The following is a 57671-nucleotide window of genomic DNA, read 5'->3' as shown; positions in this document are numbered from 1 at the left end:
TTAGTTGTGTTTACAGCTGCCCAACTCAATCGGACAGGCATAGGGAATCCTACTGTAATTAACCTTGCTGACAGCATAGCGCTTGCGCGTGATTGTGATTTCTTATTTTTGATTTATAATTTATTTGAAGCTGGTATAAAGCAAATTAACGGAACTACTTTTAACGAAAATCATTTTGCATGCAAGTTGGAAGTTACCAGGCATTCTAAAAATAGTAGAAAAGAATTTATTTTAGAGATGACAGAGAGTGGGCAATTCAAAGAGATTGCTACAGGCTACGATATAAAACAAATTGAATCCGTTTACAAACCTTTTTACACAAAAAATAAAATCGATATTGGACGGGTTAATAATTATTATGAAACTGAATCAATGCCTTTTTAATAACAAATTGGAGTTGCATACACTGATCCAGATTAAAAATCAGTCTTCGTTATGGATCACTATTGAGCCTAAACTTTCGGCATCCATTCTTTTTAATAATCGTTTATCGGCTTTAAGTTGCTGGCTTTTCTGTTCAGGTGTTAATTTGTCGATGGCTTCCCAATATCGAACTGAACCTTCATATAATTCGACAAAAGATTTTTTGGTTACCTGGTCAATGTTCGGGTCTGATCTGATAGCTTGTAATTCTGCCTTTGCTTCGTCAAGCTGTTTTTGTTCATTTGGTGTTAACATAATCAGTCCCTATTTTGTAGGATTCATTGGTTCGCTGATCCATTTATATATTTGTGAATCAGAAACTTTTAACATACGGCAAAGAGTTTTCAAGTTCTTTCCATCGTAGAATTTTCTCACATACATTTTTTTAGCATCATCAAGGGCATTTGCTGGAATGTAAAATTTCATTTTAGTGAAGTCATTCTCGATAAGTTTTATTAACGTTTCGGATCCGCAAGTTTCAGCGATTGCTTTAGGATCTCCTTGAAGTGTAGGTATTAAGTCAATATCGTTTAACCAGGTTAAATTTAGCATCAGGTTTCCAACATTTTGAAATAAAGATAACATAAAAATAAAACAATTTTTATATAAAAAGAACATTGATCTTACTTGAAATAATCCTTAAGTTCCCAATGAAAATAAAATGGAAAGTCAAAAAAATGAGTTTGTTAATGAAATAGCTCGAAAGGTTTTATAAGGCTTTGACTCCTTCATTTTTCCTTTTGGGCTATTTCTTTTTTATGTTCTTTATGTAGTGAAATAGTGAGTATTAAGGAGTGTATTAAGGCATTAAACACTTAGTACACAGTCTGATTTATGTCACAATAAGAAGTAAAGCAAAACTGTGTTTTTAGCTTAAAACCAAAACTGGGGCTATAGCTCAGTTGGGAGAGCGGTTCGTTCGCAACGAACAGGTCAGCGGTTCGATCCCGCTTAGCTCCACTAAATGAAAATTGATTAATTTTATAACGTTTTAAATTGTCATTGTTTAGTTAAAAGTTTTCATTCTAAATTGCCAGGACCTAATTGACAAGTTAGTGCCTAACCCCGTCAGATCCGGAAGGAAGCAGCGGCAAGTACAATGCTTGTGTAGTTAGTTATCCTGGCATTTTATATTATGAGAATTGAATTGAAGGAAAATTATAAGCAGGGCAACAAAGAATCTTAGTTATTGGTAGCCTCATCAACCTTTTGAAAATAATTAATCAGCAAGTTAGCTTTAGAATTACCCACAGCTTTCTGCAATTCTTCAAATGATATTTTTTTAATAATACTTAAACTGCCAAATATTTTAAGCAATTTTTCCGCAGTGTTATTCCCGATCCCTTTTATTTCAAGCAGTTCAGTAGTTAAAGTTCGTTTATCTCTTCTTGATCGATGGAATGTGATTGCAAATCTGTGAGCTTCATCTCGTACTTGTTGGAGTAATTTTAAACTTGATGAAGTCTTGGGAATTGATTGAGCTTCTGATATACCAGGGTGAAACACTTCTTCCAGACGTTTTGCTAAACCAATAATATTATAATTTGAATAACCAAAACTGTTCAGAATTCCAACTGCACTGGAAAGTTGTCCTTTACCACCATCAACCATAATTAAATCAGGCAGAGGTTCATTTGTTTCTTTTAATTTTGAGTATCTTCTTGTAATTACTTCTCGCATACTTTCAAAATCATCAGGACCTTCCGCATTTTTAATAATATATTTTCGGTACTGGCTCTTTTTCGGTTTTCCATTTTCAAAAACCACCATACTGGCAACGGTATCTGTTCCTTGTAAGTTAGAAATATCAAAGCATTCAATTTTTCTTGGAAGGGCAGGAAGATGTAAATCTCTTTTAAGTGCCTCCAAAACAAATGGCAAATTTCCATCCCGTTTCATTCTTTGTAATTGAATTTCCTTTAACTGAAGAATTGCATTTTGCTTGCACATATTTACAAGCGATTTCAATTCTCCACTATTTTTAGGGATTGTAAATTTTATACTTCTCGTTGATATTGTATTTAACCATTCTGTAAGAGTTTCCATTTCATCCGGTTCTACTTCAACAACAATTTCTTTTGGTACTTCAACCAATTCATTATAATAAAATTTAATTGCAGCAGAATATACCTCAGTTATTTCTTCTTGTCCTTCAAGACCTAATTTCAATTGTTTTTTACCAACTATTTTACCATCTCGAATATTTAGAATAGAGCAAGTAGCCTCTTTTCCTTCATATGCAACTGTGATAATGTCACGTTCAACAAAGTCGGTTGTAACCATTTTTTGCTTTGATGAATATATTTTAAGCTGCTCAATTTTATCCCGAATTTGCGCTGCTTCTTCAAAATTAAATTCTGAAGAAGCTTTTTGCATTTTCTCATTCAGATCTTTAAGTAAGTCATTAAACTTTCCGCTTAACACTTTAGTAACTTCATTCACCATTTCGTTATATGATATTTGAGAAATCAATCCTTCGCAAGGTCCATCGCATTTTTTTATATGATACTCAAGACATACTTTAATTTTCTTTTTATCAATTACTTCCTGATCAATATAATAATTGCAGTTTCTTATTTTGAAAATATCGTTTATCATCCTTAAAGAATATTTCATTGCTTTAACTTCTGTATAAGGACCGAAATATTTTGAACCATCCTTAACTATGTTTCTTGTAGGAAAAATTCTCGGATAAGGTTCGTTAGTTACTACAATATATGGGAAAGATTTATCATCCTTTAAGTTAATGTTATAACGAGGTGTGAATTGTTTGATCAGGTTATTTTCTAGTACAAGCGCTTCTATTTCAGTATCTGTAATAATCATTTGAAGATCATAAATCTTATCAACAAGAGCTTTTGTTTTTGGAGAGAGAACTGAATTTTGGAAATATGATTTTACCCTGCTTTTCAAACTTTTAGCCTTGCCAACATAAATTACCTTTCCTTTATCATTTAGGAACTGGTAAATACCTGGTTTATTAGGTAGCGTTTCTAATTTTGATTTAAAATCTTCTTTCATAACTAAAAATAGAAATGCCATCCCACTATAAAGGATGGCATTTAGTAGTTTCTTTTATTGTTCCCTTTATTTTGTTAGCACAGAATTTTTAGGTATTACAACAATACCTGTTTCGGAAACTGTAAATTTCTTTCTATCTTCATCAGGATCAAATCCAATTTCATATCCTTCCGGGATTATTACATTTTTATCAATTATTGCTCTTCTGATGCGGGCATGCCTTCCTACATTACAGTTATCAAAGATGATTGAATCCGTTACATAAGAATAAGAATTAACTCTTACGTTTGATCCAACAATAGATCTTTCAACTAATCCTCCGGAAATAATAGTTCCATCACAAATTAAGGAATTAAGACTTCTGCCAACTCTTTCTCCTTCGTGGGAAAGTGTTTTTGCGGGTGGCGATTGAACTGTTGCTGATCTTAATGGCCATTCATGATTATAGAGGTTAAAAGCAGGACTAACAGAAATTAAGTCCATACTGGCAGCATAATAACTATCCAATGTTCCAATGTCTCTCCAGTATAATTCACTCTTTTTATTTTCGTCTTCAAATTTGTATGCAAAAACATTATAACCAGATTTTACCATATAAGGAAGAACATGTTTACCAAAATCGATTCGGGGGATTTTTTTTTCTTCCATCTCCTTAAATACTTGAATCAATTTGTCGGAATCGAAAACATATATTGCCATATTTACAAAAGAGTAACCAGGCTTATCCGGTATAGTAGGTGGATCCTTTACTTTTTCATGGAATCCTGTAACTTTATAATCAGGCTCAAGGCTCATTACTCCAAATCTTCCAGCTTCATCTTTCGGAAATTCAATTGCTGCCAATGTAACATCAGCGTTTCTATCTTCGTGGTAATGAAGCATCTTTAAATAATCCATCTTGTAAATGTGGTCGCCAGAAAGTACAAGGAGCCATTTGCTTCTATTTCCAGTAATTAAATTTGCATTCTGCTCAATTGCGTTAGCAGTTCCCATATACCAATCGCCGCCGACTTTATGCTGCGGTGGGATAGAATAAATAAATTCACCAAGTTCCGGGTTGAAAATATTCCACGCTTCGTATAAGTGTTGATTGAGAGAATCTGATTTGTACTGAGTGAGTACATAAATTTTTCTTAAGCCAGAGTTAAGACAATTGGAAAGAGTGAAATCGATGATACGATATTTCCCTCCAAATGGCACAGATGGTTTAGTTCTTACATTTGTTAAGGGGGCAAGTCTTTCACCCTGTCCACCTGCAAGAATCATTGTAACAGTATCCCTTAATAATGCTGAACCTGCAAATAACATAAACTACCTACAAATTTTTTGAGTAATATATTCAAAAAATACTTTATTGGCAATCGCACTTTTAATATTTGAAAAAGCAGATATTTTAAAATACAAGTATTTATTTGATTTATCGGAGTCAATTTATTCAGGTATATTCGGATCGGTAATGTTGCCAATCTGGGAAAAATATTTTAGTTGGAATACCAAATATTACTTGTCAAACTAATTTCATAAATTTACAACTGAATTTTATCTGAATTAAGGAAATTTAACCTGACAAGTAAATTGCTTAGAATTGTTTTTGTTATTGCACTCAATATTTCTCTTTTCGCTGCATGGAAAGTAATTTATAATCCTTTAAAGTTTGTGGTTTATTATTCCGGCTTTGCAGAAAGTAAATGGGGAGAAGAATTATTCGGTAATGATGTTCCGGACACTTATATAACAAATAAACAAAAATCGTTGGACATCCTTCATTATAATTTAATATTCGATCTACATCCTGAAGAAAAACTCCTTAAAGGTGATGTTACAATAACTGGATTATTTAAGGATAAAAATGTGAATCAGATCGATTTGAATTTTTATGATAACTTTGACATCAAAAGAATTACTTTAAATGAAAAAACAATTAGCAATTTCTTTTTTACTGGTACAACTCTTTCAATTCCAGTGGCTGCTACTGAATTTGATACATTTAATGTTCGAATAATTTATGAAGGTACACCTAAGAAAAAGGGGTTTGCTTCATTTGTGTTTGATAAATTTAATAACCGATCTGTATCCTATACTTTAAGTGAACCGATTTATGCTTCCACATGGTATCCATGTAATGATACTCCGGATGATAAAGCCTTAGTTGATATTCAAATTACAAATGATTCTTCTAAGATTTCTATATCAAATGGAAAATTGATTGAAGTAATTACAAATAAAGAAAGAAGAACTTATCACTGGAAAACATTTTATCCAATCTCAACATACCTGGTTTGTATTTATTCAGCAGATTATAAATATTTCAAGCAGGAATATACAAGCATAAGTAACGATAAATTTAATTTCGATTACTACGCTTTCCCGGAGCATTTAGAAATGGCAAAAAAAGATTTTGATGAACATCCGGAGATTATGAAATTCTTTGAGGAAAAGTTTGGTGTGTACTCGTTCCCAAAAGAAAAATATGGAGTTGCAGAATTTTTGTGGCAATTGGGTGCTATGGAACATCAAACAATAACTGGGATTGGTTCCAACTTTCTTAATGGAAATAAAATGTTTAGCGAGTTTTATATTCACGAATTAGCTCATCAATGGTGGGGAGACGCAGTTGGACTTAAATCCTGGAAAGATATTTGGCTGAACGAAGGATTTGCTACTTATTCAGAAGCTTTGTATGCTGAACATAAAGCTGGATTTGATGCTTACAAATCCACAATGCTTTCAAAATTTCAGGATAACTTTGCTGGAACACTTTATAATCCAATAAATATGTTTGGCTCAACCGTTTATGGTAAAGGTGCCTGGACACTTCATATGCTTAGGTTTGAGGTTGGTGATTCAACATTTTTTACAATCTTAAAAGAGTATTACAAAGATTTTAAATATGGAAATGCATCAACTTATGATTTTATAAAACTGTGTGAACGCATTAGTGGAAAAGATTTGGATTTCTTCTTTAAGCAATGGGTTTTTGAAGGTGAAGGAATTATAAAATTAAAGTACAACTTTAGTATAAAATCAATCGATTCCACTGAAAATGAAATGACTCTTACTGTTAAACAAGTACAGAAAGATTATTCAGTTTATAAATTCCCGCTTGAGGTTATGGTAAAAACAGAAAATGATGAAGAAAGTTTTCAAAAAGTTTTTTATGTGGATAAAAAAGAACAAACATTTAAATTATCAACTTCTATGAAGATAAAAGACATATTGATTGATCCGAACAACTGGTTATTGGCAAAGATTCAAAAGGAAGATTATTTAAAATAATTTTATGGCAAATAAGTGAACGATAGTTATTTATTTATTTCCGATATACATCTTGGACTTCAATCGAAAGAACTTGAAGATAAAAAGGAAAGGCTTCTTGTTAAGTTTTTGGAATTTGCGTTAACAGAAGCAAAAGAACTTTTTATTCTTGGCGACTTGTTTGACTACTGGTTTGAATATAAAAGAGTTTACCAGAAAGGGTTTTTCAGAACGTTAACCGCACTCCAGAACATTTCGGAAAATAATGTTAAAATACATTACCTGATTGGCAACCACGATTTTCTTCATCGCGATTTTTTTACTAAAGAAATTGGATGCATTTTGTATGAAAATCCATTTGAAATAATTTTGAACAAAAAAAAATTCTTTTTAGCTCATGGTGATGGGATGGTAAATAATGATCTTGGTTATAAAATATTGAAGAAGATTTTGCGCAATAAAGTTGTTCAGAAAATCTATTCCGTAGTTCACCCGGATTGGGGCATTGCCCTTGCAAGTAAAACAAGTCAAACAAGTAGAGGTTATACTACACAAAAACATTATGGGGAAATTGATGGATTATTTGAAGCAGCCAAACTAAAAATTGATGATGGTTTTGATTATGTGTTAATGGGCCACTCGCACTATCGGGCAAACAAAAAATATAAGCAGGGGACTTATATAAATCTAGGTTCCTGGTTGTCTCAACCTTGTTATGGAATTTTTTCCGACAATAAATTTGAAATTAGAGATTGGAATTAAAATGAGTAAAATGTTTTCTCCATCGGATAATTGGAAAAAGTCAATCAATCGCGATGATAAAAAAAGAAAAATAATTTTAACGGTTGCTATTTCAATAGTTATAATTCTTATTTTCTTTGGTGCCTACATTTTTCAGGGGTTACCATCTTTAGAGCAGCTCGAAAATCCAAAACCGGTTCTTGCAAGCAAAGTTTATTCAGTTGATGGAGAACTGATTGGACAATTCTTCATTGAAAATCGTATAGAAGCTCGTGTGGATAGCATACCTAATCATTTAATAAACGCTTTGATTGCCACTGAGGATAGAAATTTTTATGATCATTGGGGTGTTGATGTTGCAAGGTTTTTTAAAGCAATGGTTAAAAATGTTTTCAGTTTATCTTTGCACGAAGGCGCTAGCACAATAACACAGCAGCTTGCAAAAAATCTTTACAATCTTAAAATAAAAAATGAAAACTCATTTGATACATTTGTTAGAAAATTGCGTGAATGGGTTACTGCTATTCAAATAGAAAAAACATATACAAAGAAAGAAATTTTAGAAATGTATCTTAATGTATCTTACTTTGGTAGAAGTGCCTTTGGTGTAGAAACAGCTTCTCATATTTTCTTTCATAAAAACGCTAAAGATCTTACAATACCAGAATCCGCCTTGTTGGTGGCTTTACTAAAATCATCAGTTAACTACGATCCTGTAAATAAATATGAGAATGCTTTAGAGCGGAGAAATCTTGTAATGCACAATATGGTTGTTGCTGGTTACATGGAAGAGAACTTGTATGAACGTTTAAGGAGTAAACCGATTGAATTAGGCAGCGAACGCATTGGTGGTTATGCAACAATTGCTCCTCACTTTATGGAATATGTCCGTCAACAAATGGAAAAAATGTCTGATAAATATGGATACGATTTATACAGAGATGGTTTGAATATCTACACTACTATCGATTCTCGAATGCAGCAGGTTGCTAACAAAGTAGCTGCAAATCATTTAAAGGAATATCAAATATTATTTAACAAAGCATGGAATTGGAACAATCGCAGAGATATACTTAATGCAATTGTTGAAAAAGCTGTAAGGAATGATCAAAGATATTTATCAGCAAAAAACCAAGAGGATAAATCTGAAGTTTACAGGAGATTACGATACAATCCAAAGTTTATTGATTCAGTAAAGATTGCTGAGCAAACAATTGAAGTTGGTTTTGTAGCAATAGATCCGACTAACGGATATATTAAAGCAATGATTGGCGGTCAGAATCAAAATTTTCAATATGGACTTAATCACGTTACAGGAATACGAAGGCAGCCTGGTTCATCTTTCAAACCAATAATTTATAGTACAGCGATTGATAATGGACTCTACCCGGCATTTTCTGTTTTAAATCAACCATTTGATTTTAACGGATGGTCTCCATCCAATAGTGATGGCAGCACCGGTGGTTACACTATGCTTAGAGATGCTTTGAAAAATTCCCTTAATATTATTACAGCGAGATTAATCATCCAGGATTATGCACCACTTAGCAAGATTGGTGAAATTGCAAAGAAGATGGGGATAAACAGTCGTCTTAATCTTGTTCCTTCAATAGCACTTGGAACTTCTGAGGTCTCTCCTCTTGAATTAACGTCAGCTTATGCTACGCTTGCCAACAAAGGTATTTACATTTCTCCCATTTCAATATTAAAAATTGAAGACCGAGACGGAATTCTAATTGATAAATTCTACCCGAATAAAATATACGAAGCAATTTCTCCAACTACTGCTGCAATCGTTACAGATATGATGCAGACTGTTGTAGATTACGGAACCGGTGCAGGAGTTCGTCAATTTTTCCATCGTCCAGCAGCTGGAAAGACTGGTACAACTCAGGATTTTGGTGATGCCTGGTTTATTGGATTTACACCACAATTAGTTGCCGGAGTTTGGGTAGGATTTGATGACAGGAGAGTTAGCTTTACTGGATGGTATGGGCAAGGAGCGAAAGCTGCTGCACCAATTTGGGCAAAGTTTATGCAGGGAGTTTATGATGAAGTAAAAATGCCATTAAAGTATTTTGAATTAACCGATGATGTAGTAACAGAGCAATTTTGTTTAGAAAGCATTCAACGTGGTTCACCAAGATTAGCTAAAGAATCTTGTCCGGAAAAAGTATCTGACATAATTAATAGAAATAATTTACCACCACCATGCGATATACATTAGTAAGTCACATTACGCAAAATTGTCATTCTGAACAGAGTGAAGAATCTCAACACCTCGATTTTAAACTGATTTGAGATATTTCGCTCCGATCAATATAACAATTATAATTTTTTGCGTAACGTTACGTAGTAATTATTCTTCAATTATAAAAGTAAATTGCACCACTGGATTCTAATAATTATATTTGAATCGAGATTTGAAATAATGATTGCCCGAATGGCGGAATTGGTAGACTTGTCTACCGCCAGGCAGGCGCGCTAAGTTTATGTATACAGTATATGCAATAAAAAGTTTAGTTAGGAATTACATTTATGTAGGTTTAACCAGCAATCTTGATGAACGGCTTAACAGACATAATAATGGTTATGAAAGAACAACAAAACCATACAGACCATTTGTTATAATTTATAAAGAAAAATGTTCAACCAGAATTGAAGCAAGAAAAAGAGAAATTTACTTCAAATCTGGAATTGGAAAAGAGTTCTTAAAAAACATTAAATAATGATTGCCCGAATAGCGGAATTGGTAGACGCGCTAGGTTCAGGGTCTAGTCCACGTACGTGGGTGGGGGTTCGAGTCCCCCTTCGGGCACAAATAAAATACTTATAACGCTGGATTTTGAATTCTAAATTTTGTACGAGTAAGCTTAAAATAGAATACTTCTTAAAATTACTGCAGATGTAAATGAATGATGAGATCCTCAATGAGGAATATAAAAATGCCATTCGGTTTGCCACAACTCATTATGAAAATTTCCCGGTTATTTCATTTCTTGTTCCCAAAAATTTAAGAAAACACATTGCAGTTATTTATAAATTTGCCCGCCAGGCAGACGACATTGCTGATGAAGGAAATTTTTCTGAAGATGATAGGCTGGCGAAACTTAATTTATATGAATCGGAATTTAATTTTGCTCTCAAAGGAAAATTTTCATTACCATTTTGGAAAGCTTTAACTGCAACAATTAATGATATGAAGCTAAGTCCGGTTCATTTTACAAATTTGATTAAGGCATTTAAACAGGATTTAACTAAAAAACGTTATAAAGATTTTCAGGAAGTACTCGATTATTGTAAGTATTCCGCAAATCCTGTTGGAAGATTGATTTTAGAACTTTTTAATATTCGAAACGACAAATTATTCGGATATTCAGATTCAATATGTACTGCCCTGCAATTAACAAATTTTTTACAGGATTTAAGCATAGATTATCAGAAGGGCAGGATATATATTCCGGAAGATGAACTGGCAGCTTATTATATTACTGAAAAGGAATTTGTTTTAAGAGAAGGTAACTCGAAATTTATAGCGTTAATTAAATTTCAAGTTCAACGTATTCTCAATCTTTTTACGGATGGGTATTCTTTAATTCATTACCTACCTAAAAGATTGAAATATGAAATAGGATGTACAATTTTAGGGGGCGAAAAAATACTGGAAAAAATTGTAGAATTTGATTACAATGTACTTAACATTAGACCAGTTTTAACTAAATTTGATTATATGAAAATATTTATTAGTTCATTAAAAAGATTTTAGATTGATAGACTCCACAAAAAATATTGCAAAAGAAAGTAAAAGCAGTTTTTATTATGCTTTCAGCTTATTACCTGCTCCAAAACGAGATGCAATGAATACTGTTTACTCATTCTGCCGGCAGACCGATGATATTGTTGATGATGAAGATGTAACCGAAGAAATTAAGTACGAACGTTTACGAAGGTGGAGAGTTGAACTGGAGAAATCATTATCCGGTAATTCTGAATTTTTCCTTTTTAATAAACTGATTAAAATTGTCCAACAATTCAATATTCCAATAGAGCCTTTCTTTGAGCTTATCAAAGGTATGGAGATGGACCTCCAAAATAAACGTTATATTAAATTTGATGATCTTCTTCTCTATTGTTATCGCGTGGCTTCAACTGTAGGTTTAATGTGTATAGAAATTTTTGGATATAAAAATAAATCCACGAAAGATTTTGCAGTTAATCTTGGGTACGCTCTTCAGCTTACAAATATTTTACGAGACGTAAAATCTGATGCTCAGAATGGAAGAATTTATCTGCCGCAGGAAGATATGAATAAGTTTAGCTACACGGAAAGCGAATTATTTAAGAGCGTTTATAATGCCAATTTTGTTGCTCTGATGAATTATGAAGCATTGCGTGCTAAAGATTTTTTTGATCGTGCAAACCATTACCTTACAATTGAAGATAAACCCGCTATGTTTGCTGCAAGAGCTATGCAGCATATCTATTCTAAATTGCTTCAGAAAATTGAAGATAAAAATTTCAACGTATTCGATAAGAAAATTAAAGTATCAAAATTCGAAAAGGTTGGAATATCCCTTGGAGTTTGGGCAAAGTATAGTTTAGTTTATTCATGAAAAAAGTTGTTATTGTCGGAGGTGGATTTGCTGGCTTATCAGCGGCAGTTCATTTGGCAAATGTTGGTATTAATGTAGAACTTTTTGAAGCATCACCCAAACTTGGCGGTAGAGCATATTCTTTCTTTGATGATATAACTGGGGATGTAATAGATAATGGGCAGCACATCCTGATGGGCTGTTATAAAGAAACAATTCATTTTCTAAAATTGATTGGAGCATTAAATAATATTTATTATCAGGATAAGCTGGAAATAAATTTTGTTGATAAGTATTCTGGTGTTGTTCCACTAATATCAAAATCAAAGTTCTACCCCTTCAACCTTCTTGCTGGTTTATTATCTTATAAAGCAATTAAGTTTACTGACAGAGTAAACATTATCAAATTTTTTTTGAAATTACTGGGGACTCCAAGTGAATCATTAAATAATCTAACTGTAAAAGAATTGCTGGATGATAATCATCAGAATGACAGAACAATAAAAGCATTCTGGGATATTTTAGTTGTTGGTACACTTAATACTAATCTGGAAAAAGCATCAGCAAAAATATTTATTGATATCCTTAAAAAAATGTTTTTAAAGGGAAACAAATCTGCTTCAATCCTATTACCCAAAACTGGTTTAAGTGAGATGTACTGCAACAATGCAAGTGCTTTTTTAAACAACCATAATGGTGGAATAAATTTATCGAGCAGAGTTTCTTACATAGAAATACGGAATGAAAAGGTAAAATCTGTTATTGTAAATAATAAACCTGTTGATGGATTTGATTTTGTAGTTTCTGCCGTTCCATTTCACTCTTTCCAAAAAATGTTTTTAGATTCTGATTATTTGTTAAGCGATTTGAAATTTGATTATTCACCAATTCTTACAGTTCATATTTGGCTAAATGAAAATCCATTTAAAGAAAAGTTTTATGGATTAATTGATTCAAAGGTTCACTGGATATTTAATCATGGAAAACATATTACAATTGTAATAAGCGATGCTGGCGCAATGATAGAATTTAACTCAGAAAAAATATATAAAGTTGTAGTAGAAGAAATTCATAACTATTTCGCTTTTTTCAACAATAGTCTAATTTCAAATTATAAAATAATTAAAGAAAAACGAGCTACATTCGTTCCTTCACCTGCTATTTTAAATTCAAGACCAAACGCTAATACTAAAATTAAAAATCTTTTTCTGGCAGGTGATTGGACGAATACCGGGCTTCCTTCCACAATAGAAGGAGCGGTAAAAAGTGGGAGAATTGCAGCAGAATTAATAGCAAATGAAATTTAATGTTCGAATTCCTGCCAAAAGTAAACTTCGTAAAATAAAACTTTAAAATTTCATCTTACTTTCTATTCTTCATATAGCAGGTTTTATTTTTTTTAGATATGTTTGAATGCAAAATAAATTAGTTTTGCAACAAGGATTTTCATATCGATGGCGTATAAAAAGAAAGTTAAATACATATTTGTAACTGGTGGTGTAGTTTCATCATTAGGCAAAGGAATAACTGCATCTTCACTTGGATTGCTGCTAAAACAACGTGGATTTAGTGTAACTATCCAAAAATTCGATCCGTACATCAATGTTGATCCTGGAACTATGAATCCTTTTCAGCATGGCGAAGTTTATGTTACAGATGATGGCGCTGAAACGGATTTGGACCTTGGACATTACGAAAGATTTCTTGACGTTAATATGTCTAAAGCAAATAACACTACTACCGGGCAAGTTTATTTTAATGTTATTTCCAAAGAAAGGCGTGGAGATTATCTTGGAGCTACTGTTCAGGTAATTCCACATATAACTGATGAAATTAAAAACAGGATGCGTCAGCTTGGTGAAACTAACGAATATGATATTGTAATTACTGAAATTGGTGGTACTGTAGGTGATATTGAAAGTCTTCCATTTATTGAAGCCATGAGGCAACTAATGATGGAAGTTGGGAGAAAGAACGCATTAAGTATTCATGTTACACTTGTTCCTTATATTAATTCTGCAGGAGAAGTAAAAACTAAACCAACTCAACATAGCGTTAAAAATTTGCTTGCGCTTGGTATACAACCAAACATTTTAGTCTGCCGATCTGAAAAAGAAATAGCCAATGAATTAAAAGAAAAGATTGCTCTTTTCTGCAATGTTGATGCAAAATCTGTTATTTCAGCATTTGATTGCTCTACCATTTATGAAGTTCCGTTGGTTTTAAAAAAGCAAAAACTTGATAGGATTGTGCTTAAACGACTTAAACTGCCGGACATCAAAATTAAAATTGAAGAATGGGTGGAATTTGTACGAAAGGTAAAACAGCCATCAAAAGAAATTAATATTGCAGTATGTGGTAAATACACAGATCTTGTAGATGCATATAAAAGTATCAGCGAGGCTTTTATTCATTCTGGTGCAGAAAACGATGCTAAAGTAAGGATGAAATTTATTAATTCAGAACAAATTGAAGAAGATGGAGCTGAAAAGTATTTGGAAGGAATGAGTGGATTACTCGTTCCCGGTGGTTTTGGTGAGCGCGGTATTGAAGGGAAAATTATGGCAATTAAATTTGCAAGGGAAAACAAAATTCCCTTCTTTGGAATATGCCTTGGTTTGCAGTGCGCTGTAATTGATTATGCCCGTAATGTGTGTGGAATTAAAAAAGCTAACAGCGCGGAGTTTGTAAAAAATAAGTATAATGTTATTCATATTATGCCAGACCAGAAAAAAGTAAAAAACCTTGGTGGCTCGATGAGATTGGGTGCATATCCTTGTAACTTAAAAGAAAACACCAAAGCATTTGAAGCTTATAATTCAATAGAAATCTCGGAACGTCATAGACATCGTTTTGAAGTAAATAATGATTTTAGAGAAGTGCTGGAACAGAATGGTATGATTTTCAGCGGTTTATCGCCGGATGGATTACTGGTTGAGATGATTGAATTACAGAATCATCCATGGTTTGTTGGATGCCAGTTTCATCCTGAATTGAAATCACGAGCTACAAAAGCACATCCTCTGTTTAGAGAATTCGTAAAAGCCTCCCTCATTTATTCACAAAGTATTAAAGCATTAAGTTGATGAAAAAAATTGTTCTCACTTTTTTAATCTGTAGTTTATCACTTAAACTTTTCGGGCAATCAGAAATAAATAATCTGATAAAACAAGGATTAGATTATTCATATAATTTCCAGCTTGAAAAAGCAGAGGCTGCTTTTGATAGAATTATTTCTAAAAATCCAAATGATCCCAGAGGATACCATTATAAATCAAGCATATACCTTTGGACTTATATGAGCAATAAAGACAAAGATGACTATGATAAGTTTTTTAAGTTTTCTGACATTGCAATTGAAAAAGCACAAAAAATTATTGAAGAAAATGCCGAAGATGAAACCGCACTTTATGTACTTGGCGCAAATTATGGATTTAGAGCAATGGCGTTGATGAAATCCAACAGCCAGTTAAGTTCTGTTTGGGCGGTAAAAAATTCGAACAAATATTTAAAAGAAGTTTTAGAAAAAAATCCTAAAATGTATGATGCTTACCTAGGTTTAGGTTTATTTAATTACGCATTAAGCCTTGTACCAGGCGTTTTTAAATGGGCACTAAAAATCGCGGGACTTTCCGGAAACAGGGAAGAAGGAATAAATTATTTGAAATGGGCATACAGAAACGGAAATTTTTCTAAAACAGAAGCTGCATATTACTTGTCCCAAATTTATTCTGAGACACTCATTGATTACAACACCTCACTCGGATATCTTAAACAATTAGTAAAGGAATTCCCTGCAAATGTTCTTTTCCAGTATTCCTATGCAGTTGTATTAATCAAAAGTAAAAAACCAACTGAAGCTGAAAAAATCCTTAGACAGATAATAAAAATAAATAATCCTAATTTTAAGCAAGTAACTGCTTTTTCAAATTTTTTAGTTGGGGAAATTATATTTAGGAAAAACAATTTTGATTCTGCAATTAATTACTATAATAAATTTCTTTCTTCATCTACAGAAACTGATTATTCTGGTATTGCTTACTACCGAATAGCGATCTGTTATGAACTTACTGATAGAAGAGACGAAGGTAAAAAATATTATATACTTGCAAGGAATGGAAATCTTGATATTCAGGATGATCTTTATGCAAAACGCAAAAGCGAAATCTATTTTGATAGAACTTTATCAGATAATGAAATTAGTTCGCTTAAAGCTTCCAACTTGATTGAATCAGGAAAATTTAAAGAAGCATTTGATTCCCTTACGACTTTATTGCCAAAATTAAATTCTGAAAAACTTAAAGCAGAAGTGAATCTTTATTTGAGCGATGTTTGTTTTGAACTTGGAAGAACTCAGGAATCTGTTGAATATGGAATTAAAGCTTGCAGTTATAATGTATCCGGAGAAACCTGGATTAAACCATTTGCCGAATATTATATTGCCAGAGCTTTTGTAAAATTAAATAATAAAAGTGAAGCAACCCACTACCTGGAAAAAGCAGAAAGTTCAACTGATTATGATTATCAAACAAAACTAACGGCTTTTATAAATGGTTTAAAGATAAAACTCTCGATTTAATGTTTTACTAAGATTATTTTTCTTTCATTTTATATTTAATTGTTTTTGAGATGCTATTGTTTACATTGATTATTAAAGGCGATTTAACTAATTTTTACCACGTTGAATAGTTAAATATGTTAAGATTAGCAGTATTTGTTTCTGGACGAGGTTCAAATCTAAGGGCAATTCTAAATGCCAAATCCAGCAACTATCTAAACATCGAAATAAAAGCTCTTTTTTCGGATAAGGACGAATGTCTTGCAGTTGAATTAGCCAAAGCTAATTCAATTCCTTTTTATTTCGTTAGTAAATATGAAAAAGCTGGTTATATTAAGTTTGAGAGTCTGTCTAAATTACTTGATGAACTTGAAATTGATTTAGTTGTGCTTGCAGGATTCTTAAAAAAAATCCCTGATGAAATAGTTGAAAAATATCAGAACCGGATTATAAATATTCATCCAGCGCTACTTCCTTCATTTGGTGGTGAAGGGATGTATGGATTAAATGTTCATCGAGCTGTATTTAATTCTTCAGCTAAAATATCCGGCGCTTCAGTTCATTTTGTTGATAAAATTTATGATCATGGAAAAATAATTGCACAAAAGGCAGTGGACATTTCTGATGTGCAGACCCCCGAAGATATTGCTGAAAGAGTTTTGAAAGTTGAACATGAACTTCTTCCATTTGTAATTAAAAAAATATCGGAAGATAAAATTTTAATAACTGAAAATAGAGTTTTTATTATAAACTAAAGGTTCTGAGGATTTATTGAAAAAGTTTGCTTTGATAAGTGTATCTGATAAGACTGGGATAGTTGAGTTTGCAAAGAACCTTGCTAGTTTAAACTTTGAGATTTTGGCAACTGGTAACACCGCAAAAGTTATTATTGAAAATAATATTCCTTGTACTGAGATAAGTAACTTCACTTCATTTCCAGAAATATTTTCTGGACGAGTAAAAACTCTCCAACCAAAAATATTTGGCGGCATTCTTATGCGAAGAGATATTGAGAATGATTTGAAAGAAGCAAAAGAAAATGGTATTATGCCAATAGATATTGTTTGTGTTAATCTTTATCCATTCCCAAAAGTAGTTGATAGAGAGGATATTGATTTAGTGACTAAAATTGAAAACATTGATATTGGCGGACCAAGTTTAATACGGGCTGCTGCAAAAAATTATAAATTCATTTCTATCCTTACTAAGCCAGAGCAGTATTCGGATTTCATTTCTGAACTTCAAACTGGCGAGATTAGTATCCACACAAAAGAAAAATTAGCTTCAGAAGCATTTTCTTATACTTCATATTACGATACACTCATAGCAAACTTTTTAGAAAAAACTTTTGATCAACCCAAAGAAGCAATTAGATTAAATTATAAGTTGACCCAATCATTAAGATATGGAGAGAACCCGCATCAACAGGCATCTCTCTTTGGTGAGTTTGATAATTATTTTGAGATTTTACACGGTAAGGAAATATCATACAACAACATAATAGACCTGGTAGCCTCCGTTGAAATTATTCAAGATCTTCCTGAAAATTCGTGTGTGATTGTTAAACACACTAATCCTTGTGGTGCTGGAACAAGTGTTAATGTTTTAGATGCTTTCAACAAAGCGTTTTCAGGTGATCCTGTTTCTGCATATGGGGGAATAGTTTCGTTTAATTCGGTAGTAGATGAAACTTTAGCTGCAAAGCTAAATGAAATATTTTTGGAAATTATATGCGCCCCGGATTTTACAAAAGAAGCACTTGATTTATTATTTACTAAAAAGAACAGAAGAATTGTTAAAGTTCTTAAATCTCTGCCACATGATGAAATGATGTTCAAGAATATTCCTGGTGGTTTAATTGCTCAGGGAAAAGATAATTCCAAAATTGGCGAAAATGATTTGACAATAGTTACTAAAAATAATCCAACTAAAAAGGAGATTGAAGATTTACTTTTTGCCTGGATTTTATGCAAACACACAAAGTCAAATGCTATAGTGTATGTTAAGGATCAAAAAGTTTTAGGTGTAGGTGCTGGTCAAATGTCCAGGGTTGATTCTGCAAAAATTGGTGCAATGAAAGCAAAGGAATTTGGACACGATTTAACTGGAGCCGTTGCGGCTTCAGATGCCTTTTTTCCTTTCGCAGATGGACTGGTTGAAATAGCTAACAATGGTGTTACAGCAGTAATTCAGCCTGGAGGTTCTGTTAGAGATAGTGAAGTTATTCAAGCAGCAAATGAAAGAAATCTTTCGATGGTATTTACCGGAATAAGAAATTTTAAGCATTAAGAGGATTTATGGGAATTTTTGACTTTTTCTCCACTGATATAGCAATTGATTTAGGAACTGCAAATACATTAATTTATGTAAAAGGTAAAGGCATTGTTCTTAATGAACCTTCAATTGTAGCATACGATCGAAGTTCAAAAAGAATAATTGCACTTGGTAACAAAGCAAAAGAAATGCAGGGGAGGGAGCATAAAGAAATAAGAGTAACACGCCCTATGCGCGATGGAGTTATTGCCGATTTTGAAATTGCAGAGGGAATGATAAAAGCATTTATTAAAAAAGTTAGCGGTGGAATGCTATCCAGCCGGAGAATTGTAATTGCTGTTCCAAGCGGAGTTACTGAAGTGGAGAAAAGAGCTGTTAGAGACAGCGCAGAGCACGCAGGTGCAAAAGAAGTTCATCTGATTGCGGAACCAATGGCTGCTGCTATTGGAATTGGAATTGACGTTGAAGCACCAGTTGGAAATATGATTATAGATATTGGTGGTGGAACAACGGAAATAGCTGTAATTGCGTTAGCTGGAATTGTAAACGAAGAATCGATTCGAATTGCCGGTGATGAAATGAATAATGCAATTATGCAATTTTTCAAAAAAAATCATAACCTGCTAATTGGGGAAAGAACTGCGGAAGCAATTAAATGCGAAGTTGGTTCTGCTGTTCCGTTAAAGGAAGAAATTACAGTTCAGGTTAAAGGAAGAGATTTGGTCGGTGGAGTTCCTAAAACTGCGGAAGTCAGTTCAGTTGAAATTAGAGAAGCTTTAAATGAAAATATTGTTCAGATAGTTGAAGCTGTTAAACAATCTTTAGAAAGAACGCCTCCAGAACTTTCGGCTGATATTTTGGACCGTGGAGTTATGATAACTGGTGGTGGTGCTTTATTAAAAGGAATAGATGAAAGAATCAGGATGGAAACAAATCTACCAGTTCATATTGCGGAAGATCCTCTTACTGCAGTTGTTAGAGGAGCAGGAAAAGCTATTGATAATTTTAACAAGTACTCGAAAGTTTTTCTACGACATAGAAGATATTGATGCTAAGCTTATTTAATAAAATCTGGAATGGTTTTAAAGAATACATAGTTTTAGTAGTTTTATTGTTGATAAGTCTTATCTTACTTTCACAAAGCAATAAACCTCCTGTTAAAAAAGTAAAATCCGTTGCGTTTAGTAGTTTTGCAATTCTAACTTCGGCATTTTCAAATATCATAACACCATTTCAAAACAGTTTTGAAAACAGCAGAATAAAAGAAGTTAATGCTCGTTTAATGCTGGAAGTTAACCGGTTACGTGAGTATGGAATTCAAAACGAAGAATTGAAGCGAATGCTGGGATTAAAAGATTCTTCCGCTTTTCCGTTGATTGCCGCAAAAATAATTTCAAAATTTGCTTCAGCATCGCAGGGAAATTTTGTAATAAATGCAGGAATAAATGAAAATATTAAACCTGGTATGCCGGTTATTAATGATCAAGGATTGATTGGTATTGTTGTTAATACTTCAAAAGATTATGCTTCAGTTAGAACCCTGATGCATCGCGAATTAAAGCTGGCTATAAAAAATCAACGAAGCCGCTACGATGGAATAATTGAATGGAATGGCGCCGAGTTAATCATTAAAAATGTTCCAAAATCTTTTGATATGGAAGTTGGGGATCGAATTGTTACATCAGATTTCAGCACAAAATTTCCTCCTTCAATTCCGGTTGGAGTAGTTTCCGGAGGAACAAGAGATAAAACTGGAATGTTTAATAACATCATTGTTACTCCGTATGTGGATTTTATTCGTGCTGAAAATATTTTTGTAATTGGTTTTATACCAAGCACAGTAAAAAATAATTTGGAATTAAATCTTTTTAGAACAAAATAAATGCGTGTATTATATTTTAAGGCAATAGTTTTATTTCTTATTCTGGCAATTCTGCAGCTAACAATAATTCCATTCCTTTCTTACAGACAGATAGCGCCAGATTTAATATTAATCCTTTTAGTTTATTTTACTCTTCAAATGGGTCAACTAAACGGAATAATTTTAGGTTGTATGTTTGGACTTTTATTCGATCTTTTTTCTGGGGGAATAATTGGGAGTGCGATGTTTTCCAAAACATTAAGCGGATTTGTAGCCGGCTATTTTTTTAATGAAAACAAAATAGATGAAAATATAAAATCATTTATGCTGCTTTTTATAATTTTAGTTGTAGGAACGCTTGATTCAATTGTCTATTCCTTCTTTTCAACAAATGAACTTCAAACAAATTTTGTTGTGTTATTTTTTGAACAGGGAATTCTTCCGGGCTTATATTCGGCTTGTATAGCAATTCCATTAATAATATTTTATTCAAAAAAGATTTATACATGACTACCCAAACAAATACCGGAATCGATTTAAGAAGAAGGATTTTATTCTTAATTGTGATTGGAACATTCGCAATTATTGTCATTCAACTATTCAATATGCAAATTATCAAACAGGGAATTTATGACGAACAATCTGCTGATAATAGTATAAAAGGGATTGTACAAACTCCATTGCGCGGTGTTTTTTACGATAGAAATTATAAAGTTCTTGTTAATAACAAACCTTCCTTCACATTGATTATTACACCTTCAATCTATGATAGAAAATTGGATCATCTTATAGAAACTGTTCTTGGTTCCGATTCTGGCTTTATCGGAAAAATATTAACCAACAATAGTATTTATTCTAAATACATCCCAATTAGAATTCAGCGTGATGTTAGCTTTCAAGTTGTATCCTGGGTTGAGGAGAATGCCGAAAAGCTTCCTGGTGTTAGTTATATGGTAGAGCTTGAAAGAGCTTATGAAGACAGCATCAAAGGTTCACATATGTTTGGCTATACAAAGGAAGTTGGTAAAAAACAGCTTGAAGCGGACAAGTATTATGAAATGGGTGATTTTATTGGAAATGCCGGCATAGAAAAAACTTATGAAAAATATTTGCGCGGGCAAAAAGGAATTAAATATATCCTGGTTGATTCGAAGCGTAAAGAAATTGGCAGGTTTAAGGAAGGGATCAATGATAAAAATTCAATTAAAGGAGATGATTTAGTTTTAACAATTGATGCTGATATACAACGTATTGCTGAAAAAGGATTTGAAGGAAAGAATGGTGCTTTAGTTGCTATTGAACCAAAAACAGGAGAAGTTTTAGCATTTGTTAGCTCGCCGGAATTCAACCTTAATGATTTTACTACAGTTACTTCCAAAGATATTTGGCAGGAAATAAATGCCGACCCGGACAAACCACTTTTTAACAGAGCAACTCTTTCAGCTAATCCACCTGGCTCCACATTTAAAATATTAGCCGCCATAGCAGCATTGGAAGAAGGAATTATAACTACCGAAAATACTTTTTATTGCGGGGGTGGTTTTTATTTTGGAAGATTTTTTAAATGCCATGGTGGAAATCACGGATCATTAAACGTAGTTCATGCAATTGAAAAATCCTGCAACTCATTCTTTTATCAATTGATTCTGAAAATTGGATTAGATAAATGGTCAGAATATGGAAGACGATTTGGTTTTGGTCAAAGAACTGGTATTGATATAAATGAAGAAAGGCCTGGTATTTTACCTTCGACAGAATATTATAATAAACGTTATGGTAAAAATGGTTGGACAAAAGGTTTTATAGTTAGTTTAGGGATTGGACAAGGGGAATTAAGCGTTACTCCTCTTCAACTTGCACAGTATGTATCTTTAATTGCTAATGATGGAAAATCATATAGACCTCATTTAGTTAAAGGTTACCTTGATGCAAATAAAAAACTTGTACCTCTTAGTTTTCCAATTGTTGATACTAAAGTTAGTAAAAAAACAATGGACATTGTTAAAGAGGGGATGTTCTTAGTAGTTAATGGGGCAGGTACAGCAACTGGAGTGAGATTGCCTGGTATAAATGTCGCAGGAAAAACTGGAACAGCACAAAATCCACATGGTAAAGATCATGCATGGTTTATTGGTTTTGCTCCATATGAAGATCCTAAAATTGCTGTGGCAGTATTTGTGGAAAATGCAGGATTTGGTGCAACTTGGGCAGCTCCAATTGCTAAAGCAGTAATACAGGAATATTTGAAAAAAAAGAATCCACCTGAAAATCTTAAAAAAGCAGAAGAAAATGTTATTACGGCGTCGCTCCCGAATTGATTATCAGTTCGAAGATAAGTTTGATATTCTTTTAGTTGGTTCTGCATTATTGCTGATTGTAATTGGATTATTAGCAATTTACAGTTCAACTTTACATCATCCAACAGCCGGTGGTAATTTTTACAAACAACTTTATTCAGCAATACTTGCTCTTGTTGTTTTTTTTATTGTTTATTTTATTCCTACAAGAATAATTAATCTTTTACCGCTGCCTTCTTACCTATTCAGCATATTATTTCTTATAGCAGTTATTTTTATTGGACGAAGAGTCTATGGTTCAAAAAGCTGGCTGGACTTTGGTCCGTTTGGATTTCAACCTTCGGAATTTGCAAAAATTGGTGTCATTTTTTTATTGTCTTATTTTTTAAGCAGAGATAAAACTAATATAGAATCAATAAAAGATATTGTAATTGCGCTTTTAATTGGAACATTACCAATTATATTAATACTACTTCAACCAGATGTAGGAACAACATTTGTTTTTGCGGCGATAATTTTAACTCTCTTATATTGGAAAGGAATAAGTTTATTCGGTTTGTTTGTTGTACTTTCGCCACCAATAGTAGTATTGGCTTATATGTTCGGAACAACAATTTTTATTGCTGTTTTAGTGTTGGTAATTCTGGCATTAATATATTTTAAGAAAAATCTTTTTCTCAGCGCTTCGTTATTTGTAATTAATTTATCCGCTGGATTTTTCTTTGAATCTGTTTATAATATAATGAGTCCGCATCAGCAGCGCAGGATAGCAACTTTTCTTGATCCAACTGCAGATCCTCTTGGTTCTGGATATAATGCCATACAAGCAAGAGTTGCAATAGGATCAGGTGGTTTTTTTGGAAAAGGATTTTTAAGCGGTAATCAAACACAATTAAGATTTATTCCGGAACAATGGACCGATTTTATTTTTTGTGTAATTGGAGAAGAGTTTGGCTTTATAGGAAGCGTTATTACAATCTCATTATTTTTGTTTGTATTTTTACGTTTGTTAAAAATAACCTGGCTCGCAAAAGAAAAAAGTGAATTCCATAGCCTCCTTGTTGTTGGAATTCTAACATTATTGTTTTTCCACTTTGTTATCAATATTGGAATGACAATTGGGATAATGCCGGTAGTAGGTTTGCCTCTTCCATTCCTTAGTTTTGGTGGAAGCTCTCTCCTGGTAAATATGTTTTTAATTGGAGTTGCAGCAAATATTTATCGTAATAGAAAACAATACACATAAAAATATATGACAGCGCAGGAAAAATTATTTAGTAGATTGAAAGAAGGGAAACATATTTGTGTTGGTTTGGATACTGATATTTCAAAAATCCCAATGTACCTTCACCAGGAAGATCATCCGATATTAAAGTTCAACAAAATTATTATAGATAACACTGCTGCTCAAGCCGCAGCATATAAAATAAATTTTGCCTTTTATGAAAGAGACGGAGCAGCCGGCATTGATGTACTTCATAAAACTATTGAATACATACCACAGGATATTTTAATTATCGGTGATGCAAAAAGAGGAGACATTGGCAACACAAGCGAGATGTACGCCTATGCAATGTATAATCGTTTTATGGTCGATGCGGCTACCTTAAGTCCGTATATGGGGTATGATTCTTTAGAGCCATTTTTACGATTTAATGATAAAATAAATTTTATTCTTGCTTTAACCTCAAATTTTGGGGCTAATGATTTTGAAAAGTTGGAATTAAAAAATGGTTGCTTTTTGTTTCAGAAAGTAATAGGAAAAGCTAATGAATGGAATACAAACAAAAATTGCGGAATTGTATTTGGTGCTACTAATTTAGATGAATTAAAAAATAATGTTGATTCTTTTATGAATTTGTTCGTACTTTTACCTGGAGTAGGTGCACAAGGCGGCAGCCTGGATGAGGTAGTAAACGTTTTTAAGCAAAATAATTTTAATAATTTCCTTATCAATGTTAGCCGGGCACTTATTTATAAAGATAAAAGCATGGAATTTGGGAAGAAAGCAAAGGAAGAAATAATTAATCTTAATGCTTCTATAAATAAAATTTGGAATAGTTGAGTAAATAGTTTAATTGATTTATATGCAATTTCCCATTACGACTAAATGTAGCTTGGTAGTTTCATTCACCATCCGATAACAGTATTTTAATATAAATCGTCTTCACTTGTTTTATTAAAAATTTCTATTAAAACTAGTCTAGGGATGAGAATGAACAATTACACTAAAGTAAATGAAAAAATTCTTTGTGAAATTTGGAAATCTAAAACTTTAAACAGGGAACTGAAGACTATTGATGGGGAATCAGTTTCAATCATCAATTCCGGTAATGAAAATACCGATTCAGCCGGTCCAGATTTTAAAAATGCTAAAGTGAGAATTGGAAACCTTGTTTATATCGGGGATGTTGAAATCGACCCTGATTTTAATGATTGGAAAGCTCATGGGCATCACCTTGATAAAAGATACAATAAAGTAATCCTGCATGCTACATTACTAAATAAAAATAACCTTTCTTATGTTTTTTGTAAAGATGGTAGAAAGATCCACACAATTTGCCTTGCGGATTTTCTTGAAGATAGCTTGATCGATTCCTACAAAACCGAATTAAATAATGGAAATGAAAAATCAGCTCAACATTTAAAATGTGCGGAAGCAAATCATACTATAGATCAAAAAATAAAATTAGATTTTCTTGATAGACTTGGTAAAGAAAGATTCAAGAAAAAAACTGAAAAAATTTATTCGCGATTAAAGGAATTAGTTTTTATTAAGGAGTTAAGTTTAAAAGAGCCGGTTATTAAATATGATTTGACTTCAGAATTTCTTGCAAGAGAATTTACTTACAATGATTTTAAGATTAAAGAATTGTGGCAGCAAGTATTTTATGAGTTTATTTTTGAAGCTCTAGGCTATTCTAAAAACAAAAATGCGATGATTCACTTAGCACAATTTGCTAATACAGAATTTATTACTTCAATGGAAAATTCTGAAAATATCAATTTAACTATACAATCATGTTTATTTAATATAGCTGGAATTATACCGGAAGAATTGAAATTATCTGAGAATTTAGATAACAAATACCTGGAGTACATTATAGAATTCTGGAATTCGATAAAAGAAAAATATGATGGCAGGACTTTAAATTTTACTGACTGGCACTTCTTTAGACAAAGACCTCAAAACTTTCCAACCATTAGAATTGCCGGGGGCTCAATTCTTTTACGAAAAATTATTTTCGAAGGATTGATTGACAATTTAATAAGTCGCTTTGAACGTATTCGGGATATTGATGTTTTAATTAAAGCAGTAAAAACATTATTTATAGTTAACGCAGATGGTTATTGGAAAGATCATTTTAATTTTGGCGAGCGCTCCAATCAAGAAATAAAATATTTTATAGGTAGTTCCAGGGCAGATGAAATTATTGTTAACGTTGTTTTACCTTTCGTTTCAATATACGGAGATATATTTGGGAAAAATGAACTGAAGAAAAAGGTAGAAAATGTTTATTCAATCTATAGCCAGAATGAGGACAACAGTATTGTTAAATTTATGGCGGATTCTCTACTGATGGAAAATGCTTCTAAAAATAGTGTCATATCTCAGGGGCTGCTGGAGCTATTCAGAACTTATTGCTCAAAAAATAAATGTCTTCAGTGTTCAATCGGAGCAACAGCATTTAATTAGTTCTGGTCAGTCATCTTTTTTATTTCATCTCTTACTTTAGCAGCACGTTCGTAGTCTTCTTTTTCAAGTGCTTCTCTTAATTGATTCTGAAGTGATGCTAATTTAGTTTCCCTGGATGGTGTAATTGGAGGTTTAGGATTTTCTTCAATATCAGGAGTTAAATCAGATTCTTCTGCTCCTTCAAGGGATTCATCCTCAGTGGCTGGAATAAATGCTGCTGTGTTCATAACTTCTTCATTTACATAAATTGGTGCTTGAGTTCTAACCGCTAATGCTATTGCATCACTTGGCCTGGAATCAATATCATTTGTTACAGATGAAACATCAATAATGATCTTTGCATAGAAGGTGTTTTCTTTAAGTTCATCAATAATAACTTCTTGAACAGTCGCTCCAAGGTTATCTATAATACTTTTAAGCAGATCGTGAGTAAGCGGGCGGGGAGGTTTAATTCCTTCCATTTCTAAAGCAATTGCCTGCGCTTCAAATGCACCTATTATTATTGGTAATCTTCTAACGCCATAAAGCTCTTTTAGAAGAATTGCATAAGCTCCACCGGATGAAGGTGTAGATGATAATCCTAATATTTCTACCTGAACTTTGTTCAATTATTTTTCCTGATGTATTATGATTTTAATTTTTTCAATTCTTCAGTTAATGCAGGAACAACATCAAAAATATCACCTGCTATTCCATAATCAGCAATTCCAAAAATTGGCGCATCTTTATCTTTGTTTATTGCAACAATATATTTTGCTGAAGACATTCCTGCTAAATGTTGTATTGCTCCGGAAATACCGATTGCAATATAAAGATTTGGTGTAACAGTTTTACCAGTTTGTCCAACTTGTTCACTATGCGGGCGCCAGCCAGCATCTACAACTGCGCGCGAAGCTCCGACTGCGGCGCCAAGAGTATTTGCTAACTCTTCAACCAGGTGAAAGTTTTCCGGGCTTTTCATACCTCTACCACCAGAAACAATTATGTCTGCTTCAGCAACATCCAGTTTATCTTCTGATTTTTTATATTCCACTACACATGATTTTAAATTCGGATTTTCCACTAATCTTATTTCAACAGAAGCTTGTTTATTTTCCAATTCATCGATCGGAAAAACATTTGGTCTTAATGTAAATATCTTTCTATTTGATTTAATCTTTGAATCGATCAGAGCTTTTCCAGCATAAACTGGTCGGGTACCAATTATTTCGTTGGAATCTATTGTAAGATTAATACAGTCAATCAGTAGCCCCGCATTTATTTTAATACTTACCATTGGAGCTAAATCTTTACCCATTGCTGTGTTGGAAAGGAAAATAACATTGGCATCAATTTCATTTGAGTAATTTGCTAAGATTTCAGAATATGCGCTTGATGAATAATTTAGCAACGCATCATTTTTAAAGTGCGTTATTTTAGTAATCCCATAATTACCAACTGATTCCAAATTGTTTATACTGCCGCCAATTGTAACAGCTTCCACCTCATAATTTAATTGGGTGGCAATTTTGGAAACAGTCTTACAAACTTCATAAGATGACTTTTTTATTTCACTATTGCGTTGTTCTAGGAATACAAGAATTTTATTTGCCATTTTTCAATTTCCTTTTTTAGATAACTTTTGCTTCTTCTCTAAGTAACCGAACTAATTCGGGTACGGCTGTTTTGTCTGTTCCTAATATTCTGCCAGGTTGTTTCATTTTGGGTCTTTTCATATTTAATACTTCAATCGATTGCTCAGAGGTAAGAGCCGGTTTTTCTTCAATCACTTTTTTCTTGGCTGCCATAATTCCTTTTAGCGAAGCATAACGTGGTTCATTCAATCCTTTTTGCGTTGTTATTACTACAGGAAGTGTAGTCTCAACAACTTCCCGTCCACCTTCAATTTCCCTTTCAGCAATTATTTTATTCCCTTCTATCTTTAAATCTACAACAACAGAAACACAGTTAAAGTTTAACAGTTCTGCTACAAGCAAACCAACAATTGAGTTATCATAATCTACAGATTGTTTGCCAAAGAAAACTATTTCTGCTCCGCGTGATTTAATTTCTTCTGCCAAGGCTCGGGCGATTCCCAAAGAATCTCTTTCATTATCATCCTTAAGCAAAACACCGTTTTCAACACCCATTGCAAGTGCTTTTTTAATTGTTTCTTTATTAACATCTTTACCAAGACTTATAACAGTAACATCACCGCCAAACTTTTCCCTGGTTTTCAATGCCTCTTCTATTGCAAATTCATCATAAGGATTAAGAATATATGTAATTCCATTTGGATCAATTGACTTTCCATCAGAACCAACAATTATTTTTGAAGCAGTATCCGGAACGTGACTTACACAAACTGCTATTTTCATTTATCCTCCGTTAGAAATTGAAATACCGCTTTATGGCGGGATTAGGCTAAAATTGTTAAACTAAATGAAATTGATTTTTTCAAGTGGTTTAATATCAATTATTTTCATCAAAAATATAAAGATAGGTTGATAGAAAATCAAATGAGCCAGGGAAGAGGGAATTTGGGATAAGTTGCAAGTTGAAGGATAAAATAATTGTTGAGATAAAAATTGATATAAATTAGTTTTTGAATTTCGATACTTTTTAAAATTTATTTTATATGATTCAATCAATTAAACAAAATTATTGTTTTGGTTAACGAGTTTAATTCTTCTTTTAAATTAGTTGAATTTTGGTAACTTTACGTGTATTAGTTTTCAATTGTTTATAAAAATTCAATTGGTAGTTTTGTTTTACTTCATTAAGGATACAATTTAAATTGGAGTATAAATAGTGGCGAACCTTACAAAAATCAGAACCTTAGTTTATTTCATTTTCCTAATATCAATTTTTACCTACGCATCCGATAAAATTCCAGCTGTAGCACGCGAGATGAGAGCTGTATGGGTGGCAACTGTTGCAAATATTGATTGGCCATCAAAACCCGGATTAAGTGTAGATGAACAAAAGAAAGAAGCAATTGTAATCATAGATAAAGTTAAAAAACTTAATATGAATACAATAGTGTTGCAAGTTCGCCCACAAGCTGATGCAATTTATAAATCAGAACTTGAGCCTTGGTCTTACTATTTAACTGGCGAACAAGGGAAAGCTCCGGAACCATTTTATGATCCTCTTGAATTCTGGATCGAAGAATCTCATGCACGCGGATTAGAACTTCATGCATGGTTAAATCCATACAGAGCAAATCATCCGGCAATGAGAAGTGAGATTTCTTCAAAATCAATTATAAAAACAAAACCTAATTGTGTAAGAAAACTTGGTAATAATGGTTATTACTGGATGGATCCAGCTTTAACAGAAGTTCAGGATCATTCATATTCTGTTGTAATGGATATAATAAACCGCTACGCTGTAGATGCAATTCATTTTGACGATTATTTTTATCCATATACTGAATATAATGATGGAAAAGATTTTCCAGATGATGAATCATATAAAGCATATGTGGATAACGGTGGAAATTTATCCCGTGGTGATTGGCGGAGAGAGGCTGTAAATAAATTTATTGAGAGAGTTTATAATGGAATTAAGAAAGTTAAACCATTGATTAAATTAGGAATTAGTCCTTTTGGCATTTATAGACCAGGATATCCGGAAAGCATTGGCGGCAGCTTTGACCAATATGCAACTTTATATGCAGATGCAAAACTTTGGTTAAATAAAGGATGGATGGATTATTATGCACCTCAACTTTATTGGTCCATTTCCAGAATACAAATGAGTTATCCTGTACTTCTGAACTGGTGGATCTCGGAAAATACAAAGAAGCGTAATCTTTGGCCTGGATTGTTTATCAGACCAGAAGTTAATTCTAAAGAAATGTCTTTAGAAATCGTTAACCAAATTATGGTTGCACGGGGAATGATTCCTAATGAACCAGGAACAATGTTATTTAGTATGAAATCACTCCTAAACAGGGATAGTGTAACATTCAAAGCGTTGATTGAAGGACCATTCAAATATCAAGCACTGGTACCATCTTTTCCATGGCTCGATAATATTGAGCCACTTTCTCCAACAATTAAATTTGAAAAGAAAGATGCGGAATTAATATTAACATGGAAGGCAAATGGAGATGAAAAGCCATTCCTGTATGTCCTTTATTTTAAAATTGAGGGAAGATGGAGTTACGAAATATTTTCGGAAAAAATCAACATAAAAGTTTTAAATCCTGAAGGAAAGAAAATATCAGAAATTGCAATTTCCGCTGTAGATAAATGTGGAAATGAAAGTGAAAAGAAAATACTTATGATCAATTAAAAAATTGTTTGAAGTTAGAAATAAATTCTGGTACAAGCCGGTTCTTATCTCTGAATATTATCATTTAATTTTAACATTCCTTTTCATAATTTTCGGATGTGGCAGAACAAACTCAAATAGGGCAAATTAAACCTGATCAGGAAGAAGAAACAATAATTGGTTCACCTTTCCTGGTTATACTTTTTAATGATGATTGGCATTCATTTGATGAAGTGATTGTTCAACTTGTAAAGGCAATTAAATGCTCGTTTGAAAAGGCTCGCGATTTTGCATTTGAAGTTCATGTTAAAGGTAAGGCGATTATTTTCAATGGACCGATGCAACAGTGCTTAAAAGTAACTTCAGTTCTGGAAGAAATTGGACTTAATACTCAGATTGTTTCTTAATAATTTTTATTCTGCATAAGTCAAACAACATTTAACGTTCAGCAGTCTTCGAATCAGAAATTATCTTTTCCTCTCATTCATTCGTATATTTGAAGCATCAATTTTCATCAAAAGGATAACAATATGCAGATCGGATTAGTGGGATTACAATATTCCGGCAAAACGACCTTATTCCATACTTTGGCAAAGGGACATGAATCTGACAGTGCACTTAATCCTGATAAAGCAAGTATAGCAACTGTTAAAATTCCTGATGAAAGATTGGAAAAATTAACTGCTATTTTCAATCCATTGAAAAAAGTTAATGCGACAATTGAAGTTTATGATACACCTGGTTTACGCGTTGCGGATGATGGTAAAATGAAAATAACTTCCGATTTTCTGAACAATGTAAGAAATAATGATGCGCTTTTCTGCGTTATTCGGCAGTTTGAAAATGAAGCCGTTGCTCATCCTGATGGAAGTATTAATATTGTAAGGGATATTCAATTTCTTGAAACAGAATTTTTGTTTTCCGATATGGCAACGCTGGAAAATCGGGTAGAAAAACTTAAAAAGGAAATATTAAAATCAAAAGGGGACCAGCCAAAGAAAGAATTGATATTAATAGAAAAATGTTTGCAGCAAACTGAAAAAGAACTTCCATTAAGATTATTGGAATTTGATTCTGCTGATAAAAAAATTCTATCTTCTTATCAATTCTTAACATCTAAACCTCTTATTGTTGGAGTAAATTTCGATGAAGATTCTATCAGTAAAGTTGACGGTGTTCTTACAGAAATTAATTTGAAATTTGATAAGTACAAAATTATTGTTATTCCATTTTTTGCCAAGATAGAATATGAATTATCCTCGATGAGTGATGAAGATGCAAAAGTTTTTATGGAAGAATATGGAATTAAAGATTCAGCGCTTAGCAAAATACTTCAATCTTCTTATGAAGTTTTGGGATTGCAATCCTTCTTTACGGTTGGTGAAGATGAGTGCAGAGCATGGACAGTTAAGAAAAATTCAACCGCACAGGATGCCGCCGGAGTTATTCACACCGATTTTTATAATAAATTTATCCGTGCAGAAGTTGTTCATTATAACGACTTTATAAAACATGGTTCATTTGCAAAATGTAAAGATGCAGGAAGCTGGCGACTTGAAGGAAAAGAATACATTGTTAAAGATGGAGATATTTTAAACATACGTCATAGTTGACAGAAAGGGAAAACTTTGAAAGATAAAATAAGAAACATTGCTATTGTAGCTCACGTTGATCACGGTAAGACTACGCTTGTTGATCATATGCTAAGACAAACCGGGGTTTTTAGGGAAAATCAGGTTGTTGAAAAAAGAATTATGGATTCAAATCCTCTTGAAAAAGAAAGAGGAATTACAATCCTGGCAAAAAACACAAGCATCCGATATAAAGATTTTAAAATTAATATTGTTGATACACCCGGACATGCTGATTTTGGCGGTGAAGTAGAACGAACACTTAGAATGGTTGATGGTGTTTTGCTGCTTGTTGATGCTTCGGAAGGACCATTGCCACAGACAAAGTTTGTTCTAAAGAAATCGCTCGAGCTTGGTTTAAAACCAATTGTGGTTATTAACAAAATTGATCGTAAAGATGCTCGCCCTAATGAAGTACTTGATGAAGTTTTCGAATTATTTGTACATCTTGGGGCTACGGATGATCAACTTGATTTTCCATTCGTTTATGCAATTTCAAAACAAGGAAAAGCACAATTAAATTTAGAAGATGAAGGAGTAAATCTTGACCCGCTTTTTGAGTTAATAATTACTGCAGTACCTGAACCAAAAGTACATCCTGGTGAGCCATTCAGAATGCTGATCAGTGCAATAGATTATAATGATTATCTTGGAAGAATTGGAATTGGTTTAGTCCATGCAGGTTCGCTAAAAATTGGAGATAATGTTATCCTGATCAATAAAGAACTTCATCAGGAGAAAGGGAAAATTGCTAAGCTATATACTTTTGATAATTTAAAACGAACAGAAGTTGAAGAAGTTTTTGCAGGAGATATTGCCGCTGTAGCTGGATTTGAAGATGTGAACATTGGTGAAACTTTAGCTGATCCGGAAAATCCTGTCGCCATTCCTTTTGTTGATATTGATGAACCAACCATCACAATGAATTTTATGGTCAACAATTCTCCGTTTTGTGGTATGGAAGGAAAATATGTAACTACAAGAAATATTTTTGATCGGTTAAGCAGGGAATTAAGATCTAATGTAAGTTTGCGCGTTGAAATTACAGATTCACCTGATATATTTAAAGTAAGCGGTAGAGGTGAACTTCACCTTGCAATTTTAATTGAAAACATGCGGCGGGAAAGTTATGAGCTACAGGTTAGTCGTCCGCAGGTTATATTAAAAAAGATTGCTGATGTTACAGCAGAACCAATAGAACATGTCATTATCGATGTACCAGAAGAATTTGTTGGCGTTGTAATAGAAAAGCTTGGTAAAAGAAAAGGTGAGCTTAAAACAATGATGCCATCTGGTCATAATACTCGATTGGAATTTTTAATACCGATGCGCGGTTTGATTGGTTACCGGAATGAATTTATGACTGACACAAAAGGCAGTGGTGCTATCCATTCAATTTTTCATGGATATGAACCATACAAAGGTGATATAACACAACGTCAACGCGGTGCAATAATTTCTCAGGAGGAAGGAGTATCTTCTGCTTATGCTATCTGGAAAATACAGGAAAGAGCGGTTTTCTTTATCGAACCAGGTACAAAAGTCTATGAAGGTATGGTGATTGGTGAAAACTCACGGAATAATGATATGCGGGTAAACGTTACAAAGACAAAACAATTATCTAATATGCGTTCATCGGGAGCTGATGAAGCAATAAGATTGGAACCACCCAGATTATTAACTTTGGAGCAAGCGATTGAATGGATTACAGATGATGAGTATGTAGAAGTTACACCAGGCGCAATTCGTATAAGGAAAAAGTTTTTAACTGATTTGGATAAGAAGAATGCACGAATAGCTCAGAAAAAAATAGATGATAAGAATGAAGAGCAAAAAGATTGATGTCTTAGTAATTCTAAAAATCGATTTCTAAAAATTAAAAATTAAGGAAAGAAGAATGTCGAATAAAGCCATTGAAGGAATACAGCCAGAATTACTCTGGGAAAGATTTTATGAAATAAGTCAAATACCTCGTCCATCGAAAAAAGAAGGTAAGGTAATTGAATATTTGAAAGATGTTGCCAATGAATTGAATTTACCTTTTAAGGAAGATGCTGTTGGAAATATTGTAATTTCGCTCCCAGCATCAAAGGGATTGGAAAATTCCAGAGTAGTTGTTTTACAAGGTCATGTTGATATGGTTTGCGAAAAAAACAAAAACACTAAATTCGATTTTGACAATGATCCTATCAAATTTGTTAGAGAAGGTGACTGGCTTAAAGCTGATGGAACAACGCTTGGAAGCGATAATGGAATTGGAGTTGCCGCAGGTTTAGCGATTTTAACAGATGAAAATTTTAGCCATGGTCCGATTGAATGTTTATTTACAGTTGATGAAGAAACAGGATTAACAGGAGCAAACAATTTACAACCTGGATTTATAACCGGTAAAACATTACTGAACTTAGATACAGAAGAAGACGGAGCATTTTACATCGGTTGTGCCGGTGGTGTTGATACTCAAGGTTCTTTCGAAATTCAATATACTGAATTGTCTCCGGGTTATTTAGCTTATAACCTGTCAGTAACAGGATTAAAAGGTGGTCACTCAGGAAGCGAAATTCATCTTGGTAAAGGAAATGCAATAAAAATTCTTGGAAGAACTTTAAAGCAAATTGAAGAAAATGATTTTCATATGGCTCTTATTGAAGGTGGCAGTAAAAGAAATGCAATTCCACGCGAAGCTGAAGCATTAATCTTTGTTAAAAATTCAGAAATAGAAAAACTCGAATCAGTGGTAAAGGAATTTGAATCATTAGCCCAGATTGAATTTAACACCACCGAACCTGGCTTAAAAATAAATTTGGTGAAACAGGAAAAAGCATCTTCCAAAGTATTTACGAAAGATTTGCAAAATAAATTGATTGATGTAATTCTCGGTTTACCTCATGGCGTTGTTAATATGAGTCCGGATATACCTGATCTTGTTGAAACTTCTACAAATCTTGCAACCGTAACAATCAATGATGGAATTATTGTTATCGGAACAAGTCAACGCAGTTCTGTGGAAAGTGCAAAATATTATATTCAGCATAGTGTAGAATCAGTCTTTAATCTCGCTGTGGCAAAAGTCCTTTCAGGTGATGGCTACCAGGGTTGGAAACCAAATCTTGATTCTGAAATTCTTAAAATATCTAAAGACGTTTTTAAGAAATTATTTGGAGAAGAACCAGCATTAAAAGCTGTTCATGCTGGCTTGGAGTGTGGAATTTTGGGTGATAAATATCCCGGATTGGATATGATATCTTTCGGTCCAACAATCGAAGGCGCACATTCACCGGATGAAAAAGTAAAAATCTCTACCGTGGAAAAATTTTATAACCTGCTTAAAGTTTTATTAGAAGAACTTGCAAAACAAAAGAATTAAATTTAATTTAAGTCCGCATACATATTGTTGTGTGCGGATTTATTTTTAAACAAAAAAAACACACCAATGAAAAAGCAACTTAAACTCAATGAAGTTCCTCAGATCGAATCAATCCAGGATATGATTCTTCAAAATTCAAGGAAATATAAAAGTAAACTTGCTTTAGAAGATCTTAATCCAACACCAATCCCAAAAGTAACCTACGAAGAATTGCTGGATAATATTCTTCGCTTTGGTACAGCTTTGAAAAATCTGGGTATAAAAGAGCGAACACATATTTCTTTGATTGGTGAGAATCGTGTTCAATGGTCAATATCCTTTCTTACATTAATGTGCTATGGTCATGTAGTTGTTCCGATTGATAAAAATCTTAACCAAAATGAAATCCTGAATATCATTCATGAATCAGACTCGGAAGCCATAATTTTTTCAGATTCGTTTGCTTCATTGATGTCTGAAAAAAAATCATCATTAAAAAATCTTAAACATTTTATTTCAATGGATTCTGTTTCATCGGATGATAGTTTCATTTCAATGAAAAAAATAATTGATGATGTTAAGATCAAAGAAATAATTGATTTTCCTAAAATTGATCCGAATGCCTTAGCAGAAATTATATTTACATCAGGATCGTTGGGTAGAGCAAAGGGAGTTATGCTAAGCCAGAAAAATCTTGCTTCCAATTTGATAGATATGGTTAGCATGCTTTTTATGTATCCTGAAGATAGATTCTTATCAGTTCTTCCAATTCATCATACATATGAATGTACTTGCGGGATGCTTTGCCCGTTATATTGTGGAAGTTCTGTGCATTATGCTCGTTCACTAAAAACTGTGGTTGATGATTTGACAAAAGTTAAAGCAACGATGTTATTAGGTGTTCCATTGTTGTTTGATAAAATGTTCAAGAAAATTTACAAAGGAATAAAAGAGAATAAAGTTAAATCGATTATCGTACCTCCGATGATAAAAGTTTCAAATATCTTAGAATTGATTGGGTGGAAAAATTCTAAGAAGAAAATATTTGCTGAACTTCATCATAAGTTTGGTGGATCAATAAGAATTTTTATTGCTGGTGGAGCAGCTCCTGATCCATTAGTTGCAAAAGGATTAAGAGAATTTGGATTTGGATTTTTACAAGGATATGGTCTAACAGAAACTTCACCTATTCTTGCATTAAACCAAAAAGATAATTTTAAGGATGATGCAGCAGGAATTCCTTTGCCGAGTGTAGAACTTAAAATTATGAATCCCGGCACAGAAGGACATGGTGAAGTTTGGGTCAAAGGTCCAAATGTTATGTTGGGATATTATAAAAATGAAAAACTTACAAACGATGCATTTGAAAATGGATGGTTCAAAACAGGTGATGTTGGATTTATTGATGAAGATGGTTTCTTGCACATCAGCGGAAGGAAGAAAAATGTAATCATTTCTAAAAGCGGAAAGAATGTTTTCCCTGAAGAGATTGAAGATATTTTAAATAGAAGTCCATTCGTACTGGAGTCGCTGGTTTATGGTGAAGAAGATGCTAAACAAACAGAAATTATTGCAGTGCATATTGTTGTTGATGCGGAAGCGTTTATCGAACTTTCTGAAACAAAGAATGTTAAAATTACTCCTGAATTGATAAATGAAGTTATTGCTGAGGAAGTTGAAAAAGTAAATAAGCAGCTTTCAAGTTATAAGCATATAAAAAAGTTTTACATCCGCGATACAGAATTTGAAAAAACAACTACCCAAAAGATTAAAAGATATTTGGTGAAAAAATAAAAATATTTTAATTTAATCCCGATCGAATGATCGGGATTAACAAAATAAAATTATACTCTTTTACCAAGTTCTCTATCAAGAAAGAACAATCCGTTTTGGCTGCTGCCTACCATTTTTGTTTTTTCCAGTATCATTTTGGCAACAGAAACTTCCTCCACTTGTTCATTAACGAACCAAATTAAAAAGCTATTAGTTGCATGATCTTTTTCAATCACCGCAATGTCAGCTAAATCATTAATGCTTTTTGTAATTTTCAATTCGTGATCAAGAACCTGCTGAAAAACTTCAAGTTGATTTCCAAGTTTAGTTGGAGGAGCATCAATTTTAAATAATTCCGCTTTTTTACCAACTTGCTGGATATAATTAAAAAATTTCATAGCGTGCGCCATTTCTTCATTAGCCTGCAACTTTAACCATTTAGCTGTTCCTGGATAATTTTTACTTTCAAAATGTGCAGCCATTGCAAGATACAAATACCACGAGTAAAGTTCTGCGTTCATCTGTTTATTTAATGCACCTGTCATTTTATCACTGATCATTGAAGTATCTCCTTTTAATGTGAATTAGGTATAGGTTTAGTAAATAACTTACTCGCTGTGTGAATTAGGTAGCAAACTGTTGAAACGGTTGATAATTCCTATGTGGTTTCAGTAACCCACGACTTAGGTCATGGGCTAATAAGAAAAAAATACTTATTGCGAACTGTTTTATCAGTTTTCTTAAACGATATTTTTAATTCACACAACGCGTTAAATAACTTATTAGAAAATATTCATTTTCAGCAACACTTACAACAAGGCAGGATGAATAGAGAAGTTTCTAATTCATAAATTCATTTACAATTTTATTAAGCTGTTCAAATTCTATAAGAAAGGCATCATGACCATAAACGGATTTGATTTCGGAATAATTTGCATTAGGAATGTTATCAGCAATTTCTTTTTGCTCATGCACGGGATAAAGAACATCTGAAGAAATTCCAACATTAAGAGTTTTTGCTTTTATACTCCTCAGCACTTCAGTAATTTTTCCGCGGTTGTAGCTTAAATCATGTAAATCCATTGCATGTGTAATATAAAGGTAAGTATTTGCATCAAAACGCTTAACTAATTTTTCGCCTTGATAGTCCAGGTAACTCTGAACTTCAAATTTATTTTTAACATCAAAATAATTAGTATCAGTTTTTCTAAATCTTTCAAACTTTGCTTGAAAAGAAATATCACTTCTGTAAGAAATCATTGCAATCATACGCGCAAGTTCTAATCCTTTAAATGGCTGCTCAGAATAATTTCCATCTAACCAAGAAGGATCGTTCGTAATTGCTTTTCTTGCTATTTCATTCAATCCAATAGCCCAGGGGGAATGTTTAACTGCTGTTGCAATTGGAATAATTGATTCGACCATTTCCGGGAACATCACAGCCCATTCAAGAACCTGCATACCACCAAGTGAACCTCCGGAAATAGTTTTTAATTTGTTTACACCTAATTCTTTAAGAAGTTGCCGTTGGACTTTTACCATATCTCTAACAGTAACTAATGGAAAATCCATTCCATATTTTTTTCCTGTGAGAGGATTTAAGGAAGCTGGTCCGGATGATCCGTAACAGCTTCCAATAAAGTTTGGACAAACGACAAAATATTTATCAGTATTAAAAGCTTTTCCGCTGCCAATAACTCCATCCCACCAACCCGTTTTGCCTAAAAACATTTCACTGTATTTTCTTAGGAATTTGAATTCATTATGTGGGTCATCTTCGATGTAATTTTGTATTCCTGCCGCGTGTGAATTACCTGTAAGAGCGTGGCAAATTAAAATAGCATTAGTTCCATCATCATTTAATTTGCCATAAGTCTGATATGCCACATCGATATGATTTAACTTCTTTCCACATTCAAATTCAAACTTTTCTTTTTCTGAATAAAGTTTAATGAATTTTGTGTGAACCGGTAAAGTGTTATGAATGTTCTCTTTTTTCATTTTATGTTCAATAGATTAATTTACAGATGCTTTCAATGCAATATCAAAATCTTCAATTATATCATCGATGTGTTCCAAACCAACAGATACACGTATCATATCGGGTGTAACACCGGATTCTTTTTGTTCCTTCTCAGAGAGTTGTTGATGGGTTGTAGAAGCCGGATGTATAACTAATGTTTTAGCGTCTCCAACATTAGCTAATAGACTGGAAAGTTGAACATTATTTACGAAGGATTTACCAGCATCAGTTCCGCCTTTAATTCCAAAAGTAAGCATCGATCCAAATAATCCATTTCTTAAATATTTTTTTGCTGACTCATAATTTGGGTTATCTTCCAAACCAGGATAATTGACCCAGGTAATTCTTTTATCTTTAGAAAGCCATTTAGCTAATTGCATTGCATTTGAAGAATGTCTCTCAATCCGCAAAGATATTGTTTCTACACCTTGAAGTAAAAGAAAAGCATTAAACGGACTTAAGCATGGACCCAAATCCCGCAAACCTTCTACCCTTGCCCTGATAATGAATGCTATATTTCCAAATGGACCAGTGGACCCAAATACATCCCAGAATTTTAATCCATGATATCCGGGGCTTGGTTCGGTAAAAACAGGGAAGTTTCCATTTCCCCAATCAAATTTTCCTGAATCTACTATAATGCCACCGATTGAAGTCCCGTGACCACCAATCCACTTTGTAGCGGAAGAAACAATAATATCAGCACCATGATCAATTGGTCTTGCAAGATAACCAGCAGCACCAAAAGTATTATCAACAATTAAAGGAATTCCATGTTTATGGGCAATTTCACCAATAGTTTTTATATCAGGAACATTCAATTTAGGATTACCGATTGTTTCTATGTAAAGAGCTTTTGTTTTTTTGTCAATCAGCTTTTCGAAATCAGCAGGGGAATCTCCATCAACAAATTTCACATCAATTCCAAGTCGTGGAAAAGTAACTTTAAATTGATTATAAGTTCCGCCGTAAAGTAAGCTTGTAGAAACAATATTTTCGCCGGCTTGCGCAATATTAGTAATTGCAAGAAGCTGTGCAGCTTGTCCGGATGCTGTTGCAAGTCCTGCGGCGCCGCCTTCCAACGCTGCAATCCTTTTTTCGAAAACATCTGTTGTGGGATTCATAATCCTTGTATAGATATTCCCAAATTTCTGCAAACCAAATAAATCTGCAGCGTGCTGGGCATCGTCAAAATTATAAGAAGTTGTTTGATAAATTGGAACCGCACGAGCTTTAGTTGTTGGATCCGGTTGTTGTCCAGCGTGCAATTGTAAAGTCTCGAATTTATAGTTCCTTGTATTTGTACTCATTGTAGTCCCTTTCTTGTTTTGTATAATGAATTTAAATTATTTTTAGAATATTTAAAAACCTTCAAACATTTTTCCATTTTCTTTATGTTAAGGAAATGTATGTATTAAACTTATATGAAAGAAAGGTTGAGGCAAAAAAAAACCTCTTCAGAAAAAGATTTTGAAGAGGTAATATATAAATATTACTTTCTCATCTTTCCCAAAGCTAAATTGCTCGGGCAGGAATTAGCACCTGACTTCCGAAATCGGAACGGTTGCTAAGGTTTCTACGGGCCTGTTCCCTCTACCTTTCTTGATAAGCGTATTTATTTAAAAGAACAATAAATGAAAAAGCCCTTCTTTTTGGGAAGGGCTTCTATCAAAATTCATAATTGATTTATGATAAATCCCTTTTGGAATTATGCTTGCACATAATCATCATAGCCCAATGGAGTATAATATTTGATTTTACTGTTTTCATCTTTCTTCTACAAAGATAATTTCAAAAAGCTCGCTTGTCAAGTATTTTAAAAATATTTTTATAGAAAGTAAACTTTTCGTAAATGAAACAGCCAGAACAATGTATCTACTTAGTCGTCAAATGTAATGAATAAAAGTTCGTTAAAGAGATTTACATACTTACATTTAAAGTGGTTTAAAAGCATTTGCTGGATTGTTTTTATATTAACTTCATTTTATTATTTTTGAGCTATGAATAACTCAATTTCTGAAAATAAAAACTACTTCTTAAAAATCTTTGTCCTGATTCATTTAATAGTTGCCTTAACAAAGATACAAACCGCTTCCTTTTCTCCAATTAATTATTATGAACATCCAGTACAAACTCAAGTTGAACTTTTAGTATCTGAAGGGCAACCGGCGGTTCAAAGTTTTTACAGCGCATTTTCTTCACCAAATAATATTGTAAATGCTACCTTTCCTAAAATAGATTATTCAACTCTGTACAAATATGCTCTCTGCTATTACGATAATTATTTACTCGATCATTATAAATCAATAGAAAACAATTACATTCCTTACAAGCGATCATTCAGCATTCTTCAAAGGAAGAACTCCTGTTATCAATCAAACGACGAAGACCCGCTCCTTTTTAGCTATTTTGGTTAGTTAATCCAAAGCAATTCCCGTTGCCAGCAAACAATGTAATTATGTTTGCTAAATCACTATTACAATCAACAAATGTAATTAGACAGCGGGAACTCTGATTTAATCAAAACAAACTTAAAACAAGAGGCCGTCTTATGTTGTTTAAAAATGTTGTAACAAAAATCAAAAGATATCATCAGCACTTAAATGGAAGCACAATTGAATTTGGAATATCCCAGTATCAAAGTATACTTACAGAAATAAATAAACTAAAATCAGAATGTGAAAAGAAAAGTGATGACCAGCTTAAAAATCTATCACAAAAATTACGGATGGATGCACTGGCAAATGCAAATCTTGACGATCTGTTAGTTGACGCTTTCGCGTTAGTGCGGGAAGCCATCAAGCGAACAATAAAATTAAATCCTTTTGATGTACAAATTATTGGTGGAATTGTGATGCATCAAGGTAAACTGGCAGAGATGCAAACTGGTGAAGGAAAAACTTTAACCGCCATTTTTCCTGCATACCTAAACGCTTTAACTGGTAAAGGTTTGCATATACTTACTTTCAATGATTACTTGGCACGCCGCGATGCTGAATGGATGAAACCGGTTTACAATTATTTAGGTTTGAGCGTTGGATTTGTACAGGAAGGAATGAGCATAATTGACCGACAGAAAGCATACAATGCTGATATCACATATCTGACAGCTAAAGAAGCAGGGTTTGATTTTCTGCGTGACAGCATTTGTTATTCACAAAAGAATATCGTCCACAGAAGTTTTAACTATGCAATAGTTGATGAAGCTGATTCAATTATGATTGATGAAGCCAGGGTTCCATTAATCATTGCAGGCTCTTCCGATGAAATTACAGATAATAATTATGCGATAGCGCAGTTAGCAAAACAACTTGTAGAACTGAGAGACTTTGAGTTTGATGAGTTCTCTCGAAACATTCATCTAACCGAAAGCGGGATGAAGCGGGTTGAAAGTAAATTGAGTTGCATAAATATATTTGATGAAGATAATATTGGATTATTAACCAGTCTAAATTGTGCACTACACGCCGAATACTTATTGCATCGTGATGTGGATTATATTATAAGAAATGGCAAAGTGGAATTAGTGGATGAGTTCACCGGACGAATTGCCGATAAGCGCCGCTGGCCTGATGGACTTCAGGAAGCGATTGAAGTAAAAGAAAATTTAGCGATACAATCCAAAGGGAAGATATTAAACTCCATTTCGTTACAGCATTTTTTACAGCTTTATCCTAAGTTATGCGGTATGACTGCAACTGCTGAGATTGCTGAAAGAGAATTCAGAGAGTTTTATAACTTGGATATTGTTGTGATACCGCAAAACAAACCATGCTTACGAATAGATCGGGACGATATAATTTTCAAAAGTAAAAAAGAAAAATACCAGGCGATAATAGAGGAAATAATAAATGTAAGCAGAACGAGACGCCCGATACTTGTTGGAACAAGAAGCGTATATGAATCAGCTACTTTGGCAAAAGCTTTAATTGTGCAAGGGATTAGCTGTGAAGTGCTTAACGCAAAGCGGGCTGAATTTGAGGCAATGGTAATTTCAAAAGCGGGGAAGTTGGGTGCAATTACAATTTCTACAAATATGGCCGGAAGAGGAACTGATATTTGTTTGGGTGCTGGTGATGCTGATGAAAAGAAGCAAGTACTAGAACTGGGCGGACTTTATGTTATTGGTACGGACAGATATGAAAGTCGGCGGGTTGATAATCAACTGCGCGGTAGAGCAGGGCGGCAGGGAGATCCCGGTGAATCTCGCTTCTTTATAAGTCTTGAAGACGACCTGTTTATTAAGTACCGGTTAAAGGATCTGATTCCTCCCGGACTTCGTGAAGATAAATCAATGGAAGCGATTGATAATCCAATTGTTAAGAATGAAGTTAATCGTGTGCAAAGGATAATTGAAGGACAGAACCTGGAGATAAAAAAAACCTTGTACAAATATTCTTTTCTTATTGAACAGCAAAGAAAGATAATTTCAAAACGACGGGACGAGATTCTTCCCAGTGATATCGCGCTGGAGTTTTACAAAACCAACTTGCAGGAAAAATATAAACTTGTTTTAGAAAAAGCAGGAATTGCGAAACTGCTTGGTATCTGTAAACATATCTCATTGTTTTATATTGATCAGCATTGGTGCAACTACCTGGCAGAAATAGCGGATATACGGGACAGCATTCATTTCAGGCGGCTGGGAGGACAGGAACCTATATTTGAGTTTCACAAACTATCGGTTGAGATATTTGCCAACCTGTTAGATAATATTGAAGCTGATATGCAGAAATCATTTAACCAGATTGATGTTGAGAATGATAATTTCGATTTAATTTTTGACGGATTGAAAAGTCCTTCTTCTACATGGACTTATTTGATAAACGACAATACATTTGAAGAAATGCTGGGAGTACAATTGATTGGCAATGTGGGCATGCAAGTGTGGGCAGGTTTATTTGCTCCAATAGCATTTTTAATTCCGTTGATGAGGAAGATGAGCAGGAAGGCAAAAAGCAAAAAGTTAAAAGGAAGTAACCACAACAAAGGAAGTAGGCAAAAATAACAGCGATAATTTTGTAAAAGATATAGAAGAAGCTATTGCCATTGCATAGGAAAATCCTGAATTTGAGTTTGGGACTAATACAAGAATTGAAGTTCGTCCGATCAAAGTAAAGGAAGAAAGCACTGGTTTTGTTTATCCTAAAAAAGATTGAATAGTTAATTAGGCAAAATCTATTTTAAGGATATTTCGCGTTCAGATAACTAATGGTAATTCATCATAAATCATAATTATTTAGGAAAGGAAAAATGGCAAGCATCTTTAGTGATAAATCCTTACAACCAAATGACCAAATGTTGTTAGAAGTTTTAGGCAAATCAAAAAAATATTGGGATGAGATAAAACAATCACTTAACGATAAATATGGCGAGTTGACGGAAGAATGGAAATTTTATGGACAAAAAATTGGATGGACATTAAAGTTGTTAAAGAAGAAAAGAAACTTATTCTTTTTTACTCCCTATGATAAATATTTTAAAATATCTTTTGTCTTTGGTGAAAAAGCTGTTGCTGTAATCGAAAAGAGTGATTTACCAGAAAATTTAATTAGTGAATTGGTAAATGCCAGGAAATATGTTGAAGGAAGAGGACTGGCTATTGAAGTTAAAACACAAAAAGAGGTACAGATAATCCAAAAGTTAGTAGCAATTAAAATAGACAATTAGAGAAAAATAAAAGGATGAATTTAAACTAGCTGCCCAGTATCATCATTCCTTTCAAAACCACAAGTTCATTTATTGTGAATATAGTTTTATAATTATTCCGTTTCTCAAAATACTTATTGATTATTTTTATTTAATAAAACTTAGAGTTTGCTCACACAATAATTTTTAATTAATTTGACCAACAAAATTCAGGAGTTTTTATGCGGATTAAAAGTGTTGAACTAAGGCATGTAAAGTTGGAACTGATTGCTCCATTTGAAACATCTATGGGAATTGAGCTAGATGAAGAACATATTATTGTAAGAATAGATGCTGATGATGTTACTGGATGGGGTGAAAGTGTTGCGGAAGGAACGCCATTTTATTCTTACGAAACCGTTCAAACAGCATGGCATATTCTAAAAGACTTCCTGATCCCTGGTATTTTAGGAAAAGATATTTCCGACATTAATGAAGCGATAAAAATCGGTTCACATGTTCGCGGTCATAGAATGGCAAAAGCAGGTTTGGAAGCTGCATTGTGGGATGCTTTTGCAAAAGCAAGTGGTTTATCTCTTTCTGCAATGATGGGCGGTACCCGAAAAAGTATTGATGTTGGTGTTAGTATTGGAATTCAATCTTCACCGGAGGAATTATTAAGGAAAATAACCAACTACCTTTATGAAGGATATAAAAGAATAAAAATTAAAATAGCTCCTGGTAGGGATTTAAATTTTGTAAAAGCAGTTCGAAAGGAATTTCCAGATATTTTATTCCAGGTTGATGCCAACTCCGCTTACGAACTAAGTGACATTGATATTTTCCGTGCAATGGATGATTTTAATTTATTATTGATTGAACAGCCGCTTGGATATGATGATATTTATGATCACTCAAAATTACAACGCGTTTTGAAAACACCAATCTGTTTGGATGAAAGCATACACTCGCTATCAGATGCAAATGCTGCACTTGAGCTGGATAGCTGCAGAATTATAAATATAAAACCCGGGCGGGTTGGGGGATTTTCGGAATCAAAAAAAATTCATGATCTTTGCAAATCCAAAAATATTCCGGTTTGGTGCGGCGGTATGCTTGAATCTGGAATAGGGAGAGCAGGAAATGTTGCGTTGGCTTCACTTGCAAATTTTACTTTACCTGGTGATATTTCTGCAAGTAAACGGTACTATAAAGAAGATATTGTTGATCCATTATTTGAAGTTATGCCAGATGGTAAGATGATAGTTCCTATAAAACTAGGAATTGGCGTTGAAGTAGTTATGAGCAACCTTGAGAAAGTTACAGTTAGGAAAGAGGTGTTTAAAAATTAAAATGAAAGAATATCATCATCTTGGAATTCCAACCAAAAAGAAAATGGAAGGTGAAAAATATCTTGAAAAAATTAAAATGTATGTATCTGGATTTGAAGAAAGTCCTTATGGAATAGAATGGATGCGATATGAAGATGATTCTCCAGTAAATGAGATTGTAAGAACAATTCCACATATTGCTTTCAAAGTAAATGATCTTGAAAAAGAGTTGGAAGGAAAGAACATTTTGATTGAGCCAAATAGTCCTTCTGAAGGAGTTCGGGTTGCATTTATTTTGGATAATGGTGCCCCAATCGAATTTCTTCAAATTGAATAAAGAAATTATTGATAATTTATTTAAAAGGAATTTTAACAAGTATGGTGTAAAATATATATGAAGAATAAAAGTGTTTTGTTAGTTGGTGCATCAGGATTAGTGGGTAACGAGTGTTTAAAATTATTATTAGCAGATGATTCAATTTCAAAAATAAATATTCTTTCCAGGAGTTCTTTATCAATCCACAATCCAAGATTAAATGAATATATAACTGACTTTGACGATATAGAAAAACACGATGAAGCATTTAAAGTTGACTCTATTATCTGTGCATTGGGAACAACAATAAAAAAAGCCGGTTCGCAGGAGAAATTCAAATTAGTTGATTATCATTACCCTCTTCAAATAGCAAACATTGGAATTAAAAACGGTGTAAAACATTTTTTGGTTGTAAGCTCGTTGGGAGCCAACCCTAAATCGAAAATATTTTATAATCGTGTTAAGGGCGAATTAGAATCAAGTCTGAAGCAACTCAATTGTGAAAGTATAACTGTGGTCAGACCTTCTCTGTTGATGGGAGATAGAAAAGAATTTCGTTTGGGTGAGGAAATAGGGAAAAGGTTGAGATTTTTATTCTCCAAAAATTACAAACCGATAAAGGCAAGTAAAGTTGCGGAATGTTTAATTGAAAAATTAAAAGAAGCTAAAGCTGGTTTTGAGATCATCGAATCTTTAGAAATGAATAAATAGAATTGCGCTTAAAATAATACTTGCATTAAAGTTGTAAAAGTGCAATTTTAGCGGAGAATTATTTCATCATTTCTTTCAAACAGAATGGAGGCTAAATGGATAATCAATTTACAGGTGCACAACAATGGGAACCGGTAAAAACTGGTGATTGGTTCTTAACAATCCTAATATCAGCAATACCTCTTGTTGGACTTATAATGCTTTTTGTTTGGGCTTTTGGAACGGGTACCAACCCAAATAAAGCAAACTGGGCAAAAGCTACTTTAATCTGGTATTTAGTTGCAATTGTTATAGCTGTTCTTTTTGTAATTGTATTTGGTGCGCTTATTTTTTCTGGTTTATCTTCTTCACATTCATTTGATTCTTAATTTTACAAACCCTCTGTTCCAATTGAATAGAGCAGAGGGTTTCTTTTTAATCATATCTTCCATGCGGGTTTACAAACAGAATTATTTAACAGATCAATTTTATTTAATTGCGATACAAATTGATGCTGTAAAATTGCGGGGTAAACCTGGTTCAATATACACTGCCTTTCCGGCAATTAAATCTGGATTTATAAATGCAGAACCAACATACTTCTTATCAGTAATATTATTAACAGAAAGAAATCCTTTAACTGAAAATAAATTCCCAATCTTCAAATCATTCAATATTCCAATTGATGCATTAAAAATGTTGTACGCTGGTACTTCAGTTTTATTTGCATCATCAACAAAATATTTACCGATGCCATTTGTACTAAAACTTAAGAACACACCTTTCATGTAGTCTGGCGAGTAAGAAATACTGGCGCTGTAAAATAAATCAGGAATACCAGCTACTTTATTGTCTTTGTAATCTGCAACTTTTCCCGGTACACCATAATGCACTGAATCAACCAGGTACTCATTATACTTGTTAATGGAATAAGTGAAAGAAGTTTGAAATGAAATTCCATTCTTAAGTTGAAGATTCAAACCGAATTCTGCACCACTTCTTGTGGTTTTTCCAGCGGCAAAATAAAATCTTCCACCACGATACGGAATAATATCATTTTTAATATTAATATAATAAAGAGCTAAATCATAGTTTAAGGATTGAATAAATTCTTCGCTATTGAAAATAATTATCTGTTTTGTTCCTGCTTCAAATGTTGTTGAAGTTATTGGTTCAAGCAATGGATTTATTAAGTAAACAGTATCCTGCCCATAAGTACCAGCAGGATCAGTTTCATTACCAGCAGGAACTTCCACTCCACCGCCAAGGTTGGCATAAATGCTATGTGTTGGTGTTAGTCGGTATGTAATTCCAGCTTTTGGAGTAAAATGTTTAAAAGATTTTTCCTGCAAACCAAGTTTGGGATCTAAAAAGTCCTCACTGAAATAAGCAATATTATCTAAACGACCACCTATTAGAATACTTACATCATCAGCGATATTTATCTCATCCTGTAGGAATGCACCAAAATTATTTGCACCTTCTCTTTTATTTGATGTTAATTCATTCCCTCGGTTATTTGTATTAGAAAGAGAATAGAAAAGAATTGCACCATCTTGGTAAGCTTCGTCTAATCCTAATATTAATTTGTTATTAAGTGATTCGGAAAATTTATAACTCTGATTATATAAAACATTTCCTCCAACATGGTATCGAGTAAAATCCCTGAATGTTCCTCGTTCAGATCTTTGAAGATATTTCGGATTCACAAAAGCCATTACAGAAATTAGATGATTCGAATTGAAGTTGTGTTCGAATGTAACACCAATTCTTCCAGTCCGGTTATATCTTCTCTCATCTCGTTTTTCGTAAGTTGGATTTGCCTGCTTAGGATCAGAATTGTATTGATCTAAAGTAAGCGGTCCAGGGATATGAAAAACATTGCTTGAACCAGTTAAATATACCCCATGCTTGCTATTCTCTTCAAGATTGGAAATGAATCCAAGATTGAAAATTGATCTTTTGCTGCCTGAATGTTTTCTCCAGCCTTCAAATGTGTTAGAAGAAAATGAAGCAGCAACTATTCCATTTCCTAATCTTGCTCCACTCTGAAAAGTATATTTCTTAAAACCAAAACTGCCTAAATAACCTTGAGCGTTTACAAATGCTTTTTCTATATATGGAATAGAAGAAATATTTATAATACCACCGGAGGCATTCCCCCAAAGTGCAGAGGAATTTGATCTGATGATTTCTATATTATCAGCAAGGCTTAAATCAATGTTATCGAAAGAAGTTCTACCATCCGGTTCAGTTTCAGGAAATCCATCAACCATAACTCTTAATCCTCGTGAGGTTCCTGAGTTTGATCGATCGCCTGCACCACGTGCGCCAAAGCCTCGTATCATAAGTCGAACATCCTGATTACCGGATCTTGATTGTGCCAAAACTCCAGGAACAGAATTGAGAATTTCATCAAGACCGTAACCTTTTAATTTTGTTAATTGATTTTTGTTTATTATGGAAACCGCATACGGAATTTCTAAAATCTGCTCTGGATAGCGCGTTGCAGAAATTGTTATAGGATTAAGCTGATACGTAATTGAATCTTTCCCAGCTGGATCTAATTTTGTCTGTGGAAAAATTACTGTCCAGCTATTTAATAGCAAAGTAATTATAAAAATGTTTTTCATTTTATCTTTAATACAACGAGGAATATATTTTGAATTTATGAAAAAGAACTTAAAAATTGCTCTCATTCGGTACTCCAGTAATTTACAAGTTAATGTTATTGTAGTTCGTAATGGTCAAGGTAAAGCGGTCCCATATAAAAATTTTATTTTACAGGTATTCTTTAAAGATCACAACGGTTACTATCGAATGTAATTGCAAACTGAGCAAACCATTAGTTCGCTATTTTAAAAATTTGTTATGATAATTAAACCTTAGGAGGAGGAGAAGGAGTTTCAGAATGGTTCGATAGAAATCGGCCTGAACCGAAAACACAATACTTGATTTTGCCCGAGTCGTTTATTTGTATTTTATCTTGTATAACAAGAGCTTCAGTAATGATGTTATGATAAATGTTTTTGGAGGTACTTTTATTACCTGTTTGGTTGGAATTTTCATTAAAATATTTTACAAATGCCTGGTGGAGTTCGTCTTCTTTTTCATCCTTAATGCAAAAGAAATATATAGAATCTTTTTTGCTCACTTCCTTAACAACATCGTACATTTTACCATTCAATTTAAACTCTCTTTCCTCCATACGGCGGAAAGAAATCTTACCTGAAACAATATCATTTTTACTTAAGCCAATTATGCTCATTTTCTCAAGTGGTAAAAAATTTTGTATTTTAGAAAATGCCTGGTGTTTAAATGTATAAAGCTGCTGTTGATAAATTAAAATATATCCAATAGAATTGAATAGTAATGTTAAAAAGATAAAACAAACTATGGAATATGTAAAAATCTTTTTTTGATGCATTTGTACTGGTTCAGCGGAAACAGGAATTTTAGTATAGTGAGATAAGGTAGAAAATCAGTTAGCATTTCTAACCTCAGCTCTGTTTAATTTAGCCTTCTAAAGTTTATCCTCACGTAATTTAATTTTATCATCAATACGATTCAATAAAAAATCTTCTGGCGTTAGGAAATATAAAGAACTATGCAATCTTTTGGTATTATAAAATTCAATATAGTTAGCTCCGCCTAAGGCGGATTGTTTTCTGGCATCATCCAAATTAACCAGCGAAGATTTCATCAAGCATTCTTCGTGAACAGTTCTATGATAGCGCCTGCCTGCGGCAAGGCAGGTTCTATTTTACCATTACTCTGTGGATAAGCAACAGAAGTTCTGATATGCTGCAAACCGGCAAACTTCAGATATTCAGCAAAGTCCTTAGAAATAAACTGAGAACCATGGTCAGAAATAATTCTTGGCTTATAACCGGGATATTTTTCTAAAGCTCTCTGGATAGTAATCTGAACATCAAACTCCTGCATACTATTTCTTAGCTCGTGATGAACAATGTAATGGCTGTAACCATCGATAACAGAAATAAGAAAAAGAAAAGCACCTTTGAAGTTTACATACTTAATATCAACATGCTCCTGATTTAATCGGGACTGATGAGGAACAATAGGTTGTGATTGTTTGCCGCTCCTTTCCTGTTATTCCAGGAGTATCTTCCCATCTATACTTTTTTTTATTTCTATGTTCTCTCTCAGTAAGTAAGAGATGGCTTCATCTCGTTTCTTTAGTTTGTCTTCAAGGTTCTGAATTTTCTTTTCTTTATCACTGGTTTGTTTTGTTTCATTTGGTTTGGGTGAAAAGATTAATGAAGCTGATTCAAAGAGTCTCTTTTTCCAACTTGCCTGTTGAAAGCAGGTTATAAATATCGTTAACGTGTACTCCGTATTTTTCAGCTAACTGGCTGATCGGAATACTGTTTTCAAGAAGTTCTCTTAGAATAATTACTGAGTAGTGTTTTCTTTCTCTCATTGTCGGAATCTCCATCTTTTGTTTTACAAATATTATAATTTGGAAATTCCTTTTCCACTTGAAGCATTACATTAACTGTACGGGATGTAAGTCTCGTATAGCTGTTTTGAATTTCTTTAATCACCAATTTTGTCTCATATTTTAAAAGTGCAGTATACATTAACATCTGACGTTTTTCATGTTATGCAAGGGGCAATTCATTTCTGTGCATTAACTCAATAGAAATGTCAGCATAAAAGCTCTTTCCTTAGTGCTCAATTTTGGCTAATTTAGTTGAGATTACAAAACAGCTTTAGAGAGATACTACTATGAACGATCAGCATACAAATCTTACTCTCACACAGCTTCTAAAAGAAAGTTGTGCTCGATTTTCCGATCTAACTGCACTTTCATTTACGGATGAACAACCAATTACTTACAGCGATTTATTCAGCCAGGTAAATCATTTAATAGAATTTTTACGCAATCGTGGAATTGAACATGGTGAAAAAGTAGCGATCCTCGGAGAAAACAGCCCTCAATGGGCAATTGCATATTTTGCTGTGACTACAATGGGTGCAGTTGTTGTTCCGGTTCTTCCGGAGTTTAATATATCAGAAATTCATCATATCCTTAGACACTCCGGTAGTAAAGTGATTTTTGTTTCCGAGCGATATTATTACAAGATTGAAGAACTTGAATTTTCAGAATTTTCCAGTATCATTTTACTAAATGACTTTTCAATTATTACTCCTCAAACATCCAAAGCCACACTTCGAAAACTTATCGCTGACAGAAGCAAAGAACTTTACAAAATCCGCAATCTCGTTTTTAATCTTGTAGGTATAAAACAAAAACAAGTAAATGAAGAGAATCTTGCTTCACTTATTTACACATCGGGAACAATGGGACATTCGAAAGGCGTAATGTTGACTCATAAAAATCTCGTCTGGAATGCTCTGGCTTCATCAAAAATTCCACATTTCAATTCTAATGATAGAATGCTTTCAGTGCTACCAATGGCACACGTATATGAATGTACACTTGGATTGATATTGCCGATTATGTGCGGCGTTTCTATCTATTACATTAAAAAACCACCAACACCGGCTGTTTTACTTCCTGCACTTCTGCAAGTGAAGCCGACAGCATTATTAACTGTGCCTCTACTCATTGAAAAAATTTATAGAACCAAAGTTATTGCGGAAATCCGCAAAAAGCGTTTGTTGAGGATGGCGTATAAATTTCCCGCTGTTCGTAAACGTATCAATAAAATTGCAGGGAAAAAATTAAAGGAAACTTTTGGTGGACAAGTTCGATTTTTCGGAATTGGCGGCTCTAAACTTTCTGCTGAAGTAGAAAAATTTTTGCGAGAAGCTGAATTTCCTTACGCTATCGGATATGGATTGACAGAAACATCTCCGCTTGTTGCAGGCTCAGATGCAAGGGATGCAAAGTATCGTTCAACCGGACCGCGAGTGGAAGGTCTGGAAGTGGAAATAGAGAATCCAAATCCGGAAACCGGTATTGGAGAAATTATTGTTCGTGGACCGAGCGTGATGAAAGGTTATTACAATGATGATGAACGCACTGCTGAAGTGTTGTCGTCTGATGGATGGTTTCACACGGGCGATCTGGGAAATTTTGACAAGGATGGGTATTTGTATATTCAGGGAAGATTAAAAAATATTATTCTTGGTTCAAGCGGAGAAAATATTTATCCTGAAGTAATTGAATCTATAATCAATCGTTCTGATGAAGTTCTGGAGTCACTTGTGTACAATGAACACGGTCGGCTTGTTGCACGCATCTATTTAGACTACGAAAAGCTTGAAACAGAATTTTCAGAACTCAAGCTAACTGAAAGCGAGGCGAAAAAACAAATTGAAGAACGTTTGGCAAATCTTCGGAAAAAAGTAAACGAGCAAGTTTCTTCATTCTCTCGAATCGCACATGTCATCGAACAAAAAGAACCCTTTGAAAAAACACCAACACTAAAAATTAAACGTTACCTCTACACAAGCTCCGGAAATTGATATGGGATAATTACAACGAAAAAACCCTTGTTCCTCTATTTGGTCATTGCTTTATTCTTGTTGATAATAAAAAATCGTTTCCGCTCAGAATATCCTAAACCCAACTTATTAACTTGCAAATGTTATAGATTGCATAGGCAGTAATGCTCTCCATAGTCTTAATGACTCCTCCCCTAGTAATAAGATCAGCATTACGAATCCTATGGTAACTATGACTTTTTTTATAGAGTGGTCCCGCTATCGGGATCACTCTCTTTTTATTTAACTCTTTGATGCGCTAGCTCCTTTTTTTCTTCTGCACCATTTGCGTCTCATATTTTTGAAGTACAGTATTTAGTTTGGTTTCTATTCTCATAGTTTTTTAGATTATAAAAAATGTTTACCAGATCCCTAAAGTAAAATGATGATTATAATAACCCTGAAAATTCATATCAGTTGAGAAGAATGAGTGATAATCATATATTGTTTTTAGTCCAGCTGCTGTAACTCCATAAGGTGGAATAGGTGTTTCAACAAAGTGTAATGAAATATTCACCACATAATTGCAAGTTACCGCACCTTTTATATCGCAAAAAATACCTGACGAATTACCTACATTTGGTACACTATTAATAGAGAAAGATTCGCTCCATTCAGTTGAACTAAATTGATCCGAGCTTGACGATGTATAGGTAAATGTTGCGGAAACTGTTTTTGCAATCGGGTCGTAAGAACCGCTAACAGTAATAGGTGGTTTAGTACTATCTGGATATGGTCCATAATACTGTCCAGAAAATGAATTGCCGGACATAGAAATAGACATGGGGTACATTCGGTTAATCGCCATATTGAATTCTGTTGTATCATTTCCTGAGTATGATGTGTCTCGAAGATAATGGGAAAAGGGGGTGGGATAATACATATATTTTCCTACCACCGAATATGATTTTACAGCGCCGACACGGCAATCAAAATAGAGTTTTGTAAAATTGGGTGTTACAATTTCAGCTGTAATTATAGCTTGTGAGGAAGCGGCAGCAAGCTGATTATTTGATTGGTCTAATAATTTAACGGTTACGGGAAAAGTACCTTCATTTGAAAAGGAATGAGTAACGGTACTATCATTGACGATAATTTGCTCGGCACTTCCATCTCCAAAATTCCATTTATATTTTGGTTGGGAGTGTAGTTTACCTTTTGATTTAGCAGTAAACTTAATACTTTCATTTGGTTTAGCTGCTGCCGGGTTTGGAGAGATACTTATATCAGCAGAAGACCATAGAGTTAGGTCGGAATGTCCGGCGTATTGAATTTTACAAAATAATTTATCTTCGTTATCCCAAAGTTGTTTAGGAATTGTAGGAGTTTGAGTAAACCAATAATCTAATGTCCTGGATGTTTTTAATGAATTATTTGAAAGAGTATCAAATATGGATTGGGCAAGTTCAGCATTCCAATCAGTTCGAACCCGCCATGTAAAACCCGTATAGGCACCCGCTTTAGATACATCAATCAAAGCATTAGGCCAACCTCCCAGAAAGCCAAAGCAGAAACCGCCATAAACTATAGTTGAGTCTTTTGAGAAATCATTCTTCTTAGAGAAAAAGGACGGACTTAAAAAATATAATGTTTTGCCGGCATGAACTCCACCAAGAATTTTACGAATCTTTATAATTGGAATATTTCCATTTAGGAGTTCATTCTCATATTTTTTATTAGTTACGGAATTTACTTCTTCACCAGTCATAAGATATACATTAGTAATACTTTTTTTCTTAGGGTAAGCCCAACCGTGAGAATAAATATGAATAATGCCATATCCTTCAAGATTAGTCATAACGTCAATAGTGGCTGTATTGTCTAAAAAGGTTAGGGGAGGGTTGTAACCAATCTTAGGAAAAATAGTATTATAAAGATTTAGTATTTGATTAGCTTCATTTAATCGGTCGGAATAGTGTGGATTAATAAATATTGTTTTTTTTGAAGTTGGAGAAAACGAATTAATATCGGCAGGAATCAAAGAGATTGTTTTAAGTAAGTTTGATTTTAAGGGTTGACCGTCTTCGGGGTCAATAAAAATTCCGCCGATAATTCCATTTTTATATTTAATAGCAATACCTTGCGAATTAACCTCACCGGAAAGTACGGTAGTATCTTTAAGGAAAACTTTCAGGACAGAATCTAATGCAGATGCTGTATCTTGCACAGCAAGTAGTGTGCTCAAGAGATCATCTTCCTTATCCTGTAATGTTTTTATGTTATCTGTAAAGGTCGGTTCATTTTCGGTAGGTTGAACACCATTATCATCTTTTTTACAGGAAGAAAATGCAACGAGAACTATTGCGAAAATAAAGATAAAGATTCTTTTTTTCATAATTTGCCTTTTGAATATTTATTATTCGCTAAATTCGTTATTAAAAAGATATAATTCTATGACCTATTTACGTCATTTTGAAATCCAATTAAAGATGTACACAAGTTCCCTTTATTGCAGACAAAATAAAATTGTCTGAATAAGTAGTTGTAATCTATGACTGTCTTTCGATACAAGATGTATTTCATACCGATATTCCAAGGTTTGCATGATTATTCATTCCTTCTTAGCTCAAAATCTTTTACACCATTTGTTTCTGCCAATGTTCTTAGTGCAAAATATAGGTCGCTCCTCCAAACGTAAATAGATAAATTCAACTTATGGATCAAGTAATTCACATATATGTTAAAAAATATTGATGAATCAATAAAAAGTATTATTTTATACTAACTAAGTTTGAAAGAAACTTTAATTTTTTTGGAGAAAGAGATGAACATTTCGTATACTATTGAACAATTCGTTATCCTTCCCGTAATAATCCTATAAAATATTAAACTTATTTATTGTAATGCTTCAAGTGGAAAAGGAATTTCCAAATTATAATATTTGTAAAACAAAAGATGGAGATTCCGACAATGAGAGAAAGAAATCACTACTCAGTAATTATTCTAAGAGAACTTCTTGAAAACAGTATTCCGATCAGCCAGTTAGCTGAAAAATACGGAGTACACGTTAACGATATTTATAAACTGCTTGCAGCAGGCAAGTTGGAAAAAGAGACTCTTTGAATCAGCTTCATTAATCTTTTCACCCAAAAACAATGAAACCAAACAAACCAGCGATAAAGAAAAGAAAATTCAGAACCTGGAAGACAAACTAAAGAAACGTGACGAAGCAATTTCTTTCTTGCTAAGAGAGAACTTAGAAATAAAAAAAAGTATAGATGGGGAGATCTAAATGGACTTTGGGTTGAACCGGACATTAGAGATTCCATCATTGAGTTTGTTGAAATGATAATTTCTAAAACTGAAATATCTAACAAATCTATGTTAAGTTTTATTGGCATTAACCCCAGTAAATATTATTCCTGGAATAACAGGAAAGGAACTGCAAACAATCACAATGGTAAAATTCCTAAAGAGAACTGGCTTCTGGAATGGGAAAAAGAAGCTATTATCAATTATGCTAAAAAACATATTGCC

General features: G+C 33.4%; 50 protein-coding genes, 2 tRNA genes, 1 other RNA gene, 1 pseudogene and 1 riboswitch (1 of these 55 running past the window's edge). Of the genes and pseudogenes, 38 read left to right on the top strand and 16 right to left on the bottom strand.

Annotated features, from left to right (window positions below; all coding sequences use genetic code 11):
- Positions 1-384 carry the 3' portion of a hypothetical protein gene (locus NTX22_04460; protein MCX6149758.1) on the top strand. The gene continues 771 nt to the left of window position 1, outside the view, so only the last 384 of its 1155 coding nucleotides appear in the window; the start codon falls outside the window, past its left edge; it ends in the stop codon at positions 382-384.
- A 39-nt stretch (positions 385-423) separates the two neighbouring features.
- On the opposite strand, the gene NTX22_04455 is transcribed toward NTX22_04460, so the two are convergent.
- Together NTX22_04455 and NTX22_04450 are read right to left on the bottom strand one after the other, a co-directional pair.
- A complete protein-coding gene (locus tag NTX22_04455) occupies positions 424-678 on the bottom strand; it encodes a hypothetical protein (protein ID MCX6149757.1) in 255 nt (84 codons plus the stop codon).
- 9 nt (positions 679-687) lie between these two features.
- Complete coding sequence (locus tag NTX22_04450) at positions 688-975, bottom strand: hypothetical protein (protein MCX6149756.1); 288 nt, start codon at positions 973-975, stop codon at positions 688-690.
- 335 nt (positions 976-1310) lie between these two features.
- Here NTX22_04450 and NTX22_04445 point away from each other — a divergent pair.
- A tRNA-Ala gene (locus NTX22_04445) sits at positions 1311-1383 on the top strand.
- A gap of 71 nt (positions 1384-1454) precedes the next feature.
- Positions 1455-1552: signal recognition particle sRNA small type (gene ffs, locus NTX22_04440), an RNA gene on the top strand.
- A 53-nt stretch (positions 1553-1605) separates the two neighbouring features.
- Here ffs and uvrC read toward each other — a convergent pair.
- Complete coding sequence (uvrC, locus tag NTX22_04435) at positions 1606-3465, bottom strand: excinuclease ABC subunit UvrC (protein MCX6149755.1); 1860 nt, start codon at positions 3463-3465, stop codon at positions 1606-1608.
- Positions 3466-3510: 45 nt separating this feature from the next.
- Positions 3511-4752 carry a glucose-1-phosphate adenylyltransferase gene (glgC, locus tag NTX22_04430; GenBank protein ID MCX6149754.1) on the bottom strand — a complete coding sequence of 414 codons (1242 nt, stop codon included), beginning with the start codon at positions 4750-4752 and terminating at the stop codon, positions 3511-3513.
- Positions 4753-5019: 267 nt separating this feature from the next.
- Here glgC and NTX22_04425 point away from each other — a divergent pair, with 267 nt between their 5' ends.
- The 19 genes and pseudogenes from NTX22_04425 (at position 5020) to NTX22_04335 (ending at position 26719) form a co-directional block, all read left to right on the top strand.
- Positions 5020-6720 (top strand): M1 family metallopeptidase, encoded by a 1701-nt coding sequence (locus tag NTX22_04425; protein MCX6149753.1) that lies wholly within the window; start codon positions 5020-5022, stop codon positions 6718-6720.
- A 15-nt stretch (positions 6721-6735) separates the two neighbouring features.
- Positions 6736-7461 (top strand): UDP-2,3-diacylglucosamine diphosphatase, encoded by a 726-nt coding sequence (locus NTX22_04420; protein MCX6149752.1) that lies wholly within the window; start codon positions 6736-6738, stop codon positions 7459-7461.
- 1 nt (position 7462) lies between these two features.
- Positions 7463-9667 carry a PBP1A family penicillin-binding protein gene (locus tag NTX22_04415; GenBank protein ID MCX6149751.1) on the top strand — a complete coding sequence of 735 codons (2205 nt, stop codon included), beginning with the start codon at positions 7463-7465 and terminating at the stop codon, positions 9665-9667.
- Positions 9668-9932: 265 nt separating this feature from the next.
- A complete protein-coding gene (locus tag NTX22_04410) occupies positions 9933-10169 on the top strand; it encodes a GIY-YIG nuclease family protein (GenBank protein MCX6149750.1) in 237 nt (78 codons plus the stop codon).
- A gap of 5 nt (positions 10170-10174) precedes the next feature.
- Positions 10175-10258 (top strand) — tRNA-Leu (locus NTX22_04405).
- A 93-nt stretch (positions 10259-10351) separates the two neighbouring features.
- On the top strand, positions 10352-11206 hold the full coding sequence (gene hpnC / locus NTX22_04400; protein MCX6149749.1) for a squalene synthase HpnC: 855 nt from the start codon (positions 10352-10354) through the stop codon (positions 11204-11206).
- Between the two features lies 1 nt (position 11207).
- Complete coding sequence (gene hpnD / locus NTX22_04395; protein ID MCX6149748.1) at positions 11208-12053, top strand: presqualene diphosphate synthase HpnD; 846 nt, start codon at positions 11208-11210, stop codon at positions 12051-12053.
- Positions 12053-13339: pseudogene (gene hpnE, locus NTX22_04390) on the top strand (hydroxysqualene dehydroxylase HpnE). Before hpnD ends, hpnE begins: the two are co-directional and overlap by 1 nt.
- Before the next feature lie 147 nt (positions 13340-13486).
- A complete protein-coding gene (locus tag NTX22_04385; protein MCX6149747.1) occupies positions 13487-15118 on the top strand; it encodes a CTP synthase in 1632 nt (543 codons plus the stop codon).
- A complete protein-coding gene (locus tag NTX22_04380; protein ID MCX6149746.1) occupies positions 15118-16611 on the top strand; it encodes a DUF3808 domain-containing protein in 1494 nt (497 codons plus the stop codon). Before NTX22_04385 ends, NTX22_04380 begins: the two co-directional genes overlap by 1 nt.
- A 116-nt stretch (positions 16612-16727) precedes the next feature.
- On the top strand, positions 16728-17345 hold the full coding sequence (gene purN, locus NTX22_04375) for a phosphoribosylglycinamide formyltransferase (GenBank protein ID MCX6149745.1): 618 nt from the start codon (positions 16728-16730) through the stop codon (positions 17343-17345).
- Between the two features lie 16 nt (positions 17346-17361).
- Positions 17362-18879, top strand: coding sequence for a bifunctional phosphoribosylaminoimidazolecarboxamide formyltransferase/IMP cyclohydrolase (gene purH / locus NTX22_04370; protein MCX6149744.1), 1518 nt, complete (start codon positions 17362-17364; stop codon positions 18877-18879).
- Between the two features lie 8 nt (positions 18880-18887).
- Positions 18888-19913 (top strand): rod shape-determining protein, encoded by a 1026-nt coding sequence (locus tag NTX22_04365; protein MCX6149743.1) that lies wholly within the window; start codon positions 18888-18890, stop codon positions 19911-19913.
- On the top strand, positions 19913-20746 hold the full coding sequence (gene mreC / locus NTX22_04360; protein ID MCX6149742.1) for a rod shape-determining protein MreC: 834 nt from the start codon (positions 19913-19915) through the stop codon (positions 20744-20746). The genes NTX22_04365 and mreC overlap by 1 nt, the downstream gene beginning before the upstream one ends.
- Complete coding sequence (gene mreD / locus NTX22_04355; GenBank protein MCX6149741.1) at positions 20747-21235, top strand: rod shape-determining protein MreD; 489 nt, start codon at positions 20747-20749, stop codon at positions 21233-21235.
- Positions 21232-23043 carry a penicillin-binding protein 2 gene (mrdA, locus tag NTX22_04350; GenBank protein ID MCX6149740.1) on the top strand — a complete coding sequence of 604 codons (1812 nt, stop codon included), beginning with the start codon at positions 21232-21234 and terminating at the stop codon, positions 23041-23043. The genes mreD and mrdA overlap by 4 nt, the downstream gene beginning before the upstream one ends.
- Entirely contained in the window at positions 23015-24268 is a 1254-nt protein-coding gene (gene rodA / locus NTX22_04345) for a rod shape-determining protein RodA (GenBank protein MCX6149739.1), read from the top strand. The genes mrdA and rodA overlap by 29 nt, the downstream gene beginning before the upstream one ends.
- Before the next feature lie 6 nt (positions 24269-24274).
- A complete protein-coding gene (pyrF, locus tag NTX22_04340; protein ID MCX6149738.1) occupies positions 24275-25087 on the top strand; it encodes an orotidine-5'-phosphate decarboxylase in 813 nt (270 codons plus the stop codon).
- Positions 25088-25237: 150 nt separating this feature from the next.
- The gene (locus NTX22_04335) at positions 25238-26719 is read left to right on the top strand and encodes a DUF2851 family protein (protein ID MCX6149737.1); all 1482 of its coding nucleotides are present in this window, start codon (positions 25238-25240) and stop codon (positions 26717-26719) included.
- Here the strand turns inward: NTX22_04335 and NTX22_04330 are convergent.
- The 3 genes from NTX22_04330 to NTX22_04320 are packed head-to-tail and all read right to left on the bottom strand — an operon-like array spanning position 26716 to position 29076.
- Complete coding sequence (locus NTX22_04330) at positions 26716-27327, bottom strand: bifunctional nuclease family protein (protein MCX6149736.1); 612 nt, start codon at positions 27325-27327, stop codon at positions 26716-26718. The genes NTX22_04335 and NTX22_04330 overlap by 4 nt on opposite strands.
- Before the next feature lie 17 nt (positions 27328-27344).
- Positions 27345-28313 carry an electron transfer flavoprotein subunit alpha/FixB family protein gene (locus NTX22_04325; protein MCX6149735.1) on the bottom strand — a complete coding sequence of 323 codons (969 nt, stop codon included), beginning with the start codon at positions 28311-28313 and terminating at the stop codon, positions 27345-27347.
- Between the two features lie 16 nt (positions 28314-28329).
- Positions 28330-29076, bottom strand: a complete 747-nt coding sequence (locus NTX22_04320) for an electron transfer flavoprotein subunit beta/FixA family protein (GenBank protein ID MCX6149734.1) — start codon at positions 29074-29076, stop codon at positions 28330-28332.
- A gap of 433 nt (positions 29077-29509) precedes the next feature.
- On the opposite strand from NTX22_04320, the gene NTX22_04315 reads away from it, so the two are divergent.
- The 6 genes from NTX22_04315 to NTX22_04290 all read left to right on the top strand — a co-directional run bounded on the left by NTX22_04315 (position 29510) and on the right by NTX22_04290 (position 37750).
- Positions 29510-31000: a family 10 glycosylhydrolase gene (locus tag NTX22_04315; protein ID MCX6149733.1), complete on the top strand. Its 1491-nt coding sequence runs from the start codon at positions 29510-29512 to the stop codon at positions 30998-31000.
- Positions 31001-31098: 98 nt separating this feature from the next.
- The gene (locus NTX22_04310; GenBank protein ID MCX6149732.1) at positions 31099-31386 is read left to right on the top strand and encodes an ATP-dependent Clp protease adaptor ClpS; all 288 of its coding nucleotides are present in this window, start codon (positions 31099-31101) and stop codon (positions 31384-31386) included.
- Positions 31387-31509: 123 nt separating this feature from the next.
- A complete protein-coding gene (ychF, locus tag NTX22_04305) occupies positions 31510-32592 on the top strand; it encodes a redox-regulated ATPase YchF (protein MCX6149731.1) in 1083 nt (360 codons plus the stop codon).
- Positions 32593-32607: 15 nt separating this feature from the next.
- Positions 32608-34452: a translational GTPase TypA gene (gene typA, locus NTX22_04300; protein MCX6149730.1), complete on the top strand. Its 1845-nt coding sequence runs from the start codon at positions 32608-32610 to the stop codon at positions 34450-34452.
- A gap of 55 nt (positions 34453-34507) precedes the next feature.
- Entirely contained in the window at positions 34508-35977 is a 1470-nt protein-coding gene (locus NTX22_04295) for an aminoacyl-histidine dipeptidase (protein MCX6149729.1), read from the top strand.
- 66 nt (positions 35978-36043) lie between these two features.
- Positions 36044-37750, top strand: coding sequence for an AMP-binding protein (locus tag NTX22_04290; GenBank protein MCX6149728.1), 1707 nt, complete (start codon positions 36044-36046; stop codon positions 37748-37750).
- Positions 37751-37800: 50 nt separating this feature from the next.
- On the opposite strand, the gene NTX22_04285 is transcribed toward NTX22_04290, so the two are convergent.
- The 3 genes from NTX22_04285 to NTX22_04275 all read right to left on the bottom strand — a co-directional run bounded on the left by NTX22_04285 (position 37801) and on the right by NTX22_04275 (position 41062).
- The gene (locus NTX22_04285; GenBank protein MCX6149727.1) at positions 37801-38289 is read right to left on the bottom strand and encodes a ferritin; all 489 of its coding nucleotides are present in this window, start codon (positions 38287-38289) and stop codon (positions 37801-37803) included.
- A 280-nt stretch (positions 38290-38569) separates the two neighbouring features.
- Positions 38570-39730 carry a homoserine O-acetyltransferase gene (metX, locus tag NTX22_04280; protein ID MCX6149726.1) on the bottom strand — a complete coding sequence of 387 codons (1161 nt, stop codon included), beginning with the start codon at positions 39728-39730 and terminating at the stop codon, positions 38570-38572.
- 15 nt (positions 39731-39745) lie between these two features.
- The gene (locus tag NTX22_04275; protein MCX6149725.1) at positions 39746-41062 is read right to left on the bottom strand and encodes an O-acetylhomoserine aminocarboxypropyltransferase/cysteine synthase; all 1317 of its coding nucleotides are present in this window, start codon (positions 41060-41062) and stop codon (positions 39746-39748) included.
- Between the two features lie 187 nt (positions 41063-41249).
- Positions 41250-41364: riboswitch (SAM riboswitch) on the bottom strand.
- Between the two features lie 388 nt (positions 41365-41752).
- On the opposite strand from NTX22_04275, the gene NTX22_04270 reads away from it, so the two are divergent.
- The 7 genes from NTX22_04270 to NTX22_04240 all read left to right on the top strand — a co-directional run bounded on the left by NTX22_04270 (position 41753) and on the right by NTX22_04240 (position 48106).
- Positions 41753-42169, top strand: a complete 417-nt coding sequence (locus tag NTX22_04270) for a hypothetical protein (GenBank protein ID MCX6149724.1) — start codon at positions 41753-41755, stop codon at positions 42167-42169.
- 134 nt (positions 42170-42303) lie between these two features.
- The gene (gene secA2, locus NTX22_04265; GenBank protein MCX6149723.1) at positions 42304-44760 is read left to right on the top strand and encodes an accessory Sec system translocase SecA2; all 2457 of its coding nucleotides are present in this window, start codon (positions 42304-42306) and stop codon (positions 44758-44760) included.
- Between the two features lie 245 nt (positions 44761-45005).
- The gene (locus NTX22_04260) at positions 45006-45422 is read left to right on the top strand and encodes a DUF3788 family protein (GenBank protein MCX6149722.1); all 417 of its coding nucleotides are present in this window, start codon (positions 45006-45008) and stop codon (positions 45420-45422) included.
- A 200-nt stretch (positions 45423-45622) separates the two neighbouring features.
- On the top strand, positions 45623-46732 hold the full coding sequence (gene menC, locus NTX22_04255; protein MCX6149721.1) for an o-succinylbenzoate synthase: 1110 nt from the start codon (positions 45623-45625) through the stop codon (positions 46730-46732).
- Position 46733: 1 nt separating this feature from the next.
- Positions 46734-47048 (top strand): hypothetical protein, encoded by a 315-nt coding sequence (locus tag NTX22_04250; protein MCX6149720.1) that lies wholly within the window; start codon positions 46734-46736, stop codon positions 47046-47048.
- Between the two features lie 57 nt (positions 47049-47105).
- Entirely contained in the window at positions 47106-47738 is a 633-nt protein-coding gene (locus NTX22_04245; protein ID MCX6149719.1) for an NAD(P)H-binding protein, read from the top strand.
- Between the two features lie 95 nt (positions 47739-47833).
- Positions 47834-48106 (top strand): hypothetical protein, encoded by a 273-nt coding sequence (locus NTX22_04240; GenBank protein MCX6149718.1) that lies wholly within the window; start codon positions 47834-47836, stop codon positions 48104-48106.
- 99 nt (positions 48107-48205) lie between these two features.
- On the opposite strand, the gene NTX22_04235 is transcribed toward NTX22_04240, so the two are convergent.
- The 5 genes from NTX22_04235 to NTX22_04215 form a co-directional block, all read right to left on the bottom strand.
- On the bottom strand, positions 48206-50350 hold the full coding sequence (locus tag NTX22_04235) for a TonB-dependent receptor (GenBank protein ID MCX6149717.1): 2145 nt from the start codon (positions 50348-50350) through the stop codon (positions 48206-48208).
- Between the two features lie 245 nt (positions 50351-50595).
- Positions 50596-51144 carry a hypothetical protein gene (locus tag NTX22_04230; GenBank protein MCX6149716.1) on the bottom strand — a complete coding sequence of 183 codons (549 nt, stop codon included), beginning with the start codon at positions 51142-51144 and terminating at the stop codon, positions 50596-50598.
- Between the two features lie 96 nt (positions 51145-51240).
- The gene (locus NTX22_04225; protein MCX6149715.1) at positions 51241-51420 is read right to left on the bottom strand and encodes a hypothetical protein; all 180 of its coding nucleotides are present in this window, start codon (positions 51418-51420) and stop codon (positions 51241-51243) included.
- Complete coding sequence (locus NTX22_04220) at positions 51420-51710, bottom strand: transposase family protein (protein MCX6149714.1); 291 nt, start codon at positions 51708-51710, stop codon at positions 51420-51422. Before NTX22_04220 ends, NTX22_04225 begins: the two co-directional genes overlap by 1 nt.
- A 298-nt stretch (positions 51711-52008) precedes the next feature.
- On the bottom strand, positions 52009-52161 hold the full coding sequence (locus NTX22_04215; GenBank protein MCX6149713.1) for a hypothetical protein: 153 nt from the start codon (positions 52159-52161) through the stop codon (positions 52009-52011).
- Positions 52162-52469: 308 nt separating this feature from the next.
- On the opposite strand from NTX22_04215, the gene NTX22_04210 reads away from it, so the two are divergent.
- The gene (locus NTX22_04210) at positions 52470-54176 is read left to right on the top strand and encodes an AMP-binding protein (protein ID MCX6149712.1); all 1707 of its coding nucleotides are present in this window, start codon (positions 52470-52472) and stop codon (positions 54174-54176) included.
- A 379-nt stretch (positions 54177-54555) separates the two neighbouring features.
- Here the strand turns inward: NTX22_04210 and NTX22_04205 are convergent, their stop codons facing one another.
- Positions 54556-56529, bottom strand: a complete 1974-nt coding sequence (locus NTX22_04205; GenBank protein MCX6149711.1) for a PKD domain-containing protein — start codon at positions 56527-56529, stop codon at positions 54556-54558.
- Positions 56530-57104: 575 nt separating this feature from the next.
- On the opposite strand from NTX22_04205, the gene NTX22_04200 reads away from it, so the two are divergent.
- Positions 57105-57257: a hypothetical protein gene (locus NTX22_04200; GenBank protein MCX6149710.1), complete on the top strand. Its 153-nt coding sequence runs from the start codon at positions 57105-57107 to the stop codon at positions 57255-57257.
- A 222-nt stretch (positions 57258-57479) separates the two neighbouring features.
- Positions 57480-57671 (top strand): IS3 family transposase (locus tag NTX22_04195; GenBank protein MCX6149709.1); only part of this gene is annotated, 192 nt, incomplete at its 3' end.

This window comes from Ignavibacteriales bacterium, from assembly GCA_026390815.1.
GTDB lineage: Bacteria > Bacteroidota > Ignavibacteria > Ignavibacteriales > SURF-24 > JAPLFH01.
The sequence above is the reverse complement of the archived record's forward strand: the minus strand, read 5'-3'. Positions and strand labels throughout refer to the sequence as shown.

Coding starts and splice junctions, on each gene's coding strand:
- NTX22_04455 (MCX6149757.1), bottom strand. CDS start 678: ATGTTAACACCAAATGAACAAAAACAGCTTGACGAAGCAAAGGCAGAA.
- NTX22_04450 (MCX6149756.1), bottom strand. CDS start 975: ATGCTAAATTTAACCTGGTTAAACGATATTGACTTAATACCTACACTT.
- uvrC (MCX6149755.1), bottom strand. CDS start 3,465: ATGGCATTTCTATTTTTAGTTATGAAAGAAGATTTTAAATCAAAATTA.
- glgC (MCX6149754.1), bottom strand. CDS start 4,752: ATGTTATTTGCAGGTTCAGCATTATTAAGGGATACTGTTACAATGATT.
- NTX22_04415 (MCX6149751.1), top strand. CDS start 7,463: ATGAGTAAAATGTTTTCTCCATCGGATAATTGGAAAAAGTCAATCAAT.
- NTX22_04410 (MCX6149750.1), top strand. CDS start 9,933: ATGTATACAGTATATGCAATAAAAAGTTTAGTTAGGAATTACATTTAT.
- hpnC (MCX6149749.1), top strand. CDS start 10,352: ATGAATGATGAGATCCTCAATGAGGAATATAAAAATGCCATTCGGTTT.
- NTX22_04385 (MCX6149747.1), top strand. CDS start 13,487: ATGGCGTATAAAAAGAAAGTTAAATACATATTTGTAACTGGTGGTGTA.
- NTX22_04380 (MCX6149746.1), top strand. CDS start 15,118: ATGAAAAAAATTGTTCTCACTTTTTTAATCTGTAGTTTATCACTTAAA.
- purN (MCX6149745.1), top strand. CDS start 16,728: ATGTTAAGATTAGCAGTATTTGTTTCTGGACGAGGTTCAAATCTAAGG.
- NTX22_04365 (MCX6149743.1), top strand. CDS start 18,888: ATGGGAATTTTTGACTTTTTCTCCACTGATATAGCAATTGATTTAGGA.
- mreC (MCX6149742.1), top strand. CDS start 19,913: ATGCTAAGCTTATTTAATAAAATCTGGAATGGTTTTAAAGAATACATA.
- mreD (MCX6149741.1), top strand. CDS start 20,747: ATGCGTGTATTATATTTTAAGGCAATAGTTTTATTTCTTATTCTGGCA.
- mrdA (MCX6149740.1), top strand. CDS start 21,232: ATGACTACCCAAACAAATACCGGAATCGATTTAAGAAGAAGGATTTTA.
- rodA (MCX6149739.1), top strand. CDS start 23,015: ATGTTATTACGGCGTCGCTCCCGAATTGATTATCAGTTCGAAGATAAG.
- pyrF (MCX6149738.1), top strand. CDS start 24,275: ATGACAGCGCAGGAAAAATTATTTAGTAGATTGAAAGAAGGGAAACAT.
- NTX22_04335 (MCX6149737.1), top strand. CDS start 25,238: ATGAACAATTACACTAAAGTAAATGAAAAAATTCTTTGTGAAATTTGG.
- NTX22_04325 (MCX6149735.1), bottom strand. CDS start 28,313: ATGGCAAATAAAATTCTTGTATTCCTAGAACAACGCAATAGTGAAATA.
- NTX22_04320 (MCX6149734.1), bottom strand. CDS start 29,076: ATGAAAATAGCAGTTTGTGTAAGTCACGTTCCGGATACTGCTTCAAAA.
- ychF (MCX6149731.1), top strand. CDS start 31,510: ATGCAGATCGGATTAGTGGGATTACAATATTCCGGCAAAACGACCTTA.
- NTX22_04295 (MCX6149729.1), top strand. CDS start 34,508: ATGTCGAATAAAGCCATTGAAGGAATACAGCCAGAATTACTCTGGGAA.
- NTX22_04290 (MCX6149728.1), top strand. CDS start 36,044: ATGAAAAAGCAACTTAAACTCAATGAAGTTCCTCAGATCGAATCAATC.
- NTX22_04285 (MCX6149727.1), bottom strand. CDS start 38,289: ATGATCAGTGATAAAATGACAGGTGCATTAAATAAACAGATGAACGCA.
- metX (MCX6149726.1), bottom strand. CDS start 39,730: ATGAAAAAAGAGAACATTCATAACACTTTACCGGTTCACACAAAATTC.
- NTX22_04275 (MCX6149725.1), bottom strand. CDS start 41,062: ATGAGTACAAATACAAGGAACTATAAATTCGAGACTTTACAATTGCAC.
- NTX22_04270 (MCX6149724.1), top strand. CDS start 41,753: ATGAATAACTCAATTTCTGAAAATAAAAACTACTTCTTAAAAATCTTT.
- secA2 (MCX6149723.1), top strand. CDS start 42,304: ATGTTGTTTAAAAATGTTGTAACAAAAATCAAAAGATATCATCAGCAC.
- NTX22_04260 (MCX6149722.1), top strand. CDS start 45,006: ATGGCAAGCATCTTTAGTGATAAATCCTTACAACCAAATGACCAAATG.
- menC (MCX6149721.1), top strand. CDS start 45,623: ATGCGGATTAAAAGTGTTGAACTAAGGCATGTAAAGTTGGAACTGATT.
- NTX22_04250 (MCX6149720.1), top strand. CDS start 46,734: ATGAAAGAATATCATCATCTTGGAATTCCAACCAAAAAGAAAATGGAA.
- NTX22_04245 (MCX6149719.1), top strand. CDS start 47,106: ATGAAGAATAAAAGTGTTTTGTTAGTTGGTGCATCAGGATTAGTGGGT.
- NTX22_04240 (MCX6149718.1), top strand. CDS start 47,834: ATGGATAATCAATTTACAGGTGCACAACAATGGGAACCGGTAAAAACT.
- NTX22_04235 (MCX6149717.1), bottom strand. CDS start 50,350: ATGAAAAACATTTTTATAATTACTTTGCTATTAAATAGCTGGACAGTA.
- NTX22_04230 (MCX6149716.1), bottom strand. CDS start 51,144: ATGCATCAAAAAAAGATTTTTACATATTCCATAGTTTGTTTTATCTTT.
- NTX22_04225 (MCX6149715.1), bottom strand. CDS start 51,420: ATGAAATCTTCGCTGGTTAATTTGGATGATGCCAGAAAACAATCCGCC.
- NTX22_04215 (MCX6149713.1), bottom strand. CDS start 52,161: ATGAGAGAAAGAAAACACTACTCAGTAATTATTCTAAGAGAACTTCTT.
- NTX22_04210 (MCX6149712.1), top strand. CDS start 52,470: ATGAACGATCAGCATACAAATCTTACTCTCACACAGCTTCTAAAAGAA.
- NTX22_04205 (MCX6149711.1), bottom strand. CDS start 56,529: ATGAAAAAAAGAATCTTTATCTTTATTTTCGCAATAGTTCTCGTTGCA.
- NTX22_04200 (MCX6149710.1), top strand. CDS start 57,105: ATGAGAGAAAGAAATCACTACTCAGTAATTATTCTAAGAGAACTTCTT.